This is a genomic window from Bradyrhizobium oligotrophicum (assembly GCF_051168495.1).
In the GTDB taxonomy this organism is placed as follows: Bacteria; Pseudomonadota; Alphaproteobacteria; order Rhizobiales; family Xanthobacteraceae; genus Bradyrhizobium; species Bradyrhizobium oligotrophicum_A.
In genome coordinates this window covers 112070-166932 of record NZ_JBNPVB010000012.1, presented here as the reverse complement: position 1 = coordinate 166932, position 54863 = coordinate 112070, and the positions used below count along the sequence as shown (strand labels likewise).

Here is a 54863-nt window from a genome sequence, read left to right as displayed (position 1 = left end):
CGCCGAAGAGCGTGTCGAAGGACGACGCCGAGGTGCTCAAGCATCTCGAGCAGACCCTGAAGCGCGTCGTGTTCGGCCAGGACAAGGCGATCGATTCGCTGTCGGCCTCGATCAAGCTGGCCCGGGCCGGCCTGCGCGAGCCGGAGAAGCCGATCGGCTGCTACCTGTTCTCGGGTCCGACCGGCGTCGGCAAGACCGAGGTCGCCAAGCAACTGGCGTCGACCCTCGGCGTCGAGCTGCTGCGCTTCGACATGTCGGAGTACATGGAGCGGCACACCGTGTCGCGCCTGATCGGCGCGCCTCCCGGCTATGTCGGCTTCGACCAGGGTGGCCTGCTGACCGATGGCGTCGACCAGCATCCGCATTGCGTGGTGCTGCTGGACGAGATCGAGAAGGCGCATCCGGATCTGTACAACGTGCTGTTGCAGATCATGGACCACGGCCGGCTCACCGACCACAACGGCAAGCAGGTCAACTTCCGCAACGTGATCCTGATCATGACCACGAATGCCGGCGCCGCCGACATGGCCAAGCAGGCGTTCGGCTTCCATCGCTCGAAGCGGGAAGGCGACGACCACGAGGCGATCAACCGCCAGTTTGCGCCGGAATTCCGCAACCGGCTCGACTCCATCGTGTCGTTCGCCCACCTCAACGTCGAGGTGATCGGAATGGTGGTCGAGAAGTTCGTGCTGCAGCTCGAGGCTCAGCTCGCCGATCGCGACGTCACGATCGAGCTGTCGGAGCCGGCCAAGGCCTGGCTGATCCAGCACGGCTATGACGAGCAGATGGGCGCGCGTCCGATGGGCCGCGTGATCCAGGAGCACATCAAGAAGCCGCTGGCCGACGAGGTGCTGTTCGGCAAGCTGAAGGGCGGCGGCCACGTTCGTGTCGTGCTCGTCAAGGACGAGTCCGGCGTTGACGAGAAGATCGGCTTCGAGTTCGTCGAGGGCCCGGTCACGCCGAAGTCGGAAGTGCCGGCCGCGCGCAAGCGCAAGCCGAAATCCGGCGGCGGCTCGAAGGGCCCGGCCTCGAAAGGGCCGCTGGTCAAGGCCTGAGGCCTCGACGATCGCCATGCGTACGAAAGGCCGGCCTCGCGCCGGCCTTTCTGTTTTGGGCAGGGCGATTTCCGGCCAGGGCGATTGCCGAACTCACGCTGGCTTGATGAAGAAGTACACCGTCAGCCCGCAGCCGACTGCGATGACGAAGCGGCGCACATGGGCCGGCGGGATCACCTGGCCGAGTCGCGCGCCGACGAAGCCGCCGAGCATTCCCGTGCACATCATCGTCAAGGTCTCCAGCCAATGCACACGGCCCGAGAACGCGAAGATGATCGAAGCCATGATGTTCATCAGCGCTGCCAGCCAGATCTTCAATCCGTTCATGACGCGGATGTCGCGCATGCCATAGAACACCAACGCGGCCAGCATCAGGATACCGATGCCGCCGCCGAAATAGCCGCCATAGATCGCGATCACGAACTGCACGGTCTGGATCGTCAGCGGCCCGAACCAGCGCGCGCCGTCCTTCGGCGTGAAGCGCATGCCGAAGGCGAACACGGCGGTTGCGAACAGCAGCAGCCACGGCACCAGCCGGCTGAATGCCGCCGACGGCGTCACCAGCAGCAGCACCGCGCCGAGCGTGCCGCCGATCAGGCTGATGATCGACAGCCGCACGAGGTCGCCACGCCACGGCGCCTTCGCATCGTTCAAGATGTCGCGCGACGCGAAGGCGCTGACGAACTGGCCTGGGCACAGCGCCACCGTGCTGGAGGCGTTGGCGTCGATGGCGGGGATGCCGGCCGCGAGCAAGGTCGGGAAGGTCAGGAACGCGCCGCCGCCGGCGAGCGCGTTGACGATGCCGGAGCCGAAGGCGGCGAGCGTGAGCAAAGCGAGCATCGTCCAGTCGATCATGTGACCCGTCCGTTTATTCGCCCTTGAGCCGCTGGCCGTCGTGGATCTGCACGCGCTCGGCGCCGCGCGAGCCGGCCGGCGACAGCCGCAGCATGCTCAGGAACGCACCGGCCAGCGCGAAGCCGACGCCGGTCAGCAGCGACAGCCGCGTGCCGTCGGCCGGGTCGAGGGCAAGGAACATCGCGACCAGCGCCGCGCCGGTGGTCTGGCCGAGCAGGCGCGCGGTGCCGAGCATGCCGCTGGCGCCGCCGGCGCGCTCGCGCGGGGCAGCCGCGATCATGGTGCGGTTGTTCGGCGTCTGGAACAGGCCGAAGCCGCAGCCCGCCAGCGCCATGCGCCAGACGACGTCCCACGCTGCCGGCTCGCGCGGCAGCAGGCCGAGCGCGCATAGTCCACAGGCGAAGATCACGAGGCCAATGCCGCCGAGCAGACCGGCGGGCACGCGCTCCACCAGCCGGCCGGCAAGCGGCGCGGTCAGGCCGACCGCGATCGGCCATGGCGTGATCAGCAGGCCCATCTGCACCGGCGAGTAGCCGAAATGGCTTTCGAGATAGAACGGGATTGCGACGAAGGCGAGCATCTGGCCGCAGAACGATGAGATCGAGGTCGCGATCGACAGCGCGAACACCGGGATGCGCAAGAGGTCGAGCGGCAGCAGCGGCGACGTCATGTGGGTCTGGCGCCAGACCAGCCAGAGGCCCGCCACGACGGCGACGGCGAACTCGATGGCGCAGGTCACCAGCGCCTCGCCATGGCCGAGGCTGTCGACCGCGGCGATGAGAAAGCCGAACGTCACCGCGCTGAGCGCGGCGCTCTGCCAGTCGAACATGTGCGGCGCGCGTGGCGTGTGCGGCAGGAAGCGGAAGCCGAACGCGAAGGTGACGATGCCGAGCGGCACGTTGATCGCAAACAGCCAGGGCCAGCTGCCGAAGGCGAGAATGCCGGCCGCGATGGTCGGGCCGACTGCGGCCGAAACCGCGACCACCATCGCATTGATGCCGATGCCGCGGCCGAGCAGGGCCTGCGGATAGGTGAAGCGCACCAGCGCCGAATTGACGCTGAGGATCCCTGCAGCACCGAAGCCTTGCAGGATGCGCGCGAGCGTCAGCAGCGGCAGGCTGTCGGCGAGCGCACAGAACGCGGAGGCGGCCGTGAACAGCACGAGGCCGGCGAGATAGACCCGGCGGTAGCCGATGATCTCGCCGAGCGAGGCCAGCGGCAGCAGCGAGATCGTGACCGCGAGCTGGTAGCCGTTGACGATCCAGATCGAAAAGGCGGGGCTGGCATTGAGATCGCGGGCGATCGTCGGCAGCGCCACATTGGCGATGGCGCCGTCGACCACCGCCATGATGATGCCGAGCGCGATCGTCACGACCGCCCAGGTCCGCTGCGGCAGCGGCAATCCGTCGGCGTGCAGAACCGGGGTCGTCGACGTCATGGTGCGGGCTCCGGCCGCAGACGGGCCGCGGACGATGGATCGGATCGGGCAACCCCGCCCGGGTAGCGGCGTTCCCAGGCGGCCGGAGACGCCGGCGCGTCATTTGGGTTGGGGGTGGACCTGAATCGTCTTGAGATAATTGACCGCGGCCTCCGCCTCGGCGCGATCGAACCGAAAGCTCGGCATGTCCTTGTGGATGGTCGAGAGGCCGGTCTGCAGCCGTTGGGAAAAGTCGTCGTCGTAGAGTTTGCTGTCACCAAAGGTCCGGAACGGTGGCGCATCGGGATGCCGGCTCGCGCCGGTTAGACCTATCGCATGGCATCTGCTGCAAAGCCTTTGCAAGAGCGCTTTTCCACGCTTCTGCTCGCTGTCCAGCGCATGGCTTGGTGCGCCGAGGGCGCACAGCAACACCAGCCCAGGGACCAGTCCAAGTACCAGTCGAAGGCCCGCTCGCGTCATAAGGCCTGCTCGCATCATCAAGGGACACTCTCTCACCGGTTTTGGCCTACCAGCGGCCGCTCGCCTTCCCATAGGCGTAAAGCGCGACCAGGCCAATGGTCACGATCGTCGAGGCGATCAGGACGATGCGGTCCCAGCGCGGCGGATCGTCATCGTCGCGTTTGAAGGTCAGCAGGGCGAACAGGGCCTTGAAGGCAAAGCGGCGCATGGCATCATCCGCACGCCAGCGCATCGGGCCGGCGCGTGGCCGGGAGCTTAGCGCCTCACGGCGCTGCGCCGCCACTCGCGTGGCGACAGGCCGAACTGCTCGCGGAACACCCGGCCGAAATGCGAGAGGTCGTTGAAGCCCCACGAGAAGGCGATCTCGCTGATCTGACGTTGCGCCAGCGCCGGCGAGCCGAGGTCACGCCGGCACTGCTTGAGCCGTTCGGCCAGCACGTAGCGCTGGAATGAGGTCTCTACGTCCGAGAACAGGTCGTTGACGTAGCGCGGCGAGAGGCCGAGCGCGCGTGCGACCTCCGGCAGCGACAGGTCGGGATCGGACAGGCGCATGCGCACATGCGCCTTGATGCGATAGAGCAGCGCCGCGCGGTGGCTGGAAGCGGGCAAACGCTGCGTGCGCAGCCGCTCGGCCAGGGTCATGGCGAGCAGGTCGGCGGCCTGGTCCGACAATCGGTCGGCATGTTCGGCGCCGATCTGATCGGCCTGCTCGCAGAGCTTGATGATGAAGTCATGGGCGAGCGGCTGCAGCGGGCTGTCGGCGCCGAAGGTGATCGCCGTCACGGCTTCGGTCGCGCCGATCCTGCGCCGCAGCATCTCACGCGGCAGCTTGAACACGGTTTGCCGGAAGGCCGCGTCGAACTGCAGCTCGTAGGGACGGGTCGTATCGTAGATCGCGAACTCACCTGGGCGAATGACCGTGTCACGGCCATCCTGGACCACGCCGCCGATCCCCTCGCGCCCAATGGCAACAAGCACGTAGTCCGCATCGGCGCGGGCGATTCGCTGCGACGTCCGGTGCACCCGCTGCCGGTCTGAAGCGACCTCGGAGCACACGGCCCGTCCCAGGGCGGTATGCGTGAGCGAACCGCGAAACGCGCTGCCGAGATCGGACGTGCAGTCGAGCCCGACATAGACGTCGCAGACGATGTCCTGCCACAGCGCCAGCCGGCGATGCCCGGGGCTTCCATCCGTGGTGAACAGGATCGGCATCGGTCCGTCTCCCTTTGCACCTCTTGCGATTGGATATCCGGCAATGCAGCAAATTCCGGGCCGGCCAGCTCGCGACCGGCTGCCGAAGTCGAGTTTTCGTTCCCTGCAAGACGAGCGCGAACGGCGTCCGGCGTCAATAGTGAGCCTGACGCGGCGCCGCGCGCCGCCATCGGCAGCAGGGAGCTCACGCAATGGGAATCGCACATCCGAAATACAAGGTCGCGGTGGTGCAGGCGGCGCCCGCCTGGCTCGATCTGGACGCCTCGATTGCAAAGGTCATCGCTTTGATCGAGGAGGCGGCCGACAAGGGCGCCAAGCTGATCGCATTCCCGGAGGTGTTCATCCCCGGCTATCCCTGGCACATCTGGATGGACTCGCCGGCCTGGTGCATAGGGCGCGGCTTCGTGCAGCGCTATTTCGACAATTCGCTGGCCTATGACAGTCCGCAGGCCGAGGCGCTGCGCGCCGCGGTGCACAAGGCGAAGCTCACCGCCGTGCTCGGCCTGTCCGAGCGTGACGGCGGCAGCCTCTACATCGCGCAATGGTTGATCGGTCCCGACGGCGAGACCATCGCCAGGCGCCGCAAGCTGCGGCCGACGCATGCCGAGCGGACGGTCTATGGCGAGGGCGACGGCAGCGATCTCGCGGTCCATGATCGGCCGGACATCGGTCGGATCGGCGCGCTGTGCTGCTGGGAGCATCTGCAGCCGCTGTCGAAATATGCGATGTACGCGCAGAATGAGCAGGTGCATGTCGCGGCCTGGCCGAGCTTTTCGCTATATGATCCGTTCGCGCCGGCGCTCGGCGCCGAGGTCAACAACGCCGCTTCGCGCGTCTATGCGGTGGAAGGCTCGTGCTTCGTGCTGGCGCCGTGCGCCACCGTCTCGCAGGCGATGATCGACGAACTGTGCGACCGCCCCGACAAGCACGCGCTGCTGCATGTCGGCGGCGGCCACGCCGCGATCTTCGGTCCCGATGGTTCTTCGCTCGCCGACAAGCTGCCGCCCGAGCAGGAGGGACTGCTGATCGCCGAGATCGATCTCGGCATGATCGGCATCGCCAAGAACGCCGCCGACCCGGCCGGCCACTATTCGCGGCCCGACGTCACGCGGCTGCTGCTCAACAAGAAGCCGTTCAACCGGGTCGAGCAGTTTGCGCTGCCGGTCGATGCGGTCGCTCCTGGTGAGGCGCCGTCTGCTGCCGGCTGACGGCCGGCTCGGCGGGCGCTAGGTCCCGGCCTCCGGCTGTGCCGGCGGCGGGGCGGAGCGGCGCGGCGGGCGCTGAGCACGGCCTGCGGGCGCCGCCATGCGCGGCTGCAGCGTGACGATGACGGGGTTCGGCTTGTGGTCGGTGGCCGCGCCGGTCGCCGCGTCGACGCCCATTCCGATTAGCCCGCCTGCGAGGATGTTACCGGCAAAGCCGGCCGCGCCTGCGGCTGGGATGTCCTTCGTCAGCGGGATGATCTGGGTTTCATAGCCCGGCTTTTCGACGGTGACGGAAATGTCGGCGCTGCGCTTGGCGACGAACGAGCAGGGAGTGGTGCAGGTCATCGGTGCTTCGAGGCCTGCAATCGTCGCCTCCGCGCCCGAGGGAGTAGATGCCACACTGATCGTCTCGGTCGTGCCCCGCGTCACGGACGCGCATCCCCCCAGCGTGGCGCACAGCGCCACGAACGCTACAACTCTCATTTGGTAGTGCCCCCTTGAAACGCGGGAAACTCAAGCGCAACTTGAGGGGGACGGCAAGTGCAATCAGCATTATCCGAAGAAATTTCAGGCCGAGTTTCCCGCGAGTGTGTCTTTCACACCTGCCTTGTACGGACCTCGCGCGCGATCGCCTTCTGCGCATCGAACTCGGCCCGCCGCCGTGCCAGCTCGTCGGGAGCGAGCATGGCCGGATTGCTGTAGTCGCGCTTCCAGCCGTGATCCCCGCTCCATTGCAAGGGCGATTGCACGGTCGTTCGTGCGGCTGGCGAACTCTCGAGAACACGCAGCGCGAGTTCGAGCGTAAACGCCTGTGACGCGGTATCATGCGGCTTGCCGGCGGAGTTGCCGAGCGGAAAATCCGAAAACAGAAAGCGCGGCGCGGCCGCGTGCTCGACGATGTCCTTGGCGCAGCCCATCACGACGGTAGCGATGCCATTGGCTTCGAGATGCCGCGCCACCAGGCTGACGGTCTGGTGGCACACCGGGCAGTTCGGCACCAGCACCACGGCATCGATGGCGTCGGCGCGGCAGCGCGCGAGAATGTCCGGCGCGTCGGTCTCGATGGTCACGCGCTGGCTGCGGTTGGTCGGCGCGCCGAAGAAGCGCGGTCCGACCGCGCCGATACGGCCTTCGCTGGCAAGGCGGATCAGCTGCGGCAGCGGAAACCACGTTCCGGAATCCTCGGCCGTCGTATGCGTGCGGTCATAGGCGATGTGGGAGATGCGCAGATCATGTGGCGCCGAGGTATCGCCATCGTAGACGGAGTGGAATTTGGCGCCGCCATTGTAGGGCGCACCGGGGCCCTGATCGCCCCTGGCCGGATCGAACGGCGCAGCCGTGGTGATGATCGTGACGCGCGACTGCGCCAGCGGCTTGCGCAGTGGCTGGAACGGCGCGGATGTGTAGTGAGCCCAACGGTAGGGCGCGTCATAGCCGATCGCCAGATAGTAGTCGCGCGTGCGCGCCATGTAGGCCAGCGGCGCATCGCCCTCCGGCGCGAAGCCGAGTCTGTCGCCGGTTGGTACGCTCATCCGTCGCGCTCCTGCAAGGTCTCGACGGACGATTGCTAGCGCGCGGCGGCCCTGTGTCAAGGCGCCGCGACTTGGAACCGAAGCGGCGCTGAAGCTTTGTCTGTCTGGAAACCGTTTCTCCGGCCAGGCCGGCTGTTTTTCATCGTTTTCATGCGCGTTTCGATCTCGGCAGCCTTACGCTCTCTCGGTGTCGTTGCCTGTCTCACGCTGGCGACGATCAGCATCGTCGCCGCCAATGAGGGCGAGACCGTTTCTCCCGTGGTCGACGGGCCGCCTCTGGCCGTGGATGCTCCGAAAACCGACGGCGCCAAGCCGGAAGCAGCGGCCAGCGGCAAAGCCACGGACGAGCCGAAGGAGAGCGGCACGCGCGAAGCGATCTGCCTGATGATCGAATCCGCCGCCAGGGCCAACGATCTGCCGCTCGAATTCTTTGCCCGCGTCATCTGGCAGGAAAGCCGTTTTCAGAGCGATGCCGTCGGTCCGGTGACCCGCAGCGGCCAGCGGGCGCAGGGCATCGCCCAGTTCATGCCGGGCACCGCCAGCGAACGCGAACTGCTGGATCCGTTCGATCCGGTGCAGGCACTGCCAAAATCAGCGCAATTCCTTGCCGAGCTGCGCAATCAGTTCGGCAATCTGGGGCTCGCCGCAGCGGCCTACAACGCCGGCCCGCGCCGGGTGCAGGACTGGCTCGCCGGCAAGGGGCAGATGCCGTGGGAGACGCGCAACTACGTCTCGGCCATCACCGGTTCGTCGATCGATGATTGGGCGGCGGCCGGCAAGGGCGGCAAGACGCCGCCGAGCCCGCCACCGACCTCGTGTCATCAGCTGATGGCGTTGCTGAAGCGCGCGCCCAATCCGTTCGTCACGCAACTCGAGCAGCATGTCGCACTGTCGGCCGCGAAGCCCTGGGGCGTGCAGCTCGCTGCCGGGTTCGACCGCAACCGGGCGCTGTCGATGTATGCGCGCGCCATCAAGGGGCTGGGATCGGTGATCGGCGATCGCGATCCGAGCCTGCTCTCATCGGTGATGCGCTCGCGCGGCAACCGGGCCTTCTACCAAGTGCGGATCGGCACCGAGACCCGGCCCGAGGCCGACGAACTCTGCGGCCGTATCCGCCGCGCCGGCGGCGCCTGCTTCGTGCTGCGCAACCGGGCCTGACGACGAGCGGATTGCGCCGGGTGCAGGGCCGCATCTGCGCGATGGCGGTTGACGTGAGATGCTTTCGTCCGCCTTATCGCGGTCCGTTCCGCTGGGCCGCTCGCTTCCGTGACACTTCCTCCCCTCGATTCTCCGCATTGGCATGGGTCTGTGCGCGCCTTCGGCTGGGGGCTACGCGCGACGTCGGCGACGATCCTGTCGGTCGTGCTGTTCGTCACCTTCATCGGCATCGGCGCGCTCGCCCATGACAGCCATTTCAGCATGCTCTGGGCGATCCTCAGCACCGTGCTGGTGTGGGCCGGGCCGGCGCAGATCATCCTGGTGTCGACGCTCGGCTCCGGCCAGACCATCCTGCAGTCGGCGATCGCGGTCACCATGAGCGCGATCCGGCTGTTTCCGATGGTGGTGGCGGTGCTGCCGCTGATCCGCTCGCGTGACACCAAGCGGCGGCATCTGGTGCTGATCGCGCATTTCACCGCGGTGACCTTGTGGGTCGAATGCTATCGCTTCCTGCCGCATGTGCCACGCGAACGCCGCATCGCGTTCGTGCACGGGCTCGGCTCAGGCCTGATGGGCGTGGCGCTGGTCGCGACCGTCATCGGCTATCTGCTGGCCGCCAACCTCTCACAGACTTTCGGCGCCGCGGTGCTGCTGCTGACGCCGCTCGCGTTCCTGTTCTCGACCCTGCGCAACGCCAGGGAGCTCGCCGACGTGCTCGCGCTGGGCCTTGGCCTCGTGCTCTATCCCGTGGCCGCGCAGCTCAACAGCGGCATCGACATCCTGGTCAGCGGCGTCGTCGCCGGAACGGTCGCGTTCGGCGTCCACAAATGGCGCGAGCGGCGGGAGGCGGCATGAGCGACTTCGTCGGCGATTGGCACGCGCTCGTCGTGCTGCTGGTGGCGGGCATCATTCCGAACCAGATCTGGCGGTTGCTGGGCCTGTGGTTCGGCAGCGGGCTCGACGAGGGCTCGGACCTCCTGATGTGGGTCAAGGCGGTGGCGACCGCGATCCTGGCCGGCGTCATCGCCCAGATCCTGGTGCAGCCGCCGGGCGCGCTCGCCAGCGTGCCCTGGGGCCTGCGCTATGGTGCGGTCGTGGCCGGGCTCGCCGCCTTCATGGCCGCGCGCCGCTCGATCTTCGCCGGCGTCGTCTGCGGCGAGGCCGTCATGCTGGCCGGCAAATGGTGGCTCGGCTGAATTGCGCGGCCGCAATTGCCGTGCGGCCGCATTCGGCTAGATTGCCAGGCAGATTTGAGGATTCCGATATGACCGCCGACACCGATCTCCGTCCGGGTGAAGTCGCCATCGACGCGCCGCAGCCGCGCGACGCCGCGCTGCATTTCATCGGCCGCATCCGGACGCCCTGGACCTCGCGGCTGGAGACCCCGCGGCAGGGCAGCTTCGAGGGGCCGGTGTGCCGGCTCGAGATCTTCGAGCCCTGGGTGCCGGCGCTGCAGGGCATCGACGCCTTCAGCCATCTCCAGGTACTGTACTGGCTCAACCGGGCGCGCCGCGATCTCGTCAAGCAGAGCCCGCGGCACCATGATGGTGAGACCCGCGGCACCTTCGCACTGCGCTCGCCGGTGCGCCCCAATCCGATCGGCGTTTCCACCGTTCGCTTCGTCGCGCTGGAGGGTAGCACCGTGCTGGTGCGCGGCCTCGACTGCCTCGATGAGACGCCGCTGATCGACCTGAAGCCGGATCGCTGCGTGTTCACGCCGGCGGCGGCCGACAACGACAAATAGGATCGACGATCCGGATGTCGAACGTGAACAAGCGGCCACAGAACACCGTGACGGCTCTGGATACGATCACTGCGGACCTCGTCGCCGTGCTGGTGGCGGTGACCGAGAGTGATCCCCGGATCATGACGATCGACCATGCCGCGGCGCTGCCGAGCGGGCCGTTTCAGTTCGCACATCGCTCGCTGCAGATGGGCCTGCGCGCCTGGGTCGAGGCGCAGACCGGTCATCCGCTCGGCTATGTCGAGCAGCTCTACACCTTCGCCGACCGCGGCCGGTCAGGCGATCCCGGCGCGCCGCACCGCATCTCCATCAGCTATCTCGGTCTCACCCGCGAGGAGGAGGGGCGCGAGAGCGCGGATGCGCAATGGTCGTCCTGGTACGACTACTTCCCGTGGGAGGATCATCGCGACGGGCCGCCGGCGATCCTGGCGAAGATCATCGCGCCGAAGCTGAAGGTCTGGGCGCGAGCCGCCGACGAACCGGCGCTGCAGAAGACGAGATGGCGCCGTGCCGCCATCACCTTCGGCCTCGACGGTCGCGAGTGGAACGAGGAACTCACCTTGCAGCGCTATGAGCTGCTGTATGAAGCGGCCCTGATTCCCGAAGGGGTACGCGAGACGAGCGGCAGCGAGGCGATCGTCCCCGGCCGCGCGATGACATCCGATCATCGCCGCATTCTCGCCACCGGCATTGCCCGCCTGCGCGCCAAGATCAAATACCGGCCGGTCGTGTTCGAGCTGATGCCGGACGAATTCACCTTGCTGCAATTGCAGCGCAGCGTCGAGGCGCTGGCCGGCCGGCTGGTCCACAAGCAGAACTTCCGTCGGCTCATCGAGCAGCAGGAACTCGTTGAAGAAACAGGCGCAATGGCCCCGGACACGATCGGGCGCCCGGCCAAGCTGTTTCGGTTTCGCCAGGGCGTGTTGGCCGAACGCGCCGTCGTCGGCACCAAGCTGCCGCTCTCGCGGTCGTGATCCCGCGGCCTTGACAAGGCTTATGCTCAGGATAAGTATAAGCCATCTTATGCTCATGGAGAGTATAAATGGCCGAGCTTGTTCTGCCTGCGATCGCATCGAGTTCACCGCGCTTCGAGCGCCTGAGGCGAGTGATCCCGCCGCCGGAATGGGCGGTCTTCGAAGACGATGTCGAGGCCATCCTGGCGCTGAAGCGCCAGCGCAACGCGGTGGTGCTCGCCCACAACTATCAGACGCCCGAGATCTTCCACGGCGTCGCCGACATCGTCGGCGACAGCCTGCTGCTCGCGCGCGAGGCGACCAAGGTCGATGCCGACATCATCGTGCTCGCGGGCGTGCACTTCATGGCGGAGACGGCCAAGCTGCTCAATCCCGACAAGACGGTGCTGATCCCGGACATGGATGCGGGCTGCTCGCTCGCGGAATCCATCACCGCTGACGATGTCCGGCTGATGCGCGCGCGCCATCCCGGCGTGCCGGTGGTTGCCTATGTCAACACGTCCGTCGCAGTGAAGGCTGAGTCCGACATCTGCTGCACCTCGGGCAATGCACTGGAGATCGTGGAGTCGCTCGGCACGGATCACGTCATCATGCTGCCCGACGAGTATCTCGCGCGCAATGTGGCCGCGCAAACCAAGGTGAGGATCACGGCCTGGAAAGGGCATTGCGAGGTTCACGAGCGCTTCAGCGCCGAGGATGTGCGCACGCTGCGTGACAATCATCCAGATATCACCGTGCTGGCGCATCCGGAATGCCCGCCCGAGGTCGTGGCGGAAGCCGACTTCGCCGGCTCGACGGCGGCGATGTCCGACTTTGTCGGCATGAAGCGGCCGGCGCGCGTGGTGCTGCTGACGGAGTGCTCGATGAGCGACAACGTCGCGGTGATGTACCCCGATATCGAGTTCGTCCGGCCCTGCAATCTGTGCCCGCACATGAAGCGGATCACCTTGAAGAACATCCGCGCTGCGCTCGAGACCAACACGCACGAGGTGACGATCGATCCCGCGATGGCCGAGCGCGCGCGGCGTTCGGTGGAAAGGATGCTGGCGCTATGAGCATCGATCTCTCCGAATTTGCCGGCCGTCCCGTGATCATCGGCGGCGGCGCTGCAGGCCTGATGACGGCGCTCCATCTCGCGCCTCAACCGGTCGTGCTGCTGTCGAAGTCGCCGCTCGGCGCGGAAGCCTCCAGCATGTGGGCGCAAGGCGGTCTTGCTGCTGCGGTCGGCGACGATGACGATCCGGCGCTGCATCTCGCCGACACGATCGCAGCCGGCGCCGGCCTTTGCGACGAGGCCGCCGCGCGTCGCATCGTCGATGAGGCCCCGGCCGCGGTCGAACGCCTTTCGCAGCTTGGCGTCGCGTTCGACCGGCATGCCGACGGGCGCTGGCGGCTCGGCCTCGAGGCCGCACACAGCCGCAAGCGGATCGTGCACGCGACCGGCGACGGCACGGGACGCGAAATCATGCGCGCGCTGATCGCAGCCGTCAGGCGGTGTCCCTCGGTGACCTTGCTGGAAGGAGTCGAGGCGCGGCGGCTGATCGTCACCGACAATGCGGTCCGGGGCGTGGTCGCCGTGCGCGGTGAGGAGCCGATCGTTCTCGCCACGACACGTGTCGTGATCGCAACCGGCGGCATCGGCGGTCTCTTTCTCGACAGCACCAATCCCTCCGGCTGTTTCGGCCAAGGCCTCGCGCTGGCGGCGCGGGCCGGGGCCGTGCTGTCCGATCTCGAATTCGTGCAGTTTCACCCCACCGCCTTCGACGGTCCGTCGCGGCCGCTGCCGCTGCTCACCGAGGCGATCCGCGGCGACGGTGCTGTCCTGATCGACGAAACCGGCACGCGCTTCATGGCGGATGAACCGGGGGCCGAACTCGCGCCGCGCGACGTGGTCGCGCGCGCGGTCTGGCGCCGCCGTGCGCAGGGCCATCGCGTGTTCCTCGATGCGCGGACCAAGCCGGGCAAGGCGTTTGCCGCGCGCTATCCGGTGATCAGCGCGTTCTGCCGCATGGCGGGCATCGACCCGGCCACGGATCCCATCCCGGTGCGGCCGGCGGTGCACTATCACATGGGCGGCGTTGCGGTTGATCATGATGGCCGCAGCTCCGTCGACGGCCTTTGGGCCTGCGGCGAGGCCAGCCGTACCGGCCTGCACGGTGCCAACCGTCTTGCCAGCAACTCGCTGATGGAGGCGATCGTTTGCGCGCAATGGGTGGCCGAGAGCATCGCCGGCACCGCGCATCGCGCAGGCCAGCCGGGCGAGCTCGCGGCGATGCCGTCTGCGTCCGATCCATCGGCCGTGCGGCCGCTGCTGTCCGACGCGCTCGGCGTGTTGCGAGATGCCAGCGGGATCGCGGCCGCGATCCAAGACCTTCTCCCGCTTGCGGAGGGGGCAGGGGCCTCGGCCGATCCGGCCCTGGTCGGCCTGATGATATCGGTTGCCGCCCATGCGCGCGAGGAGAGCCGCGGTGCGCATTTCCGCAGCGACAACCCGGACACGTTGGTCGTTGCGCAGCCGTCCAGCCTCACGCTGTCGTCTGCGATCACGGCCGCGCGGGAGATCGCGGAAAGCGAGCGTCCATCCATCAGGAGCGTCGTGTCATGAGCCTCAATGCTCTCTCGCCTTTGCTCCATGAGCCGCTGGTGCGCATGGCTCTGCTCGAAGATCTCGGCCGTGCCGGCGACATCACGACCGATGCGATCGTGCCGCGCGAGCAACACGCGTCGCTGAAGCTGCGGGCGCGCCAGCCCGGTGTGATCGCAGGCCTCGACGTCGCGCGCTGCGCGTTCCAGATGGTCTCGTCCGAGGTCCGCATGGAGATCGTCCGAGGCGACGGGAGCGCCGTGACGCCCGGCGATGTCATCGCCACCATCAGCGGCCCGGCGCGGGCGCTGCTGACCGGCGAACGTGTCGCGCTCAACTTCCTCTGCCATCTCAGCGGCGTCGCCTCGGCGACGGCCTCGCTGGTCGCGGCGGTGAAGGGCACGCGGGCGCAGATCGTCTGCACCCGCAAGACCACGCCGGGGCTGCGCGCGCTGGAGAAATATGCGGTGCGCGCCGGTGGAGGTGGCAATCACCGGTTCGGGCTCGATGATGCCGTGCTGATCAAGGACAACCACATCGCCATTGCCGGCGGCATCGAGGCGGCGATCACGAGGGCCAAGGCTCATGCCGGCCACCTCGTGAAGATCGAGGTCGAGGTCGACAATCTGGCGCAGCTCGAGGAAGCGCTGGCGCTCGGTGTCGATGCCGTTCTGCTCGACAACATGACGCCGGCGGACCTCGAACGCGCCGTCGGCATGGCCAGGGGCAGGGCGATCACCGAAGCGTCTGGCCGGATCACGGTCGACACCGCGCCGGCGATCGCGGCTGCGGGCGTCGATCTGATCTCGGTCGGCTGGGTCACGCATTCATCGGCCGCGCTCGACATCGGGCTCGACGATTCCTGATCAGCCCTTCAGCGCCGCGATCAGCTTCGCGGCGTTGTCTTCCAGCACCTTCGGATCCTCCTTGCGGCTCGCTGGCGGCAGCAGGGAATCGCCGTTGTGGCGGGGCATGATGTGGACGTGCAAATGGAACACCATCTGTCCGCCGGCATGCTCGTTGAACTGCTGCACGGTGATGCCGTCGGCGGCAAACGCTGTCTTGGCGGCGCGGGCGATGGTGCGCACGGCGCGGCCGACATGGAGATAGTCCTCCTCGGTGATATCCAGGATGTTGCGGGCCGGGGCTTTCGGGATCACGAGCGTATGGCCGGGCACGCGCGGCATGATGTCGAGGAAGGCCAGCACGTGGTCGTTCTCATAGACCTTCACGCAGGGGAATTCGCCGCGCAGGATCTTTGCGAACGGATTGTTGGGATCGTAGGCGGTCATCGGCAGTCCCTCGGCGGTTCCTCGTTGTGCGCCTTACTCTCACCGGCACGCATCGGAGGTCAAGACGGCTCGTCGCCGCCCTTGCGGAACGGCGCGGCCTCGGCCAGCTCGCGGCCGGCCTCCTCGACATAGGCGCGTTCGCGCTTGAGGTAGTCGTCGATGGCGCGGCGCAGGCCGCGGTCGGCGATGTAGTGCGCGGAATAGGTGGTCTGCGGCAGGTAGCCGCGCGCGATCTTGTGCTCGCCCTGGGCGCCGGCCTCGACCACGGCGAGCTTGCGCTCGATCGCGAACTCGACCGCCTGATAGTAGCAGACCTCGAAATGCAGGAACGGGTGGTGCTCGATGGCGCCCCAGTTGCGGCCGAACAGCGTGTCCGAACCGATGAAGTTGATGGCGCCCGCGATCCAGCGGCCGTCGCGCCTGGCCATCACCAGCAGCACGTCGTCGGCCATGGTCTCGCCGATCAGCGAGAAGAACTTGCGGTTGAGATAGGGCCGGCCCCATTTGCGCGAGCCGGTGTCCATGTAGAAGTCGAAGAACGCGTCCCAGGCGTCCTCGGTGAGGTCCTTGCCGGTCAGCCGATGGATGGTGATGCCTGCGCTCAGCGCGTCGCGCCGCTCGCGCTTGATCGCCTTGCGATGGCGCGAGTTCATGGTGGCCAGGAAGTCGTCGAAGGTCGCAAAGCCCTGGTTGTGCCAATGGAACTGCTGGTCGGTGCGCTGCAGGAAGCCCTGGGCGGCGAGCAGCTGCCACTCGGACTGCCGCGCGAAGGTGACGTGGACGGACGACGCTTCGCTGATCCCGCACAGCGCCTTCAGGCCCTGGGCGAGCGCGTTTCCGATCACATCTCGGTCCTGGTCGGCGCGGATCAGCAGCCGCGGGCCCGTGGCCGGGGTGAAGGGAACGGAAACCTGGAGCTTCGGATAATAGCGTCCGCCGGCGCGCTCATAGGCATCGGCCCAGCCGCGGTCGAACACGTATTCGCCCTGCGAGTGCGACTTCAGATAGCAGGGCACCACGCCCAGGATTTCCTCGCCCAGCTTCGCCACCAGATGGCGCGGCGCCCAGCCGGTGCGCAGGCCGGCTGAGCCGGAGGCTTCGCAGGCCGAGAAAAAGGCATGAGAGACGAACGGGTTATAGGCCGGGCCGGAAGCCTCGCTTGAGCCGGGGGGGATGCGTCCTCCGGGATTGGCACAGGCGTCCCAGGCGCCAGCGGGGATGTCGCTGATCCCGGGAACGGCTTCGAGCGTGATCTCAGGTGAGGTCATCGAACCCTTGAAAATCAGACTGGCTGGGAACGCTCAGCGGAGGCGTCTGGATTGCTCCCCCCAAGATCGTGCATTGCAACACCGACTTCAAGGCTGACCTCATGCCTCCGGCGTAAAGCCCTCGAAGATCATCTGATCGGCGTGGCGCGCCGCGATCGCGCGCTGCTCGGGGGTGCGGACGGTCCAGCTCAGCAGCGGGCAGCCGAACACATTGCGCGCGATCCACGGCGCGGGCGCGGGCAACTGCTCGACCCAATAGGCGACGAAATGCGGCTGGGTGCTGAAGCCATGCTTGAGGTGCAGCATGCCGTCGCGCTGCTCCCGGGTCAGCTTGGCCCAATAACCGTCGTCATAGCTGCGCTGGGCGACGATGCCGCGTGTCAGGTTCGGCATGGTCTCGCGCAGCGCGCGCACCTGGTCGGGATCGAACGACATGCCGACCACTGGGCCGGTATAGGACGCGAGCACCTCGGCCATGCGCCGGACCAGCCCGCGGTCGCCCTGGAACGTGCTCTTGACCTCGACCACCAGCGGCACGCGCCCGGCGACAAGGCTGCAGAGGTCACCGAGCGTCATCATGCGCTCGTCGGTCTGCTTGAATCTGACCGCCTTCAGTTCGGCCGCCGTCTTGTCGATCAGCAGGCCGGAGCCTTCGGTGAGGCGCCCGAGCTCGTAGTCGTGATGCACCATCGCCTCGCCGTCCGCGGACAGCTGGATGTCGCATTCGATGGCGAAATTCCCGGCCACGGCGCCGCGCGCGGCGGCCGGCATGTTCTCGATGATGCCGCTGGCCGCATCGTGCAGGCCGCGATGGGCGACGGGGCGGGCCGTCAGCCAGTCAGGTGCGCGCATTCGCCCCGTCCATGCTCTTCCAATCCGATCTCACTCGACCTCGAACACGCCTTCGACTTCGACCGCCGCATCGGACGGCAGCGACGACACGCCGACGGTGGTGCGGGCGTGGCGGCCCTTGTCGCCGAAGGCGGCGACCATCAGGTCGGAGGCGCCGTTCAGCACCTTCGGCCCGTCGAGGAAGTCGGGGGCGGAATTGACGAAGCCGCCGAGCCGGACGACGCGTACGACCTTGTCGAGGTCGCCGACCGCCGCTTTTACCTGGGCGAGCAGGTTGACCGCGCAGCCCTTGGCGGCGGCGTAGCCGTCGTCCAGCGACACCGGGCCGCCGAGCTTGCCGGCCGCGATCAGTTTGCCGTCGCCGCCGAGGCAGACCTGGCCCGATACGAACAACAGGTTGCCGGTCCGCACGAAGGGGACATAATTCGCCACCGGCGCCTTGGGTGCCGGCAAATTGATGCCCTGTGCCGCCAGATTCTGTTCAACCGTTCCTGCCATCTGAAGTCCCCGTCCTGTCGCCTGAAAGCCGGTCCCGTGCCGGACCGCGGTCCTGTTTGGCGCAGTTGCCAGGGACATGCAAGCCGCAGCGACCGGCGCGAATTTGGTGTGTCGAGCGCACGTTTCCGTGAGGCAGCCGCAGTTGCGACGTAATGCAGCGGTCTCTAATGTGACGCTTTGACGATACGTCCCCCGAGGAAAATTCATGGCTCATTCGTTTCGACTGTCGATGGGAGCGCTGGCCGTCGCGGCGATCGCGTTCGGTCCGGCGCAGGCCGAGGCCGCGGTGCCGTTCCTTCCGCATCAGGCGCTCTATGAGCTCAGCCTCGTCAAGTCGCGCGGATCGAGCCCGGTCAACAGCGCGCGCGGCCGCATCCTCTACAATTTCTCCGGCAACGCCTGTAACGGCTACACCTCGGAATTCCGCCAGGTGTCCGAGCTCGATCTCGGCGAGGGCAAGGTGACCCTGAGCGACCTGCGTTCGACCGCCTGGGAGGACGGCGCCGGCAAGAGCTATCGCTTCAAGATCGATTCGCGGATGAACGACCAAGCCTCCAGCCCGGTCGACGGCATGGCCGAGCGCACCGGCGATCACATCACGGTCAAGCTCAAGCAGCCGGAGGCGAAGACCTTCACGCTCGACGGCTCCACCGTGTTTCCGACCGAGCAGATCCAGCGCATCATCGCTGCCGCACGCGAAGGCAAGTCGCTGCTCGAACTGTCGGTCTATGACGGCTCCGACAATGGCGAGAAGGTCTACAACACGCTCACCGTGATCGGCGCGGCCGTGCCGGGCGACAAGACGGTCGCCAAGCCCGATGCCTCGACCGCCAGCGACGAGATGAAGACCCTGACGCGCTGGCCGGTCACCGTCAGTTATTACGACCGCGATGCCAAGCGGGCGGAGGGTGAGCAGACGCCCGTCTATGCGATGTCGTTCGAGCTCTACGAGAACGGCGTCTCCCGGTCGCTGGTGCTCGATTACAACGACTTCGTCATCGCCGGCGCGCTCGACAAGTTCGACGTCAAGGAGGCGAAGGACGGCAAGCCCTGCAGCAATTGACGGTATCGTCATTCCGTCGGCTCCGGGCCGTCATAGGCGATGCCGCGGATCACCGCGGCCTGACCGAATTTCTTGCGCAGCGCATCCATCGCGCGCTCCGCTGACGCCGAGCGGCGGTCGAGCATGTCGGTGTCGGAGGCCTCGGAGCCCGGGCGCAGCGCGCTGACGCCCGTGCCCATCAGGCGAAACGCGGTGCCGTCGGTCTCGCGCGCCAGCATCTCCTTGCAGATCGAGAAGATCTTGCCGGCGAGTTGCGTCGGCGCCGCGATCGACTGCGAGCGGGTGCGCTGGCGGAAGTCCGCGGTCTTCAGCTTCAAGGTGATGGTCGAGCCGGCGAGCTCGCTGGCCTTCAGCCGCGACGACACCTTCTCCGACAGCCGCCACAGCGTCTTTTCCAGGGTCGTATAGTCGCGGATGTCGGTGTCGAAGGTGGTCTCGCTGGAGATCGTCTTGGCGCCGCGGTCGGCCACCACCTTGCGATCGTCGATGCCGCGCGCCAGCCGCCACAGCCTCCGGCCGTCGCCGCCGAACTGCTTCATCAGCTCGATCTCGTCGGCGCGCTGCAGGTCTGCGATGGTACGGAAGCCGTGCTGCGCCAGCCGCTGCTGGGTGGCGGGGCCGACGCCGAAGATGAAGCCGACCGGCTTGTCCGCCAGCATCTGCCTCGCCTCCTCCTGGTCGAGGGCGGCGTAGCCGCGCGGCTTGTCGAGATCGGAGGCGATCTTGGCGAGGTACTTGTTGCAGGACAGCCCGACCGAGACGGTGATGCCGACCGTCTGCTCGATCTCGCGGGCGAATCGCGCCAGGACCTTGGCCGGGATCATGCCGTGGACGCGCTCGGTGCCGGCCAGATCCAGGAACGCCTCGTCGATCGACAGCGGCTCGACCAGCGGCGTCAGCGCCTGCATCGCCTGCCGCACCTCGCGGCCGACACGGACATATTTCGCCATGTCGGGGCGAATCACCGCAGCCCCGGGGCACAGCTCCAGCGCCTTGAACATCGGCATCGCCGACCGCACGCCATAGGTGCGGGCAATGTAGCAGGCGGCCGACACCACGCCGCGCTTGCCGCCGCCGATGATCACGGGCCGGTCGGCGACCTCCGGGTTGTCGCGCTTCTCGACCGTGGCGTAGAACGCGTCGCAGTCGATATGGGCCAGCGTCAGCGCGGGCAGGGAACGATGACGGACCAGCCGGGGCGAGCCGCAGGCGGCGCAACGGCGTGCGCCGACATCCAGGTCGGTCAGACAGTCGCGGCAGAAGCAGGTCGGCCCCTTGGCCGCGCGCGACCCTCCCTCTGGCGCTGTCGTGGTCACGGCACGTCGCGCTCCCACTGTCGGTCGCCCAATACCTGCCGCGCGGCCATGATATTGGTCGGATGTAACTTGGAGTGGGCGGCAAAAGCCTTTACGCTCTCGTCGTCGCGCAGGACGAAATCGAGCACGCTGACCAGGAAATTCGGATCGGCCGCCGAGGATCGCAGCGTTTCCGGCCCAATCCCGGTCTCGGCCAGGAAACGGCCCAGCCGCTCCGGCTCCCCGGCCAGGAAAGAGAGGGCCTGAACTGCAACGATTTCAGCGACTTCGCGCGGATTCCGAACGGGCTTTTTCAACGGTGCATTTGCCTTTCCATTAACTTGTCGTGTCTACCTTGCATCCACCATGCCCGAGTCTTCGGAGCGGGTTCAAGCAAGTGGAAACCATCTCGGGCAAAGATGGAATACCGACTTAACTGCTTTGAACGAATCTAGGGCTAGTTTGAATTAGATCGGTTGCGGTGGACAGGCGTCCCCCGGAGGGCAGTCGGGTGTCAGTGATTCGGAGGGGCGGATGGGCAAGACCGTCCTGATCGTGGAGGACAACGAGCTCAACATGAAGCTCTTTCGCGATCTGTTGGAGGCCCACGGATACCAGACGTCGGGCACCTCCAGTGGCGTGGAGGCGCTCGACATCGTGCGCCGGACCCGTCCTGATCTGATCCTGATGGACATCCAGCTGCCGCAGGTCTCGGGCCTGGAGGTCACGCGCTGGATCAAGGACGATCCCGACCTGCGTGCCATACCGGTGGTCGCAGTGACGGCCTTTGCGATGAAGGGCGACGAGGAGCGCATCCGCGAGGGTGGCTGCGAAGCCTATCTTTCTAAACCGATTTCGGTCGGAAAATTCATTGAAACGGTACGACGCTTTATTGGCTAAGGAGTATTTCCAGTGTCCGCGCGCATCCTCGTCGTTGATGACGTCCCCGCCAACGTCAAGCTGTTGGAGGCGCGTCTGTCGGCCGAATATTTCGACGTGCTGACCGCTTCGAATGGTGCCGAGGCGCTGCAAATCTGCCAGCGCGCCGAATGCGACCTCATCCTCCTCGACGTCATGATGCCCGACATGGACGGCTTCGAGGTCTGCCGCCGGCTGAAGTCGAATCCGGTGACGCATTTCATTCCGGTCGTCATGGTGACGGCGCTCGACAGCCCGTCGGATCGCGTGCGCGGGCTGCAGGCCGGCGCCGATGATTTCCTGACCAAGCCGGTGTCCGACGTCGTGCTGATCGCGCGCGTGCGCTCGCTGACGCGGCTCAAGATGATGACCGACGAACTGCGCATGCGCGCGCTCACCTCGCTCGAGATCGGCGTGCAGGCGCCCGAGCGCAATGCCGTGGCCGACACCGGCCGTGGCGGCAGGATTCTGCTCGTCGACGACCGCGCGTCGTCCTACGAACGGCTGGGGCCGATGCTCGCCACCGATCACACCGTCGACGTCGAGATTCATCCGGCGGAAGCCGTATTCAACGCCGCCGAGGGCAACTACGACCTCGTCATCGTCTCGCTCGATCTCACCGATTTCGACGGCCTGCGGCTGTGCAGCCAGTTGCGCTCGCTGGAGCGCACCCGTCACGTGCCGATCCTCGCCATTGCCGAGGCCGAGAACAATTCGCGGCTGCTGCGCGGCCTGGAGATCGGCGTCAACGACTATTTGCTGCGGCCGGTCGACAAGAACGAACTGCTCGCGCGTGCGCGCACCCAGATCCGCAAGCGCCGTTACACCGACCACCTGCGCGACAACGTGCAGAACTCGATCGAGATGGCGATCACCGACGGGCTGACCGGCCTGCACAACCGCCGCTACATGGAGACGCATCTGGCGACCCTGGCCGACCAGGCCGCGAGCCGCGGCAAGCCGCTGGCGCTGATGATGCTCGACATCGACTACTTCAAGTCGATCAACGACAATTACGGCCATGATGCCGGCGACGACGTGCTGCGCGAGTTCGCGGTGCGCGTGCGCAAGTCGATCCGCGGCATCGATCTCGCCTGCCGCTATGGCGGCGAGGAGTTCGTGATCGTGATGCCCGAGACCGACCTGCACGTCGCAGGCATGGTCGCCGAGCGGCTGCGGCGCTCGGTCGCCAACGAGCCGTTCTCGGTGCACAAGGGCGAGAAGCGCATCGAGGTCACGACCTCGATCGGGCTGTCGACCCTGGAGCAGAAGGGCGAGCCGATCGCCGACGTGATGAAGCGCGCCGACGTCGCGCTCTACCGCGCCAAGAACGAGGGCCGCAACCGCGTGGTCGCGATCGCCCCGGTGCATCCGCCGGCGCCGTTCCTGCCGCAGGCCGCCGGCCGCGGCCGCTGAGGGGCAGGGCGGCTCTGTGCTTTCCTTCGTTGGCCGAAGTTGCCGCCCGTGCATCCCCTGCGTCTGCCATCGTGCCATTCCGGGCCTCGTGCTTCGAGACGCGCCGCAAGCGGCGCTCCTCAGCATGGGGGGCAAAAGCCGAGGCACTGCACACCGGACCATGAACACGCCGAGAGGCGTGTTCATGGAGAGGGGTGAGAGCTGCGCCAAGCTCCATCTGAGCTCTCTCAAGATTTCACCATGACCACAGCCCTCGTCCTGAGGAGCACGCCGGAGGCGTGCGTCTCGAAGGACGGCCGCGGGCGCTGACGGGCGGGCGAGTCTGACGTTCGCGACGGCTGGGCATGAGACCCTCCGCTGTCATGACCCGCGAAAGCGGGTGATCCAGTATTCCAGAGACATCGCGGTTCACCGAGGCGCCGCGGCGTACTGGATCGTTCGCTTTCGCGGACGATGACAGCTATGGGTGTCGCATTCACCGTCGGACCCATCGAAGCGAGCTCATTCGTCCTCGCCGCGCATCCGCGCCCGAGCTTTGCCGGTCGAAACCCTCTTCGAGAACAGAGGGCGCAGGGAAGGCCGGGTGCTGGTCGCACCCATGGTCCGCGTGCAACAAAAAGCACGCGGCAGAACCACAGGTACGAACCGGACATCCGGCCCTCCCTGCGCGATGGCTTTACGGCTTACTCCGCGCTCTCCCCGGGGACCGGCGTTCTTGCCCCCGTCGTCAGCACGCTCGTCGCGGCGCCGACTTGGCCTCAGCGTCGGGAGGCCAGGACCACACGGCTTCACCGTGCGCACCAGGATGTTCGTCGGCGCGGACAAGCCACGCTGCATCCCGACACGCCCACCGCAGCCCACCTCTCGTTCGTGACGATCGCGATACGCCCCTCATGGCGAGGTGGGATGCAAGGGAGATAGCATGATTTCCGAAAATACGAAAGAAGAATTTTGCGCCGCCGCCTTCTGACGGAAGAGATCCGGTTGAACGAGCGAGACAAATGAGTTTTTCGGCAGCGCTGCGGTCGTCCGCCCGGCCTTGTCCGGCGACTGAAATTGTGGGCGTGACGCGACGGCGCGCCCTGCGAATGGCAGACCGAGACCGGCGCCTTGTGTCATGCGGCAATTGCCAGCCGATTTCGTGACCGAAACGAGGCGAACTCACTTTCGATGAGGTTCGATCGAGCGAACGGCCGTCGTGCTAAGCTTCGGGCGAAGATCGGGAGCATGGCCATGGCTTGGTGGGTTTTCATGATCGTGTCGATCGGATCGCTTCCGCTCGCATCGGCCATGGCGGCCGAACGCAACAGATCATCCCGGCGATGGTTGTGGGCCGCCGCGATTGCCGGGCCACTCGCATTGTTGGCCCTGCTGATGCTGGGTGACGCGCGGCGCCAGGCTGAGGCCAACTAGGATCCAGAGGAGGGCATGATGAAACCGCTATGCGTGGCCGTAGTGACCGGTGTGCTGATTTTTGTCGGGGTCTCGATCCTTGAGGCGCTCGACGTTCGGGTCAACGTTCTGGTGATGGGAAGCCTGGGAGGGGTTTCGGCATTGTTGGCTGAGTTCGTTTCAAGTCGTTTCATGGCGGCTCGAAGTGCGTAGGCGGATCAGCGCAGCGTGATCCGCCAGCTTGTTCGTCGTTCGTGGTAGGCGGCGGATCGTGCTCGCGCCATCCCGTCCGACGAGTTCTGTCCAAACAGTGGGGATGTCGCCAGAGCGATCCTCCCTGCTGGCCAAGAGGTCAGTCCTCATTTCCGGTGGCCACTTCCAGTTTCGTCCGCAGCGCCGCCATCACCCGGCGCGCCGTCTCGATGTCCTTGAGCGCGAGACCCTCGGTGAGCGACTTGATCCTGGGCTCGTAGAGTCCGATGGCCGCCTCATAGACCTTCCGGCCCTTCGGCGTGAGCACCACGAGCTGTGCCCGCTTATGATGCGGATTGGGTTCGAACGCGACCAGGCCTTCGCTCGCGAGATCGTTGACGATGCGCTGCACGTTCTGGCGGTTGGCGCCGAGGTCCCGGGCAAGCCACGCCACGGGTTCGGCCCGGCCGGCATAGACGATCGCGCCCAGGATCTGCCATCGGGCGCTCGTCAGCCCGAGCGGGGCGACGAGGCGGTCGCCCCAGACGAGGGTGAGATTGTTCGCGCGGAACATCTCGAGGATGAGGTTGGTCACGGCGTCGATCATGCCTCGGTTATTGTTGCTCATATGGAACCATATATCTAACTTGACATCATAATGTCAATTGTGCAGTTTGGAGACGATCGGATCTCATAAGGATCTTCCGGGTCAAAGCAAACGCCGAAGGTGGCCCCGCGGCCACGTGGCGGATTGTGCGCCCGGTGGAGCCACCCGATCGCCTCTGTCCCCGTCCGCGCACCGGCCGTTCGGTCTGCCTGCCGCAGCCGTCGGCGCGACCGCGTGCGCCTGATTGAAAGGTTCCGCTCGTGAAGAAGATCATTCATCCCATTGCCGGTACCCTTGCCATCCTGACCATCGCGACGTTCTGGACATTCACGGCCCTGAGCGAGCTGTTGGGATCGAAGGCGCTGATCGTGGCCGTCAAATCAGCCATCCCCTGGGGCTTTCTCCTGCTCATTCCGGCGCTGGCGGCGACCGGAGGGTCGGGCCTCGCGCTCGCGAAAGGCGTCCGAACGGGCCGCGTCGGCACCAAGCTCAAGCGCATGCCCTTCATTGCCGCAAACGGGCTGCTCGTCCTGATCCCGGCTGCGCTGTTCCTTGCGTCGAGGGCGAAGGCCGGCGAGTTCGACACGGTGTTCTACGCGGTGCAGGCGATCGAGCTGCTCGCGGGGGCGGTCAATCTGGTCCTGCTCGGTCTGAACATGCGTGACGGCCTGCAAATGACCGGGCGGCTGCAGCGCGCGGGGCAGGCGAGCTTCGACGTGCCGCTGATCGGCAAGGAAACGGTGGCCAAGAACACCACGGCCTTTCGTTTCGCCAAACCGGCGGGCTTCACCTTCGTGGCCGGCCAGTCGGCCGTCTTCACCCTGGCGGGCCAGTCGCGCACGTTCACGATTGCGAGCGCGCCCGACGAGCCGGACCTGTTGATCGCGACCAGGATCGGCGACAGCGCGTTCAAGCATAGCCTGAAGGCGCTGTCGGAGAACGGCGTGGTTCGCGTCTCCGCCGTGGGCGGCCAGATGACCCTGCATGCCGACCCGGCGCGGCCCGCGGTCTTCATCGCCGGCGGCATCGGCATCACGCCATTCGTGGCCATGGCGAGGTCCGCCGCGCGGGCGAGGCTGTCACGCGACATCACGCTGTTCTATGCAAACCGGCGGCTGCAGGACGCCGCGTTCCTTGCCGAAATGGGGGAAATGGACCGGACGATCCCGGGCTTCCGGCTGGTGGCGACAATCACGGAAGCCACAGCAAACGACGGGGTTTTCGAAGCCGGACCGATCGATGAAGCGATGCTGCGCCGGCACATTTCCGATCCGCTCGCTCCGATCTACTACGTCGCCGGACCGGCGGCGATGGTCGACGCGATGCTCAAGCTGCTGGCGGCGGTCGGCGTCCCCCGACAGGCGGTTCGCTTCGAGGAGTTTCTCGGCTACTGATCGGAAGATGGCCGATCAGCGCAGCGTGATCCGCCATCTTGTATCTGTTCGTGGTGGGCGGATGACGCTGACGTCATCTGCCCGCGCATCTACAAGCTTTGTTTGATCGCGTACGCCGGCAGGGACGCGAACGACGCCGGCGCGTGTGGCGGAAAATCAACAACTCGCCTTCAGGATGCGTGACGCCGACATGTCGCTTGCCGTTGTATGCGCGCCGTGGTATCTCCATGCCATGACGAAATCCTCGTGCGTTTTCATTCTCAACCACATGACCCGCTTCGGACGGGCCGTGGAAGGAGTCGTGCGCTAGGATCTCGACGACACGATTTCTCACCAGGCCCCGCCGGCATCGGACGGGGCCTTTTGTTTGGCCACGCGTCCTGCCGGCACAACAGCAGGAGCGATAGATGCCACCCCACCAGACTCATTCGACGATCGATGCCGGGCACGTGTCAGGGGTCAACGTCGATCTCTCGATCGCGTCAGTCACGGGCGCGATCGGCAGCTTGCAGCCAGTGACGCAGTCCGAAGCGTCGATCGCTGCGTTGCGCGAGGTGTTGTCGGAAAAGGACGCGGCCGGCCCGCCGGTCACGCCGACATGGCCGATCATCCGCCTGATCGGCCGGTGCTGGCGGGCCATCCAGGCGCGGCAACGCCGCGAGCATGTGCGGGCAAGCCTGAACGAGCTGAGCGAACGCGAGCTCACCGACATCGGCATCACCCGTGCCGAGATCGAACACATCGCCGCGCTGCGGACGCTCGATGGGTTGAGGGATGATCCATATCCGGGCGGCGTCTTGCGTCGGGGAATGTAGTCGGTCACGGGCGTGGCGACGCCGGGACAGTCGACCAAGAGGCCAAGATCGTCGCCGCGACGTCATTGCGAGCGTGAGCGAGGCAATCCAGGGTCCCGCACAGGACTCTGGATTGCTTCGCTGCGCTCGCAATGATGGCGGTGAGATCGCGCTTCTCTCCGGAAACCATTCTGCCGGAAACGTCGTGTGCGCAGAGTTTGGCAGAACACAAGCCTCGCATAGGTGCCCATCTGCGAGCGCAGGAACTACATGCCTTGATCCGGCGCAATCTCCATGGTACATGCTGACGATGATCAACGTCGTGCGCAACTCCAACCGCAAACATACGGCCCGCCGCAATCGGGGCGTGGGAGGAGTCGTGCGCTAAGTCTTCGACGACACGATCATTCCACAGGCCCCGCCGGCATCGGACGGGGCCTTTTGTTTGGCCATGCGTCCTGCCGGCACCATCCAGCAGGAGCATGCGATGCCGCCCCAGACCAATCTCCAGGCCAACCTCACTGCCGAGATCGTGCGCGACGCCGCGCGTCTCGGTCTCGATCACCCCGTGGACGCTGCGACGAACGCCGTTCGTAGCGCGCCAGCCGCGCCGCGACCGGCTCCGTCCGTCGCGGTGCCGCGTGACGCCGTGTCGGAAAAGGACGCCGCCGGCCCGCCGGGCGGAGCAGCGCCGGGATTGCTCGGCTGGCTGAGGCGATATTGGTGCGCGGTTCAGGAAAGTCGCATGCGCAGGCGAATGAGACTCGATCTGGCCGATCTGAGCGAGGCGCAACTGAAGGATATCGGATGTAGTCGAACTGATATCGACCACATCGCCGCGCACCGCGCGCTTCAACGGCTGAAGGAAAGCACGGCGTATCTCATGACGTCGCGCGGCTTGATGTAGTTGCGCGAAAGCATCGCACATCGTGGCGATCGTCGGCAGGGCGGATCAGCATGAGCCGCCCTGATGATGCCGCAATCTGTCCCGAGTGGCGTGCGTCATGCTGGCGATCATGCGGCAGAGGCTTGCGATGATACCGTCCGGGCGTCGGGCAGCATTGATCGCTGCTGTCCTCCGTTAAAACTCCGCCGGAACCGACCGGCGCGGCTGGCGTTTGTCTGGTCCCAAGGAGGAACCCCGATGAAGAAGCTGATGTTCGCGTTTGCAGTGTCGCTGTCCGTTCTGCCGTCATTCGCGCTGGCCCAGGGCCACATGGGTACGCCGCAGGAGCAGAAGGCGTGCGCACCCGACGCCAAGCGCTTCTGCCGCAGTCAGCTCGGCGACGATTTCGCGGTCCAGAACTGTCTGACGCAGAACCGGGCGAAGCTGAGCAAGAGCTGCTCGGCGGTGTTCTCCAGCCACGGGATGTAGTTTCCCGTCCGGTATGGCACAGGGCGGATGCCGCAGCGCGATCCGCCCTGTGATGACTGAACGCAGCTAGGCTGCGCGGACCTTGCGCAGGAACGCGTCCAACTCCGCCTTCAGCCGGTCGCTCTCGCGCGACAGCGAATGGGCCGACTCCAGCACCTGCGAGGCGGCGCTGCCGGTGGCGTTGGCGCCCTTGCTGACGTCGCAGACGTTGCCCGCGACGCGGGCGGTGCCGCCGGCGACCTCCTGGACGTTGCGCGAGATCTGCCCTGTGGCGGCGCCCTGCTGCTGGACGGCCGCGGCGATGCCGGCGGCGATTTCCGAAATCTGCTGGATGGTGCCGCCGATCTGCTTGATCGACGCGACCGAGGACTGGGTCGCGCCCTGGATGCCCTCGATCTGCTGGCCGATCTCCTCGGTGGCCTTGGCGGTCTGCGACGCCAGCGCCTTGACCTCGGAGGCCACCACGGCGAAGCCGCGGCCGGCATCTCCGGCGCGGGCCGCCTCGATGGTGGCGTTGAGCGCCAGCAGGTTGGTCTGCGCGGCGATCGAGGTGATCAGCTTCAACACGTCGCCGATGCGCTCGGCGGTGCGCGACAGCTCGCTGATGCCGACGTCGGTCTGCTCGATCTGGCGCACGGCCTCCTTGGCGATCGATGTCGATGCCGTGACCTGGCGGCCGATCTCGTGGACGGAGGAGGTCATCTCCTCGGCGGCCGAGGCGACCGACTGCACGTTGGACGACACCTGGCCGGAGGCCGAAGCCGCGCTGCTCGACAATTGCTGGGTCTGCTCGGCGGTCTTGGTCAGGGTGTTGGCCGAGACCTCGAGCGCTCGCGCGTCGCCATGAACCTTGTTGATGATCTGGCCGACGGTCGCCTCGAACTCGTCGGCCATGCGCTGCATGACGACGTGCTGCTCGGTCTTGGCGGCGTCGAGATAGACCGAGATCGCCAGATCCATGTCGATCATCGCCGCCTTGGTGATCGCGGCCTGCAGCGCGGCCTTCTTCTCGCGTGCCGCCTGTCCGCCAAACCAGCCGTCCGAGACCTCGGTCTCGATCGCTCTCTGCAGGCCGGTCATGATCAGCGAATAGCCGGCGATGTACCAGCGCGGCTCCAGTCCCATCCGGTTATGGGCCTGGCCGATCCGGGTCACGGACTTCACATAGGCATCGTCGAACTGGGCGGTCGCCAGCGACATCCAATGGTCGAGCTGGGCCTGCTTGGCGTGCCGCATCGCGGCCTGGCTGGAAAACATCTGGGCCAGATGCGGGTACTTGCCGACATGGGCATAGAACTGGTCGAGCAGGCCGGGCAGCACCTTGCCGATCAGCGGCCGCAGCTCCCGCAGGCTCTCCCGGGTGGCATGGTCGATGCCGATGAAGTCGAGACGGGATTGCAAAGTCTGGAGGTCGGTCATTGCTGGGGCCCGGTAAGCTGGGTGAACACGGAGGAGGCGCCCCTTTCGGATGGGTGCTTCGCTACCCCAAAATTGCATGGCTTTGGTTGATGGTTCCTTACGACGGGAACCCAAATTCAACTGATCCGCGAATATTACCGGTGTGAACGGATCGCTTGTAGGGACGAAGTGCCCAATAAAAAACGGGGCCGAAACGGCCCCGTTGAAGTCGCAGCAGACCGCGATCTTACTTGATCTTGGCTTCGCGGAATTCGACATGCTTGCGCGCGACCGGGTCATACTTCTTCTTGACCATCTTGTCGGTCATGGTGCGCGAGTTCTTCTTGGCGACGTAATAGAAGCCGGTGTCGGCCGTCGACACGAGCTTGACCTTGATGGTGACCGCTTTGGCCATGTCTTGAACCTCTGGAATCGGGATCGGGGTGGGCACCGGCCAAAGAGGGGGCGCCGTTGGCCGGCAACCTACCCAGCCGGGCCCCAAAGTCAAGGTTTGCCGGCCAGAATCTGCGCTCCTAGCCCTCGAAGAAGCGGTTTTTCGGCCGGGGCAGGCCGAGATTGTCCCGCAATGTCGGCCCCTCATACTCCCTTCGGAAGATCCCGCGGCGCTGCAGCTCGGGAATCACCTTGTCGACGAAGTCGTCGAGGCCGGCCGGCAGGTACGGGAACATGATGTTGAAGCCGTCGGAGCCGCGGCTCTCCAGCCAGTCCTGCATCTGGTCGGCGATGCTTTTCGCCGTGCCGACGAAGGACAGCCCGCCATAGCCGCCGACCCGCTGAGCGAGCTGGCGCACCGTCAGCCTGTCGCGCGCGGCGACGTCGACCAGACGCTGGCGGCCGCTCTTGGAGGCGTTGGTCTCGGGGATATCAGGCAGCGGCCCGTCCGGATCGAAGCCGGAGGCGTCCGTGCCGAGGATGACCGAGAGCGAGGCGATGGCGCTGTCGTAGTGCACCATGCTGTCGAGCAGCGCGCGCTTCTCCTTGGCCTCCTCGACGCTGTCGCCGACCACGACGAAGGCGCCGGGCAGGATCTTCAGATGCTCCGGATCACGGCCGATCTTCTCCATGCGGCCCTTGATGTCGGCATAGAGTGTCTTTCCATCGGCTAGGCTGCCGCCGCCGGTGAATACGGCCTCCGCGGTCTCGGCCGCGAGCTGCCTGCCGTCCTCGGAGGCGCCGGCCTGCACGATCACCGGCCAGCCCTGAACGGGGCGGGCGATGTTCAGCGGGCCGCGGACCTTCAGATATTTGCCCTTGTAGTCGAGCACATGCATCTTGTCGGGATCGAAGAACAGCCCGCTCTCGACGTCGCGCACGAAGGCATCGTCGGCGAAGGAATCCCACAGGCCGGTGACGACGTCATAGAACTCGCGCGCCCGCTTGTAGCGCTCGGCATGCTCCATGTGATCGTCGAGCCCGAAATTCAGCGCGGCATCGGGATTCGACGTGGTGACGATGTTCCATCCCGCACGCCCGCCGGAGAGATGGTCGAGGGAAGCGAAGCGGCGGGCGACGTGATAGGGCTCGTCGAAGGTGGTCGAACCCGTCGCGACCAGGCCGATGTTCTCGGTGACCGCCGACAGCGCCGAGAGAAGCGTGAACGGCTCGAACGAGGTCACCGTGTGGCTGCGCTTCAGCGCGTTGATCGGCATGTTCAGCACGGCGAGATGATCGGCCATGAAGAAGGCGTCGAACTTGCCGGCCTCCAGTTTGCGGATCAGCTGCTTGATGTGCTGGAAATTGAAGTTGGCGTCCGGCCAGGCGCCGGGATAGCGCCACGCGCCGGTGTGGATCGAGACCGGGCGCATGAAGGCGCCGAGCTTGAGTTGACGGGGAGGCATGGAGGATCGTCCGCGATGATTACGCTGGAAGAAATAGATGGGAACTGTGCGTGACTGCGCCAGTCACGATACCCAGAACGATTTGCTGATTTGGCCCGGACTGAGAGACAAACTCCGTCATTGCGAGCGCAGCGAAGCAATCCAGGGCTGCGCGAGGACTCTGGATTGCTTCGTCGCTGCGCTCCTCGCAATGACGAGAGCTGTGTCTTTTCGCTCAATGCCCCCGGGTGCGCGCATCGAACGCCGACAGCACGGCGAGCGTCATCGCGGTGACGCCGGTCTCGATGGTCGGCTTCGGCACGGGTGCGAACAGGGGCGAGTGGTTGGACGGCAGGGGCGGGCCGCCATTGCGCGCGGCGACGACGCGGTCGGGATCGTAGACGCCGATGTTGAAGAACATCGAGGGGACGCCGGCCTTGACGTATTCCGAATAGTCTTCGCTGGCCGTTCCGGGCGGCGACGTCCTGAACTTGTCGCCGAAGGCCGCCTTCAGCACCGGCTCGGCCGCCGCAACGACCGCGGCGTCGTTCATGACCGCCTTTGCGCCTTCGGTCAGATCGATGTCGGGCGGCGCTGCGCCGGCCATCGCAGCCACGGCCTTCGCCGTTCGTTCGACGCCGGCGAGGATCTTGGCGCGCACCTCCGGCTTGAAACTCCGGATGGTGCCGACCACGATCGCCTCGTCCGGAATGATGTTGCCGGCGGTGCCGCTGTGGATCGCGCCGACGGTGACGACGCCGAACTCGGTCGGGTCCTTCTCGCGGCTGATCACGCTCTGTACGTCGACGACGAAGCGCGCCGCCATCATCACCGGATCGATGGTGGTCTGCGGCGCCGAGCCGTGGCCGCCGCGGCCGTGGAAGCGAATGAACAGGCCATCCTGGTTGGACGAGCCGATGCCGACGCGATAGGCGACGTAACCATGGCCGAAGCCGCCATCATGCAACGCAAAGCCGACATCGGGCTTGGGGAAGCGGGTGAACAGCCCATCGTCGATCATCGCCTTGGCGCCTTCGACGGTTTCCTCAGCCGGCTGGGCGATGAACATCAGCGTGCCCTTCCACTTGTCCTTGAGGCCGATGAGCGTCCTGGCCGTGCCGATCCAGCTCGCCATGTGCACGTCGTGGCCGCAACTATGGGCGACGAAGGTCTCGCGTCCGTTCCAATTGGCCTTGTCGCGGCTCGCATAGGGCAGGCCGGTCTTCTCCTCCATTGGCAGCGCATCGAGCTCGGTGCGCACCATGATGGTCGGTCCGTCGCCATTGCGATAGAGCGCCACGAGGCCGGTCTTGCCGACCTTCTCGGTGACCTCGAAGCCGAGGCTGCGCATCGCCTCCGCGAGCTTCGCCGCGGTCTTGACCTCCTGGAAGGCGAGCTCGGGATGAGCGTGCAGATCCTTGTAGAGCACGTCGAGCGCCGGGTAGTCGCGTTCGAGCGAGGCCGCGATCGTCGATTTCAAGGCAGGGACGTCGAGATCGGCGTGAGCCGAGGGCGAAGCCAGCGTGAACAATGCGGCAGAGGCGAGCAGAAGGCGAAGTGACTGCTTCATGGATGGGCTCCACAATGAACGCAGTCAGTCTAATACCTCTCAGCTCACTCGCCCAGCACGTCCTTCTGCATCTTGCCGCCGTAGAAGTGGAAGAACGGCACCGGGGCGTCGTGGCGCAGCGGGCCGGTGGCGAGGCGGCGGTCGAGTTCGTTGAGGACGTTCCTGGTCATCGGATGCAAATCGGCCAGCGGTTTTGAGCCGAGTTCGACCCAGACCAGCTCGACCAGTTCGGCATCGGCATGGATGACGCCCTCGACGCGATGCGTGATCGCGGAGGCGTCGGCAGTGAAGAAGCGGGTGTCGAAGCGCTTGATGCGGCCGGGCGGGGTGATGGCGCGGGCGATCAGGTACAGGCCCGAGGGATCGGGCAGCAGGCCGGCCTCGGAGAAAGGCGTCCATGGCCCGTCGAGCTTCGGGGCGGGGCCGTCGACCTTGCGTCCCAGGCAGAGACCCGTCTCTTCGCAGGCCTCGCGGATCGCTGCGACGGCCAGCGATTTCGCGCGCGACGCCGTGGTCTGCGGCTTGCCCTTGAACAGGTTGGCTTCGAGCTCGGCCGGCATGGGGGCCGCGACCGGAATGCGATGATCTGATTTGTCGACGCGGCCGCCGGGGAACACGAACTTGCCGGGCATGAACACGACCTTGTCGTGGCGCTTGCCGACCAGCACCTTCGGCACCGCGCTGCTGCGATCGACCAGGATCAGGGTCGCGGCATCGCGCGGCTTGGTATAGGGGTGGTGGTCTGCTTCCTTCTCGGCGGGCTTGCCCGCCGGCGCGCTGGTCGCCTGTGCCGTGTCGCTCATGTCCTCCCCGCTTTTTCTTGTTCGTTGATCGCCCGATCGCTCACACCGGCGGAATGCCGTCCACTGGAGCGTCGTCGAAGCCGTGCATGCGGAAGGCCCATTGCAGCCCGACGACGGCGCCCTTGACCGGCTGCAGCAAAGCGAGCGACGAGATCAGGGTGACCGGCAGATAGATCGCAAGCTGCAGCGCCACCGGCGGCGCGTAGTTGGTCTCGACCGAGAGCACCAGCGGCACGATGATGTGGCCGACGATGACGATGACGAGATAGGCGGGAAGATCATCGGCGCGGTGGCCGGAAAAATCCTGGCCGCAGCGATCGCACTTGTCGGCAACCTTCAGGAAGGCGCGGAACAGTCTGCCCTCGCCGCAGCGCGGACACCGGCCGCGCAGGCCGCGCTTCATCGCGGTCCAGACGTCGCGCTTCTCGGCGGCGCCGGCGTCACGCGTCCAAGTCTGTGGTAAAGGTTGCGGCACTGCGCGGGGCGTTGAACTCATGGCGTCCATGATCTGCCTTTCTTCGATGTGCCGGGCTTGCGTTTTGCCCCTGCCTTCGAGCTTTTTTCCTTGCGCGTCGGCCGGGCTTCGGACCTGCCCGGTTTCGACGCCTTGCTCTTCGCCTTGATGGTGGTCTTGCTCTTCGACCGGTCGCGGCGGCCGTGGCGCGACACCAGGACGTCGGCCTGCGTCAGCAACTCGAAGCGCAATGCGCCGGCGACTGGCTGAGCTTCTACCAGACGCACGTCGACGACGTCACCCAGCCGGTGCATGGCACCGCTGCGCTGGCCGATCAGCGCGTGGCGCGTCTCGTCATAGTCGAAATATTCCGTGCCGAGGGTGCGGATTGGAACCAGGCCGTCGGCGCCGGTCTCATCGAGCTTGATGAACAGGCCGGCGCGGGTGACGCCGGAAATGCGGCCCTGGAAGGTGGCGCCGACACGGTCGGCGAGGTGATGGGCGATCAGCCGGTCGGCGGTCTCGCGCTCGGCTTTCATCGCACGGCGCTCGGTCACCGAAATCTGCGCCGCGACCTCGGCGAGATGATCCGGCGTCTCGCTGTCGGGCAGGGCGCCGTCGCCGAGGTTCAGCGCGCGCAATAGCCCGCGATGCACGACGAGATCGGCGTAGCGGCGGATCGGCGAGGTGAAATGCGCGTAGCGGCGCAGGTTCAGGCCAAAATGCCCGTAATTGTCGGTCGAATATTCCGCCTGCGCCTGCGAGCGCAGCACCACTTCGTTGACGAGATGCTCGTAGTCCTGGCCGGCGACGAGCGTCAGCACGCGGTTGAACAGCGACGGCCTGAGCGCGCCTGATTTGGCAAAGGGCACGTCGAGCGTTTTCAGGAACTCCTGCAGCGCATGGATCTTCTCCACCGTCGGCTCGTCATGCACGCGGTAGATCAGCGGCAGCGCCTTCTTCTCCAGCAGCTCGGCCGCGGCGACGTTGGCCGAGATCATGAACTCCTCGATCAGCTTGTGCGCGTCGAGGCGCTCCGGCACGACGACGCGATCGACGGTGCCGTCTTTCTTCAGGAGGATCTTGCGCTCGGGGATGTCGAGGTCGAGCGGATCGCGGGCGTCGCGGCCCCGCTTGGCGACCTCATAGGCGGCATAGAGCGGCTTGAGGATCGGCTCGAGCAGGGGGCCGGTGACGTCGTCCGGCTTGCCGTCGATCGCGGCCTGGGCCTGCGCATAAGACAGTTTCGCGGCCGAGCGCATCAGCACGCGGTGGAACGAGTGCGAGCGCTTGCGTCCGTCGGCCCCGATCACCATGCGCACCGCGAGCGCGCCGCGCGCTTCGCCGGGAACGAGAGAACAGAGATTGTTGGAGATGCGCTCCGGCAGCATCGGCACGACGCGGTCGGGGAAGTACACCGAGTTACCGCGGACCAGTGCATCGCGATCGAGCGCCGAGCCCGGCCGGACATAATAGGCGACGTCGGCGATCGCAACGTGAAGGATGAAGCCGCCGGCATTGCCCGGATCGGGATCCGGCTCGGCATGAACCGCGTCGTCATGATCCTTCGCATCGGGCGGGTCGATCGTGATCAGCGGCAGCTCGCGCCAATCCTCGCGCCCCTTCAGGTTCGCCGGCTGTGCGGCTTCGGCCTCGGCGACGGCTGCGGCCGAAAAGTCCATCGGGATCTCGTGGGCATGGATCGCGATCAGGCTGATCGCCTTCTCGGTCGCGACCGAGCCGTAGCGCTCCTTCACGCGGCCGGCGGGCAGGCCATAGCCGCGGCCGCGCAACAGGTCGACGCTGATGAGATCGCCGTCCTTGGCGTCCTTGGTCTCGCCGGGCGCGATCGCGAGCTCGCGTCCAGCCTGTTTCTTGTCGACGGGGATCAGGCGGCCGCCGCCATTGGGGCTGCTCTTGAAGATCCCGAGCACACGGTTGCGCGCCTGGTCGAGCACCTTGAGCACGCGGCCGCGATAGGCAACGCCCTCGGCGTCCTTGATCGGCTCGACGCGGAGTAGCGCACGGTCACCGACGCCGGCGGTGGCGCCTGGCTTGGCGAGGCGAGAGGCGTAAATACGGATGCGCGGCGGCTCGGACTGCTCGGCCTCGTCCCATTCGGCGGGCTTGGCGATCAGTTCGCCGTCGCTGTCGCGCCCGGTGATGTCGGCCACGAGTGTCGCCGGCAAGGTCGCGGGCTCCACGATCTTCTTGCGCCCGCTCTTCTTGACGGTGCCGTCGGCCACGAGCTCGCGCAGCAACTGCTTGAGCGCGACCCGGTCGGCATTCTTCAGGCCGAAGGCGCGGGCGATGTCCTTGGTGCCAACCTTGCCCGGATTGGCGCGGATGAAGGCGACGATGGCCTCCCGCGGGGGGAAGCCGATGTCGCTCTTTTGGGTCATTTTCTCATCCGCGGGCCTTGCCGGCGCTCTTCTTGGGCGTGGGCTTCGCCGCAGGCTTGGCCGAGGTCTTGGCGGCCTTGGCGACGGGCGCACGCGCCTTGCTGGTGGAGTCGGATTTCGGCTTGGCCGCGGCCTTCTTCACCACGGCCTTCTTGGCTGGCTTCGGCGAGTCGTCGTCGCCGCCAGCCTTGGGCTTGGCCGCTTTCTTGGCCGGCTTCGCAGCCTTGCCTTTCGCCTTGCCGCCGCCCTTGGCGGCGCGCTCGTCGAGCAGGGCGATCGCCTCGGCCAAGGTGATCGTGTCCTTCTCCTTGTCGCCGGGAATGGTGGCGTTGACGCCACCCGCGGTGACATAGGCGCCGTAGCGGCCGGCCTTGACGGCGACGGCGCCGAGCGACGGATGGTCGCCGAGCGCCTTGCCGGGATCGGCGCCGAAGCGCTTGCTCGGGCCCTTGGCGATCTTTTCGGCGATCAGCGTGACCGCGCGGTTGAGGCCGATGTCGAACACCTCGTCGCCGGCCTCCAGGCTCGCATAGGTCTTGTCGTGCTTGACGAACGGCCCGAAGCGGCCGAGGCCGGCGGTGATCGGCAGGCCGCTCTCGGGATGAATGCCGATCTCGCGCGGCAGCGACAACAGTTTCAGCGCCAGTTCGAGATCGACGTCCGAGGGCTGCGTGCCCTTCGGAATGCCGGCGCGCTTCGGCTTCTCGCCTTCGGCGTAATCCTTCTGCTCGCCGAGCTGGATGTAGGGGCCGAAACGGCCGGCCTTGACGGCGACGTCGCGGCCGGTGTCGGGATCCTGGCCGAGAATGCGGTCGGCCGTGGCCTCGCTGTCGGCGGCCAGCGGCCGGGTGTAGCGGCACTCCGGGTAGTTGGAGCAGCCGACGAAGGCGCCGAACTTGCCGGCCTTCAGATTCAGCCGCCCGGTGCCGCAGGTCGGGCACTGCCGGACGTCACCACCATCGGTGCGCGGCGGATAGATGTGCGGCCCGAGCATCTCGTCGAGCGCGTCCAGCACCTGCGCCACGCGCAGATCCTTGATGTCGTCGACGGCGCCGATGAAGCCGGTCCAGAAATCCTTCAAGACCTGCTGCCAGGCGATCTCGTTGTTGGAGATGCGGTCGAGCTGCTCCTCCAGATCCGCCGTGAAATCATACTCGACGTAGCGGCGGAAGAAGTTCTCCAGGAAGGCGATGACGACGCGGCCCTTGTCCTCGCCGTGCAGCCGCTTCTTCTCCAGCTTCACATAGCCGCGGGCTTTCAGCACATCGAGGATCGAGGCGTAGGTCGAGGGCCGGCCGATGCCGAGCTCCTCCATGCGCTTGACCAGCGACGCCTCGGAGAAGCGCGGCGGCGGCTCGGTGAAGTGCTGGGTGACCGCGAGGTTCTGACGCTTCAGCGCCTCGCCCTGGCTCATCTGCGGCAGGCGGCGGCCGTCCTCGTCCTCCTCGTCGTCGCGGCCTTCCTGATAGAGCGCAAGGAAGCCATCGAACTTGACGACCTGGCCGGTGGCGCGCAGCTCGAGCGTGCGCTCGCCGGCCTTGGCCGTGATGTCGACCGTGGTGCGCTCGAGCTCGGCGGATTCCATCTGGCTCGCAATCGTGCGGGTCCAGATCAGCTCGTAGAGCTTGGCCTGGTCGTCATCGAGCCGCTTGCGCAAATCGGCCGGCTTGCGCGACAGGTCGGTCGGGCGGATCGCCTCGTGGGCTTCCTGGGCGTTCTTGGCCTTGGTCTGATACTGGCGCGGGCTCTCCGGCACATATTTGTTGCCGTAGATCTCGCCGATCACCTTGCGCGCCTGGGTGATCGCCGAGCCGTCGATCTGCACGCCGTCGGTTCGCATATAGGTGATGAGACCGGTGGTCTCGCCGCCGATGTCGATGCCTTCATAGAGACGCTGCGCGATGCGCATGGTGTGCGCCGGCGCAAAGCCGAGCTTGCGGCTCGCCTCCTGCTGCAGGGTGGACGTCGTGAAGGGCGCCTGGGGATTGCGCCGCGCCGGCTTGGCGTCGACGGTCGCGACCGTGAAGTTCGCCGCGTTCAGCGCGTTCTTGAAGTCTTCGGCTTCGGCGCCGGTGCCGATGTCGAGCCGCTGGATCTTCTTGCCGTCGGCGCCGACGAGGCGGGCCTCGAAGGTGTCGCCGCGCGGCGTCACCAGGGTCGCCACCAGTGACCAATATTCGCGCGCGACGAACTTCTCGATCTCGAGTTCGCGATCGCACACCAGCCGCAGCGCGACCGACTGCACGCGGCCGGCCGACCGTGCGCCCGGCAGCTTGCGCCACAACACCGGGGACAGCGTGAAGCCGACGAGGTAGTCGAGGGCACGGCGCGCCATGTAGGCGTCGACCAGCGCGCCGTCGATCTGGCGCGGATGCTTCATCGCCTCCGAGACCGCCTGCTTGGTGATCGCATTGAAAACGACGCGCTCGATCTTCTGGTCCTTGAGCGCGCGCTTCTCCTTCAACACTTCGAGCACGTGCCAGGAAATAGCCTCACCCTCGCGATCAGGGTCGGTGGCCAGAATCAGCCGGTCTGCGTTCTTGAGCGATTTGGCGATGTCGTTGAGGCGGCCGGCCGCCTTAGGATCGACCTCCCAGATCATCCGGAAATTTTCGTCCGGATCGACGGAGCCGTTCTTCGCCGGGAGGTCGCGGACATGGCCGAAAGAGGCCAGGACCTCATAGGAGGAGCCCAGATATTTATTGATCGTCTTGGCCTTGGCAGGCGACTCCACGATGACGATGTTCATGTATTTCCAATAACTTAGTGGAAGGATTGAAGCTGGTTTCGCGGGATTCGCGCCTGCCTCGTTGACCCGAACATGGGTGGTGAGGCGGTTCCTGTCAAATCGAGGGATGTTGAAAGCTGATTGCGTTGAATCGGCGAAGTACCTATCAGGTTGTAAGGAGAGCTACAGGAACCATGCTCTCTATATATTGGTTTTCCTCAAATACCGTCGGATTGAGTTGTTGGCCAAGACAGCGGACGACAGCGACCTGGACGTCGAAGTGACGGTGGAGGACCCCGATGCCGCCGCGGCGCTGATCGCCGAGGTGACGGCGGGCCTGTCGCAGCTTGCCCAGCGGCACAATCTCGACATGCTCGACTATCTCTTGCGCATGGCCAACCTGGAAGCCGAAGAGCATCTCAGGCTGCGCAGCCGGCGCAGGCTCTGCTGACGCGGTCTCCCTGCGCGCCTAGCGCGGCGCCAGGGTCGTATGTTCCGGCGCCAATGGCGTGCCGTCGTCGGCACACAGCAGCAGCTTGCGCACCGGGCGGCGCCGGGCGCGGTCCACCAACACGGTGGCGATTTCCTCGGGGTGCTCGTCGAACTCCTCGCTCCACTGACGCAGCGCGACCAGGATCGGAAACAGGCCGCGGCCTTTCGGCGTCAGCACATAGTCGCGATAGGGGCTGCCATCCGAGGCCGGCTCGGTGGCGAGGATGCCGCGCTCGACCAGCGCGCGCAGGCGGACCGTGAGAATGTTCTTCGCCATCCCGAGGCTGCGCTGGAAGGCGCTGAAGCGGCGGACGCCGAGAAACGCGTCGCGGATGATGAGCAGAGACCACCAGTCGCCAATCGCATCCAGCGACCGGGCGATCGGGCAGGGGTCGTCTTCGAAGCTGGTCCGTTTGACCATCACATCGTCCTTCGTCTCGTCACGGCGACTGCGACCGCGCTCGTATCCGCCTGCGGCGGGTCACGCATTTGTGTGGTTGCATTATAGAACCAGTTGGCCTACGTCGTCCATGCGGTTTAATAATGCAACCATATGGAGACGGACGTGAGGCTTGCAAACAAGACGGCACTGATTACCGGCGGCAGCAGCGGCATCGGGTTTGCGACCGCACGCCGCTTCATCGCGGAAGGCGCCCGGGTGGTGATCACCGGCCGCGATGCCGGGCGGCTGGAGGCCGCGGCGCGCGACCTCGGCCCCAGCGCGCTCGCCCTGGTGGCCGATGCGACGGACATTGCCGCCACGGAAGCTGCGGTCGCGCGCGCCGCGGAGCGCTTCGGCAAGCTCGACATCCTGTTCGCCAATGCCGGCATTCCCGGTGCGACGCCGGCAGGAGCAACCAGGCTGGAGGTCTTCGAGCAGGTGATCCGCACCAATCTGACCGGCGTGTTCTTCACGGTGCAGGCGGCGCTGCCTCATCTCAACGACGGCGCGTCCATCATCCTCAACGGCTCGGTGATCTCGGTACTGGGCAACCCGGGCTATTCGGCCTACGCCGCCAGCAAGGCGGGCGTGCGCGCGATGGCGCGGGTGCTGGCGTCGGAGCTGTCGCCCCGCGGCATCCGCGTCAACGTGGTCGCGCCCGGCGCCATCCGCACGCCGATCTGGGGTGCGGCGATCGCGACACCCGATGCAGAGAAGGCGTTCGAGGCACGGATCGCAGCGACCACACCGCTCGGCCATATCGGCGAGCCCGAGGCCATCGCAAGCACCGTGCTGTTCCTGGCCTCGGACGATGCCGCGCACATCCAGGGCCAGGAGCTGTTCGTCGATGGCGGTGCGACCAGCTCGCCGGCCGGCGCGCCGATCTATCGCTAGTGGGTGGCGCCGACCGTGGCGGGGCGTTGGACCTCGCCAGGGCCGGAAGCAAGGGGCGGCCGGCGGCAGCCCCTTTTCCGTCAGGCGGCGAGGCCACCCGCAGTCTGGAGCGCGTTCGCGAGCGCCTGCTCGCGCTGCTCCGGGCCGATCATGATGCCGTCGGCGGCGACGAATTCGGGCGCGGTGACGCCGATGAAGCCGAAGACGCCCCTCAGATAGGTTTCGAGATGTTCGAGCGCGGCCATCGGCGCTGCGCCGTAGTAGCCGCCGCGGGACACCGCCACGATCACGCGCTTGCCGGCCGCCAGTCCCTCGGGACCGTTGGCGCCATATCTGAAGGTCTTGCCGGCGACCACGATGCGGTCGATCCAGGCCTTGAGCTGGCTCGGGATCGAGAAATTGTACATCGGTGCGCCGAGCACGACGATGTCGGCGCGGAGAAACTCCTCCAGCACCGCCTGTCCGGTGGCGACGTCGGCCTGCACCGCGGGGTCGTCGACCGGCGCGCCATGGGCGACGGCGAGGTGTGCGCCTGACAGATGCGCCAGCGGCGCTGCTGCCAGATCGCGGTAGGTGACCTCGAGCCCGGGCGTGATCTGCCGGAGCCGTGCGACGATGGCAGCGGACACCTGACGGCTGACGGAGTTGGGGCCGAGCACGCTGGAGTCGATGTGGAGGAGTTGGGTCATGGGTCAGTCACCTCGGTATTGGTTTGTAACTGGCGCACTATGAGTGACTGTGCTGTAACCCCACAAGAACGCACATTCTTGAAACCCGGGCACAGCCATGACACTTGCTGACAGCGATGATCCCGACCTGCAGGCGCGGCCGAATCACCATGATTGCCGGGGCGTCGCCTCGATCCTGGCGCGCGTCGGCGACAAATGGAGCGTGTTCGTCATCATGATGCTGCAGGACGGGCCAAAGCGCTTCAACGAGCTGAAGCGCCTGGTGGGCGGCATCTCGCAGCGGATGCTGACCTTGACCCTGCGTGGTCTCGAACGCGACGGCCTGGTGACGCGGACGGTGTTTCCGACCATCCCGCCGCGCGTGGACTACGAATTGACCGATCTCGGCCGCGGCCTGTCCCAGCCGGTTCAGGCGCTCGGGCAGTGGGCCATCCGGCACCAGGAGCAGATCGAGCAGGCGCGCTCACGCTTCGATGCGCGCCGAGGCGTCGACTGAGCCCGACGCTACAGCAGCGAGACCATCCCGCCGCCGTGCCGTTCCAGCCGGCCGGCCAGCTCCAGTTCGAGCAGCACCATGCGCAGAACTGCCGGCGACAGGCCGCTGATCCGAATGAGATCGTCGATCGAGACCGGCGTCGGACCCAGCAGGGCGATGATCTGATCGCGGTCATGGCGCTCGGGATCGGGCGCGAACAAATTCTCATCGGGCTCGCGCAGCGACAAGGGCAGCGGACGTTCCAGGATCGGGCCGACGGCCTGGATCACGTCGGCGGCTTCGGTGACCAAGGTGGCGCCCTGCTTGATCAGGTCGTTGGTGCCGGCCGAGCGGGGATCGAGCGGCGAGCCCGGCACCGCGAACACCTCGCGGCCCTGTTCGCCGGCCATGCGGGCGGTGATCAGCGAGCCTGATTTATGCGCGGCCTCGACCACGACGACGCCGAGCGAGGCGCCGGAGATCAGCCGGTTGCGACGGGGAAAATCCCGCGCGCGGGGCTCGTGGCCGAGCGGCATCTCCGAGATCGCGGCGCCGCTGCCGCCGACGATGGCGCCGAGCAGGTCGACATGCTCGGGCGGATAGATCCGGTCGTGGCCGCCGGCGAGCACCGCGACGGTGCCGCTGGACAGGCTGGCGCGATGGGCGGCCTGATCGATGCCGCGCGCGAGGCCGGAGATGATGATGAAGCCGGCCTGGCCGAGCTCATGCGCGATCTGGCCGGCGAATTTCAGCCCGGCGGCGGAGGCATTGCGCGAGCCGACGATGGCGATCATCGGTCGCATCAAGGCGTCCCGGGCGCCGCGCACGCCGAGCAACGGCGGCGCATCCTCGCAGGTCGCGAGGCGAGGCGGATAGCCGTCCTCGTCGGGCGCCCGCAACTGGACGCCGTGTCGTTTGCAGGCGTCGAGCTCGGCCTCGGCTTCAGCGATGGTGCAGATCCGGCCGGCCGCGGCGGCGCCGCCGCGGCGCGCCAGATCGGGCAGCCGCTCCAGCGCGGCCCGCGCGGTGCCGAAATGGTCGAGCAGCGAGCGGAAGGTGCGCGGCCCGACATTGTCGGAGCGGATCAGGCGCAGACGGTCGCGCCGCTCGGTCTCGCTCAGCTCGATGGTCGTGTTGATCGCGTCCACGCCAGCCTCCTCGAAGAGGGGCTAGCATGGAGCAACCCGGAGACGCAGGGAAGAGGGGCGCTATGCCGGCGTCGCGTCGAGGACGTCGTCCGCGGGGATCTCGATCCGTCCGTCCTGGACGGTGAGCGTGGTGCCGATGGGCGCCTGGCGCAGCCAGCGGTCGGCGGCCTCGCGTCCGCGCTGATACAGCATCGCGATGAAGTCGCTGCCGAGGTCGGTCGCGTCGCGCTGCGCCAGCGACTCGATCGTGTCTTCGGCGGCAAGCCGATGCACGCGCGGCGGATGCAGACCGTCGCTGCGCGCCCATTCGAGGGCCGCAAGTTCAGCGTTGAGCACGGCATTGGCGGCAATCTGGTCGAGGCGGCGGTCGATCGCGGCCGAGGTCACGGGCACGTAGCCGTCGCGCGCCGGCGTTACCTGCACCACCAGCAGGTCGGCCGCGCTGGACTCGTGGGCAATCTGGATCAGCGGCGGATTGGCGGCGTAGCCGCCATCCCAATAGGCGTCGTCGTCGATGTCGACGGCAGTGTGCAACTGAGCGGGGCAGGTCGAGGCGAGCAGTACGTCCGGCGTGATCTCGCCGTTACGGAAGATCTGCGGCTGGCCATCGCGGACCCGGGTCGCCGCAATCAGCAGGCGCGGTGCGCCTGCGCTCTGCACGGCCGCGAAATCGATCGTCGCCGCGAGGATGTCGCGCAGCGGTTCGAGGTCAAGCGGATCGGCGCGCCCGCCGCGCAGTCCCGAACCGAACGACACGGCGCTGCTGGCGGGCGAGTAGCCGCCGATCAGCATCAGCGAGCGGAACGAGGCTTCATCCCAGAGTCCGGTCCAGAACTCGGCCAGCCGGCCGCGCGCGTCGTCGCGCCCGCCATTGGCAAGCCCGCTGGCGAGCAGCGCGGCATTGATCGCGCCGGCGCTGGCGCCGCTGATCGTGTCGAAATCGCACCCCGGCTCCTCCAGCAGGCGGTCCAGCACGCCCCATGTGAAGGCCGACAAGGTGCCGCCACCCTGCAGCGCCAGCGACAATTTGCGCGGCGGCCACATCCGCGGCGGCGGCGGCAGGGTGGCGCTGGCGATGGTCTCGGCGAGCGAGCGCTCGGTGGTTTCGGAAAGCTTCGGCTCGGTGCTCACGCCGGTCGCAGCAATGATCATCTCCACGACGGCCGTCGTGCTCTCGGCTGGCGCGCTCGCGATGGCCGGCATCGCGACGTCGGCGGTCCCGGTAATCGGAACCTGAGCCGTGGCTGCGCTGATCGTGGGCAACGGAGTGCTAAGCGCTGCCGGCGCGGCGGCCGCGCCGAACGGATCGTTGGTTGACCAGATTTGGGCCGCGGAAAGGAGAACGCTGGCGCTCGAGCGGATCGGGGTGGACATGTGCTGCGCCGACTCCTCATCAGTGCGGGGCATCGCGTATCGTCGATGCGCCGCGTGAATTGGTCTTGCGAAATCAGATGCCAGAATCATGACAGGCAATCATGATTCACGCCAGAGTCCTGGGTAAACTTATTAGCTGATCACACAGCGGTGTTGCCGCGCCGCCTCTGTGAGTTCAGCGCGCAACACGGCTTTCCGTATTTGTCCGGAGTGACTACTTCTTTGCGCCGATCTTGCTCTCGGTGCCGGCCTGCAATCGCTTGATGTTTTCGCGATGCATGTAAATGAGCAACAATGTGAGCAGGGCAAACAAGGCGGCCAGCGCAGTGTGACCGAAAGCCCACAGCCCGATCGGCGTCAACACGCTCGCGACGAGTGCAGCAGCTGATGAGTAGCGGAGCGCGAAAGCGGTGGCGAGCCAGACGAGGCAGAAGAAGATCGCGGCCGGCCAGAGCAGGCCGATCAGAATGCCGATATAGACGGCCACGCCCTTGCCGCCACGGAACTTCAGCCACACCGGGAACAGGTGCCCGAGGAAGGCGCCGAGGCCCGCGATCATCGCGGCATTCGGACCACCGAACGTGCCGGCGATGATCACCGCCGCCGTGCCCTTGAGCGCATCGCCGAGCAAGGTCGCGGCGGCGAGCCCCTTGCGTCCGGTGCGCAGCACGTTGGTGGCGCCGATATTGCCGGAGCCGATGCTGCGCAGATCCTGCGTGCCGGCGAGCTTCGTCAGGATCAGGCCGAACGGAATCGAGCCCAGGAGATAGCCGATGATGAGGGCGACAGGCAGGAAGGCTTCGGATGACATCACGCGACTCCTTCCACGCCTTGGCGTGCGTCAGACATGTTCGAACACGGTGCGGCCGCCGACGATGGTGCGGACCACGCGCCCGGTGAAGCGGGCCTCGTCGAACGGCGTGTTCTTGCACAGCGATTTGAGGTCGGCCGGATCGAGAATCCAGGGCACGTCCGGATCGATCACGACGATGTCGGCCGGCGCACCCGCGCGCAGGGTGCCGCCGGGCAGGCCGAGCAGCTCTGCCGGGCGGGTCGACATGGCGCGGATCAGGGTGGTCCAGCTGAGCTCGCCATTGTGCACGAGGCGCAACGCCGCTGGCAGCATCGTCTCCAGGCCGACCGCGCCGCTCGCAGCCTCCGCGAACGGCAGCCGCTTGACCTCGACGTCCTGCGGCGTGTGATCGGACATGATGACGTCGATGAGCCCCGAGGCCAGCGCCTCGACCAGCGCGCGGCGGTCGGCTTCGGTGCGCAGTGGCGGCGTCAGCTTCAGGAAGGTGCGGTAGGGACCGATGTCGTTCTCGTTCAGGGTGACGTGGTTGATCGACACCGACGCGCTCACGGCAAGGCCGGCCTCGCGCGCCCGCCTGAGGACGTCGAGCGAGTCCACCGAACTGAGCGCAGCCGCGTGATAGCGGCTCCTGCTGAGCGCCACGAGACGCATGTCGCGCTCGAGCACCACGGCCTCCGCGGCCGGCGGAATGCCCTCCAGGCCGAGCCGCGAGGCGAACTCGCCCTCGTTCATGACGCCTTCGCCGACGAGGCTCGGGTCTTCCGTGTGATGCACGATCAGCGCGTCGAAATCGCGCGCATAGGTCAGCGCCCGGCGCATCACCTGCGCGTTCATCACGCTGGTGTGGCCGTTGGAGAAGGCGACGGCGCCGGCGGCGCGCAGCAGCCCGATCTCGGTCATCTCCTCGCCGCGCAGGCCCTTGGTGAGCGCCGCCATCGGCTGGATGTTGACGATCGCGGTGTCGCGCGCCCGCCGCAACACGAAATCGACGGTCGCCGAATTGTCGATGACGGGCTCGGTGCCGGGCTGGCAGATGATGGTGGTGATGCCGCCGGTGGCGGCAGCCTGGCTCGCGCTGGCAAAGGTCTCGCGATGGCCGAGGCCTGGCTCGCCGACGAAGGCGCACATGTCGATCAGGCCGGGCGCCACGATCTTGCCGGCGCAGTTGACGACATCGGTTCCTTCCGGAACGCCGGCTGCGCCGATGCCGCGCTTGAGGTCGCGGATGACGCCGTCGGCGATCAGCACGTCGCCGGGGCCGTCGAAGTCGCGGGAGGGGTCGATGACGCGCGCATTGGCGAGCAGAATCGGGCGGCGGTCGGTCAGCATGGCGTTTGGTCCCGACTTCTCTATCACGCGTTGGGCAGGTTGCGGGCCAGCGCTTCGAGCACGGCCATGCGCACGGCAACCCCCATTTCGACCTGTTCCCGGATCAGCGACTGCGCGCCGTCGGCGACGATCGACTCGATCTCGACGCCGCGGTTCATCGGACCCGGGTGCATCACCAGCGCGTCGGGCCTGGCGTAGGCGAGCTTCTTCTGGTCCAGCCCGAAATACTGGAAATATTCCGACGACGACGGCACGAACGAGCCGTTCATGCGCTCGCGCTGCAGCCGCAGCATCATCACGATGTCGGCACCGTCGAGGCCCTCGCGCATGTCGCGCGCGACCTCGACGCCCATGCGCTCGATGCCGGGCGGCAGCAGGGTAGAGGGCGCGACCACGCGGACGCGGGCGCCCATCGTGTTCAAGAGTAGGATGTTGGAGCGCGCCACGCGCGAATGCAGCACGTCGCCGCAGATCGCGATCACCAGCCCCTCGATGCGGCCCTTGTTGCGGCGGATCGTGAGCGCGTCGAGCAGCGCCTGGGTCGGATGCTCATGCGCACCGTCGCCGGCATTGATCACGGAGCCGTCAACCTTGCGCGCCAGCAGTTCCACCGCGCCCGAGGCGTGGTGGCGGACCACCAGGATGTCCGGATGCATCGCGTTGAGCGTGACCGCGGTGTCCATCAGGGTCTCGCCCTTGCGCATGGACGAGGACGACACCGACATGTTCATGACATCGGCGCCGAGCCGCTTGCCCGCGATCTCGAACGAGGACTGCGTCCGCGTCGAGGCCTCGAAGAACAGGTTGACCTGGGTGCGGCCGCGCAGCACCGTGCGCTTCTTGTCGACCTGACGGTTCAGTTCGACATACTCCTCGGACAGGTCGAGGAGACCGGTGATGTCGTGGGCGGAAAGGCCCTCGATTCCCAGCAGATGCCGGTGCCCGAGGACGAACGTCGATTTCGGAGAGGTTGCCATTAAAGCCAGAGCTATAGGGGCGGTTTCCATGGGGGGCAAGGCCCAATGGCGGGGTTCCGAGTTATCCCCCGTTCCGTGCCATGGGCCGGGATACGCGGCGATTCGGCGGGCGCGGCGCGTCGATCCGGCGGGGCAAGGCTTTGTGAACTATGCGGGGGCGTGCCGGTATTTTTCCGCTGCCGGGCGGCGGCGAGACCGCCTATGATTTTCAGGTTCGGCCGCGCCGATGATCTCTCAGCACAGGGCACGATCATAACCCGCCTTCCACCGCCACTCCCGAACCCGCCGATATCCGTGCCTTGCTGGAGCGTGCCCTGCCTTGACCGAGTCTCCTGAAGCCGCCGTCGTCGACTCCCTCGATCCCGCCAATCCGCCGCAGCAGGTCGCGCCGGCGCAACGCGAGCTGCGGACGCTCGGATTCTGGCGGACGGCGCTGTGGGGCTTCGTCATCATCGCCGCGTTCTTCATCGGCCAGCTGACGCCGATCGTTTATTTCCTGCTGCAGCATCACGACGCGCTCGATAGCCCGGCTCAGTTTCAGGCTGCCTTGATCCAGATCGCGAGCCGGTCGCTCACGGTCTCGCTGTCCGCGATCATGGGCGTGCCGGGCATGTTGATCCCGGCCTATTTTGCCGTCCGGCACACCCGCACGCCGTTCGCCGACTATATGGGCCTGCGCTGGACCACATGGAAAAACGTCGCCTTTGGCGTCGTCGGCATGGTCGTGATCCTGGGGTGCTGGGAGGTGGTGGCGCAACTGACCGGTCGCGGAGAAACCTCATCGAGCTTCATGACGGACATCCTGAAGACCGCGCAAGGCGACGGCGTGGTATGGCTGCTGGTGATCGCCTTCTGCGTCGCGGCGCCGATCTCGGAAGAGCTGCTCGCGCGCGGCTTTCTCTATCGCGGCTGGTCGGACTCCTTCCTGCGGGTGCCCGGCGCAATCGTGCTGTCGTCATTGCTCTGGACCATGCTGCATCTGCAGTACGACTGGTTTGCCCTGCTCAACGTGTTTTCGCTCGGCGCTTGGTTCGGCTATCTGCGCTATCGGACCCACTCCACACTGCTGACCATCGTGCTGCACGGCCTGAACAACCTCGCCGCCACGGTGCAGACGATGTGGCTCGCGAGCGGCCACTCCTGAGCGAGGCCGTCAGCTCACCCAGGCGATCGCGAGCGGCATCGTCAGCGCCGCCAGCACGGTCTGCAGCGAGATGATCTGCGCCAGCAGCGGCGCGTCGCCGCCCATCTGCTTGGCCAGCACATAGGCGCTCGGCGACGTCGGCACCGCGCCGCAGATCGCCACCACCACGAGGCTCGGGCCGGTGACGCCGAACCATCCGGCGAGCCCGATCGCCAGGATCGGCATCAGCACCAGCTTGAGCAGCACGCCGAGGGCGGCGGCCGGTCCCGCGCGGCGCAACCCCTCGAAGTGCAGGCCCGCGCCGGTGACCAGGAGGCCGATCGGCAGCGAGGCCTGCGCGAGCGCATCGGCGACATCGTGCCAGAGCTTTGGCGGCCGCACATGCGCAAGATTGAGAACGAGCCCGATGACGCAGGCCCAGATCAGGGGATTGCGCACGATCGTGGCTGCGATCTCGCGCATCGATTGGCGGGTCGGCGACGCATAACGGGCGAGCACGGCGACGCTGAAGACGTTGACCATCGGGATGATCGCGATCATTCCGACCGAGGCGGCCGCAAGCCCACTCGGGCCGAACAGGCTGCCCGCGACGCTGAGCGCGACATAGGTCTGCCAGCGCGTCGCGCCCTGGAAGATCGACGTGAAGGCAGGGCCATCGACGCCCGCGCGCGTGAGCAGCGGCCGCAAGGCGAGGCAGAGCAGGGACATCACGAGCGCGGCGAGCAACAGCGCGCCGCCGACGCCGGCCACCGGCACCTTGGCGAGGTCAGCCTTGACCAGGCTCTGCACCAGCAGCGCCGGGAACAGCACATAATAAGTGAGCCGCTCCAGCCCGTGCCATTGTGTGTCGAGCGTGATGAGGCTGCGGCGGAGGCCGAAGCCGGTCACGATCAGCAGGAACACCGGCGCCAGTGCTGCGACGACGGCGCCCATGCTACTGGCCCGAGCGGCGCAAGGTCGCCAGCCGGTCGAGCGCGCCCTGCAGGATGAAGATCGCCGCATGGGTGTCGATCACCTCGGCGCGCCGGGCGCGGCTGACGTCCATGCCGATCAACTCGCGCTCGACCGCCGCCGTCGACAGCCGCTCGTCCCACAGGCCGATCGGCAGGTCGGTGAGGCCGGCGAGGTTGCGCGCGAACGCCCGGGTCGATTGCGCCCGCGGCCCCTCGCTGCCGTCCATGTTGATGGGCAGGCCGAGCACGAAGCCGACCACCTTGCGCTCGGCCGAGATGGCGAACAGACGTGCCGCATCGGCCTTGAAGGCCTTGCGCTGGATGGTCTCGACGCCGGCGGCGAGCTTGCGGTCCGGGTCGGAGACGGCGACGCCGATGGTCTTGGTGCCCAGGTCGAGGCCGACCAGCGCACCGCGCTCGGGCCAAAGGCCTGCGGCTTCGATGAGGGGAAGGATGGGAGCGGGCATGGCGCGCCGCTTAGCACGAGCACCTCCGCCGGGCCAGCAGATGCGATGGACGCACGGGTTGTCGCTGCGCTGCGCTCATTCTAATATGCAGCATCGTACCGTGAACAGGAGGGCTGCCGTGGATCGCAGGACCAACATTGCCCGCCGCTTTGTGTCCTCTGCCATCACGGTTGCTCATGCCCTCCTTCCTGACGCTCGACGCGGTCGCCGCTGCGACACCTGACCACCATCGTCTGTTCGCCAATCTCACGCTCTCCATCGGTGTCGAGCGCGTCGGCCTGGTCGGCCGCAACGGCTCCGGCAAGTCGACCTTGCTCCGGATCGCGGCCGGTACATCGGAGCCGGCTGCGGGAGATGTGACGCGAAGCGGGACGCTCGGCCTGCTGGCGCAGCACTGGGATGCCGGGCTGCGCGTCGACGAGGCGCTCGGTGTCGCCAGCGATCTTGCAATCATCGACCGCATCGTGGCCGGGACGGGGGACGATCATGACCTCGCTTGCGCCGATTGGAGCCTGCCGGGCCGGGTCGATGACGCGCTGATGGAGGCGGGCCTCGGCGGCATCGCGCTGGATCGCCCGATCGAGTCCTTCAGCGGCGGCGAGCGGACGCGGATCGGCATCGCGCGGCTGCTGATCGAGGCGCCGGATATGCTGCTGCTCGACGAACCCACCAACAATCTCGATGCCGACGGCCGCGCCGCCATCGGCCGGCTGGTGCAGCGCTGGCGTGGCGGCGTGCTGGTCGCAAGCCACGATCGCGCGCTGCTCGAACTGATGGACCGGATCGTCGAACTGACCCCGGTCGGCGTCCACATCGTCGGCGGCGGCTGGTCGATGTTCGCGCAAATGCGGGATGACGCGCTGGCGCGGGCGGCCGCCGCGCTGGAGCGTGCCGATGCTCGATTGCAGGACGTCGGCCGCGCCGTGCAGCGCCAGCGCGAAGCCAAGGCGCGCAAGGACAAGGCCGGCCGTGCCGTTGCCGCGCGTGGCTCGGCGCCGAGGATCCTACTGGGCGCGCGCGCCTCGCAGGCCGAAAATACGAGCGGCCGTTCGCAGCGGCTCGCCGAACGGATGATCGCCGAAGCGACCGAGCGGGCGGAGCAGGCGCGGCAGCACGTGGAGATCCTGACGCCGCTCTCGATGGTGCTGCCGCCGACCGGCTTGGGCGCCGGCACTGAATTGCTCGCCATGGAGGATGCGGTCGTGAAAGCCGGCGATCGGACCTTCGGCCCATGGACGCTGCATGTCAGGGGCCGGCAGCGCATCGCCATCGCCGGGCGCAACGGCGCCGGCAAGACGACGCTGCTCCGAACCGCGATCGGCGCGCTTCCCCTGGCGGGCGGGATGGTCCGGCGCGCCGAGGGACGCATCGCGCTGCTGGATCAGCACGTCCTATTGCTCGATCGCACAGACAGCATCATCGGTAATTTCCGCCGTCTCCATCCGGCGCTCGGCCTCGAGGCGGCGCATGCGGCCTGCGCGCGCTTCGCGTTCCGCAACCGCGACGCCGAGCAGACGGTGGAGACGCTCTCCGGCGGCGAACGGCTGCGTGCGGGCCTTGCCTGCACCTTCGGTGGCGAGCAGCCGCCGTGGCTCCTGCTGCTGGACGAGCCGACCAATCATCTCGACATCTCTTCCATCGAGATCCTGGAGCAAGCGTTGCGCGGCTTCGACGGCGCGCTGCTCGTCGTCAGCCACGATCCATCGTTTCTTGCCGCGATCGGGATCACGCAGGAGTTTGCGGTGGAAGGCTGAACGGGCGCAGCGCGATACGCCTTGCCCGCAGCGCGGAGTTGAAAGTCGAACGGATCGCTTCCACCGCCCAATTGTCGGCCCCGACGAATAGCTGGCCTGCGTTCGGCAGTGTGGGGACTCTCGACTGTCACGCAGGCTCGCGCCGCGGTATTGTCGGGCTCGCATGCGTGACGCAAGTCCGATCGCCGCGTCCTCGCCAAGAACAAGCCCAAGAACAAGCGCCAAGAACAAGCACAAGGAGCAGACCATGTGGCCCGTTCGCAAGTTTCTCGATCTCGTCAAGACCGAACATCCGATCGTGCTGGCGCCGATGGCCGGCGTGATGGACGCCGATCTCGTCATCGCGGTCGCGCAGGGCGGCGGGCTCGGTTCGTTGCCCTGCGCGATGCTGAGCGCGGACAAGGCGCGCGAGCAGGTCGGCATCATCCGCCAGCGCGTATCGGCGCCGCTCAACCTGAACTTCTTCTGCCATAAGCCGGTCGAGGCCGATGCCGTCAGTGAGGCCGGCTGGAAGCAGCGGCTCGCGAGCTATTATCAGGAGTATGGCGTCGATCCGGCGGCGCCGATCACGGCGGCCAACCGCGCGCCGTTCGATGCGGCGATGTGCGCCGTGGTCGAGGAGCTGAAGCCCGAGATCGTCAGCTTTCATTTCGGCCTGCCCGAGCCGGGCCTGCTGGCGCGCGTGAAGGCAATCGGCGCCATCGTGATGGCGTCGGCGACCGTCGTGCGCGAGGCGGTGTGGCTGGAGCGGAACGGGGCCGATGTCATCATCGCGCAGGGCGCGGAGGCCGGCGGCCATCGCGGCATGTTCCTGACCGACAAGCTCGCCGAGCAGATCGGCACGTTTGCGCTGGTGCCGCAGATCGTCGATGCCGTGAAGCTGCCGGTGATCGCGGCCGGCGGCATCGCCGATGCGCGCGGCATCGCTGCGGCCTTCGCGCTCGGTGCGTCCGGCGTGCAGATCGGCAGCGCTTTTCTGCGCTGTCCCGAATCCAAGGTCAGCGTGCCGGCGCGCGCCGCGCTCGCCGCGGCCGATGACGAATCGACCGTCATCACCAACGTCATGACCGGACGGCTCGCCCGCGGCGTCGCTAACCGCGTGATGCGCGAGGTCGGGCCGGTCTCGCCGGATGCACCGGCGTTTCCGCACGCCGCGACCGCGCTCGGGCCGCTCAAGGCGGCCGCCGAGAAGCAGGGCAGGGTCGATTTCACCAATCTCTGGGCCGGGCAGGCGCTGCCGCTCGGGCACGAAATCCCGGCGGCCGAGCTGACGCGCACGCTGGCCGAACAAGCCCGGGCAAGGCTGCGGAGCATGGCAGGCTGACATCGCGGGCAGGGCGCTGCCCCGGGAAAGTCGCAGGGCTGCCGGTTGCGGCGCGAAACCGGCCTCTGCTATAGGGCGGGTTCACTGTTTCCCGTGAGGCCCTATATAATGTCGGTCGATGCCGCCACCGTCCGCCGGATCGCGCAATTGGCGCGGATCGCTGTCACTGACGCCGAGGTTCCGCATCTGCAGGGCGAGCTCAATGCGATGCTGGACTTTGTCGAGCAGCTCTCTGAGGTCAATGTCGAGGGGGTCGAGCCGATGACCTCGGTGACCCCGATGGCGATGAAGAAGCGGCAGGACGTCGTCAATGACGGCGAGATCGCCGACGACATCGTCAAGAATGCGCCGGCGACCGAGAACCATTTCTTCCTCGTGCCGAAGGTCGTGGAATAGCCCAGGGTGCCGGATGGCGCGCTCGTTGCGCCTGATCCACCCTCAAACCGACAAGCGAGCCAACGCCGATGTGCCTGCTCTGCGACGATGAAGCGGCCTACAAGGCCTATATGGATTATCTCGACGCGATGGAGCGGCAGGGCAAGGCCGCCGATCCGGACAAGGCTGTCAACGAGATCCTCGACCAGCTCGAAGTGGCCGTCAAGGCCAACAAGGCCTCGCCTGCGAAGAACAAGTTCTTTGCGGACGATGCGGCCGACGACAAGACGCTCTCCCCGTTCTTCTGCAGCCCGATCAACAAATGACCGATTTGACTTCCCTGACGCTCGCCGAGGCCCGCCAGGGTCTCGACAGCAAGACCTTCACGTCGCTCGAACTCACCGACGCCCATCTCGAGGCGATCGAGCAGGCCCGCGCGCTCAACGC

59 protein-coding genes (2 of these 59 running past the window's edge) are annotated in these 54863 nt (G+C 66.8%); 28 read left to right on the top strand and 31 right to left on the bottom strand.

Features of this window, described 5'->3' with window-relative positions:
• A protein-coding gene (gene clpA, locus ACQR1B_RS22625) for an ATP-dependent Clp protease ATP-binding subunit ClpA (RefSeq protein ID WP_434833689.1) crosses the window boundary here: on the top strand, positions 1–1055 show its final stretch. It extends 1333 nt beyond the left edge of the window; only the last 1055 of its 2388 coding nucleotides appear in the window; the start codon falls outside the window, past its left edge; its stop codon occupies positions 1053–1055.
• 93 nt (positions 1056–1148) lie between these two features.
• Here clpA and ACQR1B_RS22620 read toward each other — a convergent pair whose 3' ends face one another.
• The 5 genes from ACQR1B_RS22620 to ACQR1B_RS22600 all read right to left on the bottom strand — a co-directional run bounded on the left by ACQR1B_RS22620 (position 1149) and on the right by ACQR1B_RS22600 (position 5019).
• Positions 1149–1910 carry a sulfite exporter TauE/SafE family protein gene (locus tag ACQR1B_RS22620; protein WP_434833690.1) on the bottom strand — a complete coding sequence of 254 codons (762 nt, stop codon included), beginning with the start codon at positions 1908–1910 and terminating at the stop codon, positions 1149–1151.
• 13 nt (positions 1911–1923) lie between these two features.
• Positions 1924–3348 (bottom strand): MFS transporter, encoded by a 1425-nt coding sequence (locus ACQR1B_RS22615; protein WP_434833691.1) that lies wholly within the window; start codon positions 3346–3348, stop codon positions 1924–1926.
• 99 nt (positions 3349–3447) lie between these two features.
• The gene (locus tag ACQR1B_RS22610) at positions 3448–3807 is read right to left on the bottom strand and encodes a c-type cytochrome (RefSeq protein ID WP_434833692.1); all 360 of its coding nucleotides are present in this window, start codon (positions 3805–3807) and stop codon (positions 3448–3450) included.
• Positions 3808–3853: 46 nt separating this feature from the next.
• The gene (locus ACQR1B_RS22605; RefSeq protein WP_434833693.1) at positions 3854–4015 is read right to left on the bottom strand and encodes a hypothetical protein; all 162 of its coding nucleotides are present in this window, start codon (positions 4013–4015) and stop codon (positions 3854–3856) included.
• Between the two features lie 47 nt (positions 4016–4062).
• On the bottom strand, positions 4063–5019 hold the full coding sequence (locus ACQR1B_RS22600) for a helix-turn-helix domain-containing protein (RefSeq protein WP_434833694.1): 957 nt from the start codon (positions 5017–5019) through the stop codon (positions 4063–4065).
• A gap of 191 nt (positions 5020–5210) precedes the next feature.
• On the opposite strand from ACQR1B_RS22600, the gene ACQR1B_RS22595 reads away from it, so the two are divergent.
• Positions 5211–6227, top strand: a complete 1017-nt coding sequence (locus ACQR1B_RS22595; RefSeq protein ID WP_434833695.1) for a carbon-nitrogen hydrolase family protein — start codon at positions 5211–5213, stop codon at positions 6225–6227.
• A gap of 18 nt (positions 6228–6245) precedes the next feature.
• Here the strand turns inward: ACQR1B_RS22595 and ACQR1B_RS22590 are convergent, their stop codons facing one another.
• Complete coding sequence (locus tag ACQR1B_RS22590) at positions 6246–6707, bottom strand: PEGA domain-containing protein (protein WP_434833696.1); 462 nt, start codon at positions 6705–6707, stop codon at positions 6246–6248.
• 113 nt (positions 6708–6820) lie between these two features.
• On the bottom strand, positions 6821–7756 hold the full coding sequence (locus ACQR1B_RS22585; RefSeq protein WP_434833697.1) for a glycine reductase: 936 nt from the start codon (positions 7754–7756) through the stop codon (positions 6821–6823).
• Positions 7757–7906: 150 nt separating this feature from the next.
• Here ACQR1B_RS22585 and ACQR1B_RS22580 point away from each other — a divergent pair, with 150 nt between their 5' ends.
• From ACQR1B_RS22580 to nadC, 8 genes are all read left to right on the top strand, one after another.
• Positions 7907–8914 (top strand): transglycosylase SLT domain-containing protein, encoded by a 1008-nt coding sequence (locus ACQR1B_RS22580; protein WP_434833698.1) that lies wholly within the window; start codon positions 7907–7909, stop codon positions 8912–8914.
• Positions 8915–9022: 108 nt separating this feature from the next.
• A complete protein-coding gene (locus tag ACQR1B_RS22575; protein ID WP_434833699.1) occupies positions 9023–9769 on the top strand; it encodes an AzlC family ABC transporter permease in 747 nt (248 codons plus the stop codon).
• The gene (locus ACQR1B_RS22570; protein WP_434833700.1) at positions 9766–10110 is read left to right on the top strand and encodes an AzlD domain-containing protein; all 345 of its coding nucleotides are present in this window, start codon (positions 9766–9768) and stop codon (positions 10108–10110) included. Before ACQR1B_RS22575 ends, ACQR1B_RS22570 begins: the two co-directional genes overlap by 4 nt.
• Positions 10111–10178: 68 nt before the next feature.
• Positions 10179–10658: a tRNA (N6-threonylcarbamoyladenosine(37)-N6)-methyltransferase TrmO gene (gene tsaA, locus ACQR1B_RS22565; RefSeq protein WP_434833701.1), complete on the top strand. Its 480-nt coding sequence runs from the start codon at positions 10179–10181 to the stop codon at positions 10656–10658.
• A 14-nt stretch (positions 10659–10672) separates the two neighbouring features.
• Positions 10673–11632, top strand: coding sequence for an NUDIX hydrolase (locus ACQR1B_RS22560; protein ID WP_434833702.1), 960 nt, complete (start codon positions 10673–10675; stop codon positions 11630–11632).
• Positions 11633–11700: 68 nt separating this feature from the next.
• Entirely contained in the window at positions 11701–12687 is a 987-nt protein-coding gene (nadA, locus tag ACQR1B_RS22555; protein ID WP_434833703.1) for a quinolinate synthase NadA, read from the top strand.
• On the top strand, positions 12684–14237 hold the full coding sequence (locus tag ACQR1B_RS22550) for an L-aspartate oxidase (protein ID WP_434833704.1): 1554 nt from the start codon (positions 12684–12686) through the stop codon (positions 14235–14237). Before nadA ends, ACQR1B_RS22550 begins: the two co-directional genes overlap by 4 nt.
• Positions 14234–15082 (top strand): carboxylating nicotinate-nucleotide diphosphorylase, encoded by an 849-nt coding sequence (gene nadC, locus ACQR1B_RS22545; protein WP_434833705.1) that lies wholly within the window; start codon positions 14234–14236, stop codon positions 15080–15082. Before ACQR1B_RS22550 ends, nadC begins: the two co-directional genes overlap by 4 nt.
• Here nadC and ACQR1B_RS22540 read toward each other — a convergent pair whose 3' ends face one another.
• From ACQR1B_RS22540 to ACQR1B_RS22525, 4 genes are all read right to left on the bottom strand, one after another.
• A complete protein-coding gene (locus ACQR1B_RS22540; protein WP_172132762.1) occupies positions 15083–15508 on the bottom strand; it encodes an HIT family protein in 426 nt (141 codons plus the stop codon).
• Positions 15509–15567: 59 nt separating this feature from the next.
• Complete coding sequence (locus ACQR1B_RS22535) at positions 15568–16776, bottom strand: GNAT family N-acetyltransferase (protein WP_434833706.1); 1209 nt, start codon at positions 16774–16776, stop codon at positions 15568–15570.
• 99 nt (positions 16777–16875) lie between these two features.
• Complete coding sequence (locus ACQR1B_RS22530; protein ID WP_434833707.1) at positions 16876–17628, bottom strand: glycerophosphodiester phosphodiesterase; 753 nt, start codon at positions 17626–17628, stop codon at positions 16876–16878.
• A 30-nt stretch (positions 17629–17658) separates the two neighbouring features.
• On the bottom strand, positions 17659–18126 hold the full coding sequence (locus ACQR1B_RS22525) for a RidA family protein (RefSeq protein WP_434833708.1): 468 nt from the start codon (positions 18124–18126) through the stop codon (positions 17659–17661).
• A 205-nt stretch (positions 18127–18331) separates the two neighbouring features.
• On the opposite strand from ACQR1B_RS22525, the gene ACQR1B_RS22520 reads away from it, so the two are divergent.
• The gene (locus ACQR1B_RS22520) at positions 18332–19189 is read left to right on the top strand and encodes a cell envelope integrity EipB family protein (RefSeq protein WP_434833709.1); all 858 of its coding nucleotides are present in this window, start codon (positions 18332–18334) and stop codon (positions 19187–19189) included.
• An 8-nt stretch (positions 19190–19197) separates the two neighbouring features.
• On the opposite strand, the gene ACQR1B_RS22515 is transcribed toward ACQR1B_RS22520, so the two are convergent.
• Together ACQR1B_RS22515 and ACQR1B_RS22510 are read right to left on the bottom strand one after the other, a co-directional pair.
• Entirely contained in the window at positions 19198–20505 is a 1308-nt protein-coding gene (locus ACQR1B_RS22515) for a DNA polymerase IV (RefSeq protein WP_434833710.1), read from the bottom strand.
• Positions 20502–20801, bottom strand: a complete 300-nt coding sequence (locus tag ACQR1B_RS22510; RefSeq protein ID WP_434833711.1) for a DUF3572 domain-containing protein — start codon at positions 20799–20801, stop codon at positions 20502–20504. The genes ACQR1B_RS22515 and ACQR1B_RS22510 overlap by 4 nt, the downstream gene beginning before the upstream one ends.
• 217 nt (positions 20802–21018) lie before the next feature.
• On the opposite strand from ACQR1B_RS22510, the gene ACQR1B_RS22505 reads away from it, so the two are divergent.
• The 4 genes from ACQR1B_RS22505 (at position 21019) to ACQR1B_RS22490 (ending at position 24423) form a co-directional block, all read left to right on the top strand.
• On the top strand, positions 21019–21384 hold the full coding sequence (locus ACQR1B_RS22505) for a response regulator (protein ID WP_012044758.1): 366 nt from the start codon (positions 21019–21021) through the stop codon (positions 21382–21384).
• 12 nt (positions 21385–21396) lie between these two features.
• Positions 21397–22818, top strand: coding sequence for a PleD family two-component system response regulator (locus ACQR1B_RS22500; protein ID WP_434833712.1), 1422 nt, complete (start codon positions 21397–21399; stop codon positions 22816–22818).
• A gap of 1251 nt (positions 22819–24069) precedes the next feature.
• Positions 24070–24231, top strand: coding sequence for a hypothetical protein (locus ACQR1B_RS22495; RefSeq protein WP_434833713.1), 162 nt, complete (start codon positions 24070–24072; stop codon positions 24229–24231).
• Between the two features lie 15 nt (positions 24232–24246).
• Positions 24247–24423 carry a hypothetical protein gene (locus ACQR1B_RS22490; RefSeq protein WP_434833714.1) on the top strand — a complete coding sequence of 59 codons (177 nt, stop codon included), beginning with the start codon at positions 24247–24249 and terminating at the stop codon, positions 24421–24423.
• A 139-nt stretch (positions 24424–24562) separates the two neighbouring features.
• Here ACQR1B_RS22490 and ACQR1B_RS22485 read toward each other — a convergent pair whose 3' ends face one another.
• Complete coding sequence (locus ACQR1B_RS22485; protein ID WP_434833715.1) at positions 24563–25009, bottom strand: MarR family winged helix-turn-helix transcriptional regulator; 447 nt, start codon at positions 25007–25009, stop codon at positions 24563–24565.
• 260 nt (positions 25010–25269) lie between these two features.
• Here ACQR1B_RS22485 and ACQR1B_RS22480 point away from each other — a divergent pair, with 260 nt between their 5' ends.
• The 4 genes from ACQR1B_RS22480 (at position 25270) to ACQR1B_RS22465 (ending at position 28572) form a co-directional block, all read left to right on the top strand.
• Positions 25270–26403, top strand: coding sequence for an FAD-dependent oxidoreductase (locus ACQR1B_RS22480; RefSeq protein ID WP_434833716.1), 1134 nt, complete (start codon positions 25270–25272; stop codon positions 26401–26403).
• Between the two features lie 554 nt (positions 26404–26957).
• Positions 26958–27218: a DUF1127 domain-containing protein gene (locus ACQR1B_RS22475; protein WP_434833836.1), complete on the top strand. Its 261-nt coding sequence runs from the start codon at positions 26958–26960 to the stop codon at positions 27216–27218.
• 466 nt (positions 27219–27684) lie between these two features.
• On the top strand, positions 27685–28104 hold the full coding sequence (locus tag ACQR1B_RS22470) for a DUF1127 domain-containing protein (RefSeq protein WP_434833717.1): 420 nt from the start codon (positions 27685–27687) through the stop codon (positions 28102–28104).
• Between the two features lie 237 nt (positions 28105–28341).
• Positions 28342–28572, top strand: a complete 231-nt coding sequence (locus ACQR1B_RS22465) for a hypothetical protein (protein ID WP_434833718.1) — start codon at positions 28342–28344, stop codon at positions 28570–28572.
• Between the two features lie 66 nt (positions 28573–28638).
• On the opposite strand, the gene ACQR1B_RS22460 is transcribed toward ACQR1B_RS22465, so the two are convergent.
• From ACQR1B_RS22460 to topA, 8 genes are all read right to left on the bottom strand, one after another.
• On the bottom strand, positions 28639–29991 hold the full coding sequence (locus ACQR1B_RS22460; protein WP_434833719.1) for a protoglobin domain-containing protein: 1353 nt from the start codon (positions 29989–29991) through the stop codon (positions 28639–28641).
• Between the two features lie 226 nt (positions 29992–30217).
• Entirely contained in the window at positions 30218–30385 is a 168-nt protein-coding gene (rpmG, locus tag ACQR1B_RS22455; RefSeq protein WP_015666342.1) for a 50S ribosomal protein L33, read from the bottom strand.
• Between the two features lie 118 nt (positions 30386–30503).
• Positions 30504–31829 (bottom strand): LLM class flavin-dependent oxidoreductase, encoded by a 1326-nt coding sequence (locus ACQR1B_RS22450; RefSeq protein ID WP_434833720.1) that lies wholly within the window; start codon positions 31827–31829, stop codon positions 30504–30506.
• A gap of 214 nt (positions 31830–32043) precedes the next feature.
• A complete protein-coding gene (locus tag ACQR1B_RS22445; RefSeq protein ID WP_434833721.1) occupies positions 32044–33378 on the bottom strand; it encodes an amidohydrolase in 1335 nt (444 codons plus the stop codon).
• Positions 33379–33422: 44 nt separating this feature from the next.
• Positions 33423–34181: an NUDIX hydrolase gene (locus ACQR1B_RS22440; RefSeq protein WP_434833722.1), complete on the bottom strand. Its 759-nt coding sequence runs from the start codon at positions 34179–34181 to the stop codon at positions 33423–33425.
• Between the two features lie 40 nt (positions 34182–34221).
• On the bottom strand, positions 34222–34677 hold the full coding sequence (locus tag ACQR1B_RS22435; RefSeq protein WP_434833723.1) for a DUF983 domain-containing protein: 456 nt from the start codon (positions 34675–34677) through the stop codon (positions 34222–34224).
• Positions 34674–37037, bottom strand: coding sequence for a ribonuclease R (gene rnr, locus ACQR1B_RS22430; protein ID WP_434833724.1), 2364 nt, complete (start codon positions 37035–37037; stop codon positions 34674–34676). Before rnr ends, ACQR1B_RS22435 begins: the two co-directional genes overlap by 4 nt.
• A 4-nt stretch (positions 37038–37041) precedes the next feature.
• Positions 37042–39786, bottom strand: a complete 2745-nt coding sequence (gene topA / locus ACQR1B_RS22425) for a type I DNA topoisomerase (RefSeq protein WP_434833725.1) — start codon at positions 39784–39786, stop codon at positions 37042–37044.
• Positions 39787–40006: 220 nt separating this feature from the next.
• Between topA and ACQR1B_RS22420 the strand changes: the two genes are divergently transcribed.
• The gene (locus tag ACQR1B_RS22420; RefSeq protein WP_434833843.1) at positions 40007–40216 is read left to right on the top strand and encodes a hypothetical protein; all 210 of its coding nucleotides are present in this window, start codon (positions 40007–40009) and stop codon (positions 40214–40216) included.
• An 18-nt stretch (positions 40217–40234) separates the two neighbouring features.
• On the opposite strand, the gene ACQR1B_RS22415 is transcribed toward ACQR1B_RS22420, so the two are convergent.
• On the bottom strand, positions 40235–40678 hold the full coding sequence (locus ACQR1B_RS22415) for a winged helix-turn-helix transcriptional regulator (protein WP_434833726.1): 444 nt from the start codon (positions 40676–40678) through the stop codon (positions 40235–40237).
• 144 nt (positions 40679–40822) lie between these two features.
• On the opposite strand from ACQR1B_RS22415, the gene ACQR1B_RS22410 reads away from it, so the two are divergent.
• Positions 40823–41593 (top strand): glucose 1-dehydrogenase, encoded by a 771-nt coding sequence (locus ACQR1B_RS22410; RefSeq protein ID WP_434833727.1) that lies wholly within the window; start codon positions 40823–40825, stop codon positions 41591–41593.
• Positions 41594–41673: 80 nt separating this feature from the next.
• Here ACQR1B_RS22410 and ACQR1B_RS22405 read toward each other — a convergent pair whose 3' ends face one another.
• On the bottom strand, positions 41674–42282 hold the full coding sequence (locus ACQR1B_RS22405) for an FMN-dependent NADH-azoreductase (RefSeq protein ID WP_434833728.1): 609 nt from the start codon (positions 42280–42282) through the stop codon (positions 41674–41676).
• Positions 42283–42379: 97 nt separating this feature from the next.
• Between ACQR1B_RS22405 and ACQR1B_RS22400 the strand changes: the two genes are divergently transcribed.
• Positions 42380–42778, top strand: a complete 399-nt coding sequence (locus ACQR1B_RS22400; RefSeq protein ID WP_434833729.1) for a winged helix-turn-helix transcriptional regulator — start codon at positions 42380–42382, stop codon at positions 42776–42778.
• Positions 42779–42786: 8 nt separating this feature from the next.
• Here the strand turns inward: ACQR1B_RS22400 and dprA are convergent, their stop codons facing one another.
• The 5 genes from dprA to ACQR1B_RS22375 form a co-directional block, all read right to left on the bottom strand.
• Positions 42787–43905 carry a DNA-processing protein DprA gene (gene dprA / locus ACQR1B_RS22395; protein WP_434833730.1) on the bottom strand — a complete coding sequence of 373 codons (1119 nt, stop codon included), beginning with the start codon at positions 43903–43905 and terminating at the stop codon, positions 42787–42789.
• Positions 43906–43965: 60 nt separating this feature from the next.
• Complete coding sequence (locus ACQR1B_RS22390) at positions 43966–45279, bottom strand: patatin-like phospholipase family protein (RefSeq protein WP_434871306.1); 1314 nt, start codon at positions 45277–45279, stop codon at positions 43966–43968.
• A 214-nt stretch (positions 45280–45493) separates the two neighbouring features.
• Positions 45494–46090: a glycerol-3-phosphate 1-O-acyltransferase PlsY gene (gene plsY / locus ACQR1B_RS22385; RefSeq protein ID WP_434833731.1), complete on the bottom strand. Its 597-nt coding sequence runs from the start codon at positions 46088–46090 to the stop codon at positions 45494–45496.
• Between the two features lie 30 nt (positions 46091–46120).
• A complete protein-coding gene (locus tag ACQR1B_RS22380; protein WP_434833732.1) occupies positions 46121–47422 on the bottom strand; it encodes a dihydroorotase in 1302 nt (433 codons plus the stop codon).
• A 23-nt stretch (positions 47423–47445) separates the two neighbouring features.
• Entirely contained in the window at positions 47446–48399 is a 954-nt protein-coding gene (locus ACQR1B_RS22375; protein ID WP_434833733.1) for an aspartate carbamoyltransferase catalytic subunit, read from the bottom strand.
• Between the two features lie 319 nt (positions 48400–48718).
• On the opposite strand from ACQR1B_RS22375, the gene ACQR1B_RS22370 reads away from it, so the two are divergent.
• The gene (locus tag ACQR1B_RS22370; protein ID WP_434833734.1) at positions 48719–49543 is read left to right on the top strand and encodes a CPBP family intramembrane glutamic endopeptidase; all 825 of its coding nucleotides are present in this window, start codon (positions 48719–48721) and stop codon (positions 49541–49543) included.
• A gap of 9 nt (positions 49544–49552) precedes the next feature.
• Here the strand turns inward: ACQR1B_RS22370 and ACQR1B_RS22365 are convergent, their stop codons facing one another.
• Positions 49553–50476, bottom strand: coding sequence for an AEC family transporter (locus ACQR1B_RS22365; protein WP_434833735.1), 924 nt, complete (start codon positions 50474–50476; stop codon positions 49553–49555).
• 1 nt (position 50477) lies between these two features.
• Entirely contained in the window at positions 50478–50963 is a 486-nt protein-coding gene (gene ruvX / locus ACQR1B_RS22360) for a Holliday junction resolvase RuvX (protein WP_434833736.1), read from the bottom strand.
• Positions 50964–51139: 176 nt separating this feature from the next.
• Between ruvX and ACQR1B_RS22355 the strand changes: the two genes are divergently transcribed.
• The 5 genes from ACQR1B_RS22355 to gatA form a co-directional block, all read left to right on the top strand.
• Positions 51140–52717: an ABC-F family ATP-binding cassette domain-containing protein gene (locus ACQR1B_RS22355; RefSeq protein WP_434833737.1), complete on the top strand. Its 1578-nt coding sequence runs from the start codon at positions 51140–51142 to the stop codon at positions 52715–52717.
• 247 nt (positions 52718–52964) lie between these two features.
• Positions 52965–54041, top strand: a complete 1077-nt coding sequence (locus ACQR1B_RS22350) for an NAD(P)H-dependent flavin oxidoreductase (RefSeq protein ID WP_434833738.1) — start codon at positions 52965–52967, stop codon at positions 54039–54041.
• 108 nt (positions 54042–54149) lie between these two features.
• A complete protein-coding gene (gene gatC / locus ACQR1B_RS22345; protein WP_315773127.1) occupies positions 54150–54437 on the top strand; it encodes an Asp-tRNA(Asn)/Glu-tRNA(Gln) amidotransferase subunit GatC in 288 nt (95 codons plus the stop codon).
• Between the two features lie 68 nt (positions 54438–54505).
• Positions 54506–54742 carry a hypothetical protein gene (locus tag ACQR1B_RS22340; RefSeq protein WP_434833739.1) on the top strand — a complete coding sequence of 79 codons (237 nt, stop codon included), beginning with the start codon at positions 54506–54508 and terminating at the stop codon, positions 54740–54742.
• A protein-coding gene (gene gatA, locus ACQR1B_RS22335) for an Asp-tRNA(Asn)/Glu-tRNA(Gln) amidotransferase subunit GatA (protein ID WP_434833740.1) crosses the window boundary here: on the top strand, positions 54739–54863 show its start. 1351 nt of this gene lie beyond the right edge of the window; only the first 125 of its 1476 coding nucleotides appear in the window; it begins with the start codon at positions 54739–54741; the stop codon falls past the right edge of the window. The genes ACQR1B_RS22340 and gatA overlap by 4 nt, the downstream gene beginning before the upstream one ends.

Bases quoted from the DNA above. Each gene is read 5' to 3' on its own strand.
- ACQR1B_RS22620 (WP_434833690.1), bottom strand. From the start codon at position 1,910: ATGATCGACTGGACGATGCTCGCTTTGCTCACGCTCGCCGCCTTCGGC.
- ACQR1B_RS22615 (WP_434833691.1), bottom strand. From the start codon at position 3,348: ATGACGTCGACGACCCCGGTTCTGCACGCCGACGGATTGCCGCTGCCG.
- ACQR1B_RS22610 (WP_434833692.1), bottom strand. From the start codon at position 3,807: ATGACGCGAGCGGGCCTTCGACTGGTACTTGGACTGGTCCCTGGGCTG.
- ACQR1B_RS22605 (WP_434833693.1), bottom strand. From the start codon at position 4,015: ATGCGCCGCTTTGCCTTCAAGGCCCTGTTCGCCCTGCTGACCTTCAAA.
- ACQR1B_RS22600 (WP_434833694.1), bottom strand. From the start codon at position 5,019: ATGCCGATCCTGTTCACCACGGATGGAAGCCCCGGGCATCGCCGGCTG.
- ACQR1B_RS22595 (WP_434833695.1), top strand. From the start codon at position 5,211: ATGGGAATCGCACATCCGAAATACAAGGTCGCGGTGGTGCAGGCGGCG.
- ACQR1B_RS22590 (WP_434833696.1), bottom strand. From the start codon at position 6,707: ATGAGAGTTGTAGCGTTCGTGGCGCTGTGCGCCACGCTGGGGGGATGC.
- ACQR1B_RS22585 (WP_434833697.1), bottom strand. From the start codon at position 7,756: ATGAGCGTACCAACCGGCGACAGACTCGGCTTCGCGCCGGAGGGCGAT.
- ACQR1B_RS22580 (WP_434833698.1), top strand. From the start codon at position 7,907: ATGCGCGTTTCGATCTCGGCAGCCTTACGCTCTCTCGGTGTCGTTGCC.
- ACQR1B_RS22570 (WP_434833700.1), top strand. From the start codon at position 9,766: ATGAGCGACTTCGTCGGCGATTGGCACGCGCTCGTCGTGCTGCTGGTG.
- tsaA (WP_434833701.1), top strand. From the start codon at position 10,179: ATGACCGCCGACACCGATCTCCGTCCGGGTGAAGTCGCCATCGACGCG.
- ACQR1B_RS22560 (WP_434833702.1), top strand. From the start codon at position 10,673: ATGTCGAACGTGAACAAGCGGCCACAGAACACCGTGACGGCTCTGGAT.
- nadA (WP_434833703.1), top strand. From the start codon at position 11,701: ATGGCCGAGCTTGTTCTGCCTGCGATCGCATCGAGTTCACCGCGCTTC.
- ACQR1B_RS22550 (WP_434833704.1), top strand. From the start codon at position 12,684: ATGAGCATCGATCTCTCCGAATTTGCCGGCCGTCCCGTGATCATCGGC.
- nadC (WP_434833705.1), top strand. From the start codon at position 14,234: ATGAGCCTCAATGCTCTCTCGCCTTTGCTCCATGAGCCGCTGGTGCGC.
- ACQR1B_RS22540 (WP_172132762.1), bottom strand. From the start codon at position 15,508: ATGACCGCCTACGATCCCAACAATCCGTTCGCAAAGATCCTGCGCGGC.
- ACQR1B_RS22535 (WP_434833706.1), bottom strand. From the start codon at position 16,776: ATGACCTCACCTGAGATCACGCTCGAAGCCGTTCCCGGGATCAGCGAC.
- ACQR1B_RS22530 (WP_434833707.1), bottom strand. From the start codon at position 17,628: ATGCGCGCACCTGACTGGCTGACGGCCCGCCCCGTCGCCCATCGCGGC.
- ACQR1B_RS22525 (WP_434833708.1), bottom strand. From the start codon at position 18,126: ATGGCAGGAACGGTTGAACAGAATCTGGCGGCACAGGGCATCAATTTG.
- ACQR1B_RS22520 (WP_434833709.1), top strand. From the start codon at position 18,332: ATGGCTCATTCGTTTCGACTGTCGATGGGAGCGCTGGCCGTCGCGGCG.
- ACQR1B_RS22505 (WP_012044758.1), top strand. From the start codon at position 21,019: ATGGGCAAGACCGTCCTGATCGTGGAGGACAACGAGCTCAACATGAAG.
- ACQR1B_RS22495 (WP_434833713.1), top strand. From the start codon at position 24,070: ATGATCGTGTCGATCGGATCGCTTCCGCTCGCATCGGCCATGGCGGCC.
- ACQR1B_RS22490 (WP_434833714.1), top strand. From the start codon at position 24,247: ATGATGAAACCGCTATGCGTGGCCGTAGTGACCGGTGTGCTGATTTTT.
- ACQR1B_RS22485 (WP_434833715.1), bottom strand. From the start codon at position 25,009: ATGATCGACGCCGTGACCAACCTCATCCTCGAGATGTTCCGCGCGAAC.
- ACQR1B_RS22470 (WP_434833717.1), top strand. From the start codon at position 27,685: ATGCCGCCCCAGACCAATCTCCAGGCCAACCTCACTGCCGAGATCGTG.
- ACQR1B_RS22465 (WP_434833718.1), top strand. From the start codon at position 28,342: ATGAAGAAGCTGATGTTCGCGTTTGCAGTGTCGCTGTCCGTTCTGCCG.
- ACQR1B_RS22460 (WP_434833719.1), bottom strand. From the start codon at position 29,991: ATGACCGACCTCCAGACTTTGCAATCCCGTCTCGACTTCATCGGCATC.
- rpmG (WP_015666342.1), bottom strand. From the start codon at position 30,385: ATGGCCAAAGCGGTCACCATCAAGGTCAAGCTCGTGTCGACGGCCGAC.
- ACQR1B_RS22450 (WP_434833720.1), bottom strand. From the start codon at position 31,829: ATGCCTCCCCGTCAACTCAAGCTCGGCGCCTTCATGCGCCCGGTCTCG.
- ACQR1B_RS22445 (WP_434833721.1), bottom strand. From the start codon at position 33,378: ATGAAGCAGTCACTTCGCCTTCTGCTCGCCTCTGCCGCATTGTTCACG.
- ACQR1B_RS22440 (WP_434833722.1), bottom strand. From the start codon at position 34,181: ATGAGCGACACGGCACAGGCGACCAGCGCGCCGGCGGGCAAGCCCGCC.
- ACQR1B_RS22435 (WP_434833723.1), bottom strand. From the start codon at position 34,677: ATGAGTTCAACGCCCCGCGCAGTGCCGCAACCTTTACCACAGACTTGG.
- rnr (WP_434833724.1), bottom strand. From the start codon at position 37,037: ATGACCCAAAAGAGCGACATCGGCTTCCCCCCGCGGGAGGCCATCGTC.
- topA (WP_434833725.1), bottom strand. From the start codon at position 39,786: ATGAACATCGTCATCGTGGAGTCGCCTGCCAAGGCCAAGACGATCAAT.
- ACQR1B_RS22415 (WP_434833726.1), bottom strand. From the start codon at position 40,678: ATGGTCAAACGGACCAGCTTCGAAGACGACCCCTGCCCGATCGCCCGG.
- ACQR1B_RS22405 (WP_434833728.1), bottom strand. From the start codon at position 42,282: ATGACCCAACTCCTCCACATCGACTCCAGCGTGCTCGGCCCCAACTCC.
- ACQR1B_RS22400 (WP_434833729.1), top strand. From the start codon at position 42,380: ATGACACTTGCTGACAGCGATGATCCCGACCTGCAGGCGCGGCCGAAT.
- ACQR1B_RS22390 (WP_434871306.1), bottom strand. From the start codon at position 45,279: ATGTCCACCCCGATCCGCTCGAGCGCCAGCGTTCTCCTTTCCGCGGCC.
- plsY (WP_434833731.1), bottom strand. From the start codon at position 46,090: ATGTCATCCGAAGCCTTCCTGCCTGTCGCCCTCATCATCGGCTATCTC.
- ACQR1B_RS22380 (WP_434833732.1), bottom strand. From the start codon at position 47,422: ATGCTGACCGACCGCCGCCCGATTCTGCTCGCCAATGCGCGCGTCATC.
- ACQR1B_RS22375 (WP_434833733.1), bottom strand. From the start codon at position 48,399: ATGGCAACCTCTCCGAAATCGACGTTCGTCCTCGGGCACCGGCATCTG.
- ACQR1B_RS22365 (WP_434833735.1), bottom strand. From the start codon at position 50,476: ATGGGCGCCGTCGTCGCAGCACTGGCGCCGGTGTTCCTGCTGATCGTG.
- ruvX (WP_434833736.1), bottom strand. From the start codon at position 50,963: ATGCCCGCTCCCATCCTTCCCCTCATCGAAGCCGCAGGCCTTTGGCCC.
- ACQR1B_RS22355 (WP_434833737.1), top strand. From the start codon at position 51,140: ATGCCCTCCTTCCTGACGCTCGACGCGGTCGCCGCTGCGACACCTGAC.
- ACQR1B_RS22350 (WP_434833738.1), top strand. From the start codon at position 52,965: ATGTGGCCCGTTCGCAAGTTTCTCGATCTCGTCAAGACCGAACATCCG.
- gatC (WP_315773127.1), top strand. From the start codon at position 54,150: ATGTCGGTCGATGCCGCCACCGTCCGCCGGATCGCGCAATTGGCGCGG.
- ACQR1B_RS22340 (WP_434833739.1), top strand. From the start codon at position 54,506: ATGTGCCTGCTCTGCGACGATGAAGCGGCCTACAAGGCCTATATGGAT.